Raw genomic sequence first — 57,158 nt, 5'->3', positions numbered from 1 at the left:
TCTACAGCTACGCCCCGCCGCGCATGGGGGCGCGGCTCGGCGACGGCGAGGAGTTGAAGAAGTGCGCCTGACCCGCCGGCTCGCGGCCGCCCTCATCGCCGCTCCCTTGGCCCTGCCGCTGCTCGTCCCGGTCCCGTCATGGGCCGCGGACGATCCGGCCGTTCAGACCGTGCGCGACCTCTACGCGGCCTTCTCGGCCGCGCTGAAGGACGGGCCCGGCCCCCTGCCCGCCCGGGTCGAGGCCGTGGGTCCCGCGCTCGACAGGGCGTTCGACTTCCCCGCCATGACCCGCATCGCGGTGGGCTCGAAATGGTCGAGCTTCACGCCGGAGCAGCAGGCTGCGGTGATCGACGCCTTCAAGCGGAGCCTGACCGTCACCTACGCCAACCGGCTGGCCCGCGCCGCCGGCGGCAAGTTCGACGTGACCCCGAAGGTCGAGGAGCGGGGCGCCCAGCGCGTCGTGCCGACCCGCGTCACCGCCGCGGACGGCGACGATTCGGCCGTGGACTTCGTCGTCAATGCCGACAACCGTATTCAGGACGTCCTGCTCAACGGCGACGTCAGCGAGATCGCCGCGCAGCGGAACGCCCTGTCGGCACCGCTGAAGTCGGGCGGGGCCGACGGCGTCGTGAAGTTCCTCCGGGCGCGGACCGACGGCATGCTCGCGGCCAAGCCGACGCCCTGAGCGGCGTCGGCGCCTGCGCCGACCTGAACCCGGCCGTTCGCGGCCATCGCCGCCTCGGCGGCCGGACGACCGCACGGATCCGACCGGATGGATGTCTCCTCCCTGGCGCTGCTCGGCCTCTCGTGGCTCTCGCTGCTCTGCCTGATCCTGGCGGCGGCGGGCTGCGTCTACGGGCTGGCCGCCGCCTTCTGCGCCGGCCGCTACGCGCGCCGCCGCCCGCCGGTGCTCCCCGCCGGCGCGACGCGGCCCTCCGTGACCGTGCTGAAGCCGCTCTGCGGCCTCGAGCCCAACCTCTACGCGAATCTCGAGACCGTGCTGCGCCAGGATTACGGCGGGCCGGTCCAGGTCCTGTTCGGCGTCCAGAGGCCCAGCGATCCCGCGATCGGCGTGGTCGAGCGCCTGCAGCAGGCCTATCCCGAGGCCCGCATCGACCTCGTGATCGACGGCCGCCAGCACGGATCGAACCGCAAGGTCTCCAACCTGATCAACATGGCCGAGGCCATCGCCCACGACGTGGTGGTGCTGGCCGACAGCGACATGGTGGTGGGGCCCGACTACCTGGAGCGCCTCGTCGCGGAGCTGTCGCAGGACGGCGTCACCGGCGTCACCTGCTTGTACCACGGCGTCCCGGCCTTCCGCGGCCTCTACGACCAGCTCTCGACGCTCGCGATCGACACCCACTTCCTGCCCAACGTCGTGATGGGCCTGAGCCTCGGGCTGGCCAAGCCCTGCTTCGGCTCCACCGTGGCCTTCACCCGAGCGAGCCTGGAGGCGGTCGGCGGCTTCCGCACCTTCCGCAACGATCTCGCCGACGATTACGCCATCGGCGCCGCCCTGCGCGGCCTCGGCGGTCGCGTGGTTATCCCGAGCTTCACGATCGGCCATACCAGTGTCGACACCGATCTCTCCGGCCTGTGGCGCCACGAGCTGCGCTGGAACCGGACGATCCGCACCGTCGACCCGGCGGGCTACGCCGGCTCGATCGTCACCCACGCCTTCCCGCTGGCCCTGCTGGGCGCGCTCCTGCCCGGTGCCGGGACCGGCGCGCTCTGGGTCGCCGCGGCGGCGCTGGCGAGCCGCGTCCTGCTCTGCCGGCAGCTGGAGCGGGCCTTCGGCCTCGCCCCGCACCCCTACGGACTGTTGCCGATCCGCGACATCCTCTCCTTCCTGAACTTCTCCTGGGCCTTCGTGTCGGGGGCGGTGACATGGAAAGGTCACGATTATCACGTGGTTGCGGATGGCACCCTGATCCCGGACGCTGAACTCGGCCGCGATGCCGGCGCGCCGCTCCGCTGAACCCGGCTTCCTCGTCCTCCGCCCCTCCCCCGGCATTGCCCTGAGGCCTTGAACCCCATGCGCACGCTCTTCCTCCAGGCCCCCACCTTCGACGGTTTCGACGGCGGTGCCGGCTCCCGTTACCAGGCCAAACGCGAGATCAAGTCGTTCTGGTACCCGACCTGGCTGGCCCAGCCGGCCGCCCTGGTGCCGAACTCGAAGCTGATCGACGCGCCGCCGCACAACATCAAGCTCGCCGAGATCGTGGCCCAGGCCAACGACTTCGACCTCGTCGTGCTCCACACCTCGGTGCCGTCCTTCAAGTCCGACGTGAAGACGATCGAGGCGCTCAAGGCCGCCAACCCGAAGCTCATCGCCGGCCTGATCGGCGCCAAGGTCGCGGTCGACGCCGCCGGCGCGATGGCCCAGGCCCCGGTGGTCGATTTCTGCGCCCGCAACGAGTTCGACTTCACCGTCAAGGAGGTCGCCGAGGGCGTCCCGATGTCGGAGATCAAGGGGCTGTCCTATCGCGACGCCAACGGTGTCGTGGTCCACAACGAGGACCGCGAGATCATGACCGACATGGACCAGCTGCCCTTCGTCACCAGCGTCTACAAGCGCGACCTGGAGATGGAGAAGTACTTCATCGGTTACCTGAAGCACCCCTACATCTCGTTCTACTCCGGCCGGGGCTGCAAGAGCCGCTGCACCTTCTGCCTCTGGCCGCAGACGGTCGGCGGCCACACCTACCGCACCCGCTCGGTCGCGCACGTGATCGAGGAGATCAAGTACTGCCTGAAGGAGTTCCCGCAGACCAAGGAGTTCTTCTTCGACGACGACACCTTCACCGACAACCTGCCGCGCGCGGAGGAGATCGCCCGCGAGCTCGGCAAGCTCGGCGTCACGTGGTCGTGCAACGCCAAGGCGAACGTGCCGCGCGAGACCCTGAAGGTGCTCAAGGAGAACGGCCTGCGCCTGCTGCTGGTCGGATACGAGTCCGGCAACCAGCAGATCCTGCACAACATCAAGAAGGGCATGCGGGTCGAGGTCGCCGAGAAGTTCACCAAGGATTGCCACGACCTGGGCATCGCCATCCACGGCACCTTCATCCTCGGCCTGCCGGGCGAGACGAAGGAGACGATCCAGGAGACGATCGCCTTCGCCAAGCGGATCAACCCGCACACGATCCAGGTCTCGCTGGCGGCGCCCTACCCGGGCACCTTCCTGTACAAGCAGGCGGTGGAGAACGGCTGGCTCGACATCGAGAACGCCGAGCTCGTCGACGAGAACGGCGTGCAGGTCGCGCCGCTGCACTACCCGCACCTCTCGCACACCGAGATCTWCACCTCGGTTGAGGAGTTCTACAAGAAGTTCTACTTCCGGGCGCCGAAGATCGCCTCGATCGTCAGCGAGATGGTGCGCTCGCCCGACATGATGAAGCGCCGACTGCGCGAGGGCGTCGAGTTCTACCGCTTCCTCAAGGAGCGTCAGGGCACCGCCAAGGCGGCCTAAAGTCAGGGGTCCGGGGCCTGCGGCCCCGGCGGGGAGCGGGGCGGAGCCCCGCACCTCTTCCAGGGCTCCGCCCTGGACCCGAGAGAGGGCGAGCCCTCTCGACACCCGTTACGAGGTTACCGTGAAGCGTCTGGTCGTCACCGCGGACGATTTCGGGCTGAGCCCCGAGGTCAACGAGGCCGTCGAGCAGGCGCATCGCGACGGGATCCTCACGGCGGCGAGCCTGATGGTCTCGGCGCCGGCCGCCGCCGACGCCGTGGCGCGGGCCCGCCGGATGCCGTCCCTGCGGGTCGGGCTGCACCTCGTCCTCGTGGAGGCGTGGCCCACCCTTCCCGCCGCGGACCTGCCCGACCTGACGGACGCGGCCGGCCTGATGCGGTCCGACATGGCCCGCCTCGGCCTCGACTTCGCCCGCCGGCCCGCGGCCCGGCGCCAGCTCGCCGCCGAGATCCGCGCGCAGTTCGAGGCCTACCGGGCGACCGGCCTGCCGCTGGACCACGTCAACGCCCACAAACACTTCCACGTCCACCCGCTGATCGCCGGCGCGGTGCTGCGCGTCGGCCGCGACTTCGGGATGCGCGCCCTGCGGGTGCCGCGGGAGCCGCGGGAGCTCCTGCGCCGCGCCGCGCCCGTCCGCGGCCGGCCCTCGACATCGCCCCCTGGGCGGCGCTCCTCGCCGTGCGCGCCCGGCAGGCCGGGCTGCTGATCCCCGACCGCACCCTCGGCCTCGCGTGGTCCGGCGCCATGACGCCCGCCCGTGTCGCGGCCCTGCTGACCGCACTCCCGGACGGGCTGACCGAGCTCTACACCCACCCGGCCACAGCCGGCGGCTTCCCCGGCGAGGCGCCGGGCTACCGCTACGCCGCCGAGCGGGACGCGCTGATCGCCCCCGCTTCCCGTTTGGCCGCCGACGCGTCGGGCGCCGTCCGAGGTGGGTTCTCCGACTTCCTCGGTTGACCCGGGTCGTTATCTGACTTTAGTCAGATAACATGGGTCCCGCCGAGATCGCCCGCGTCCGTCGCTTCGCCCGCGCCGTCACCGCCGAGGTCGGCGCGCTCGACTCCTCGTTCCTCGGCCGCGGCCGTCCCCTGGGGGCGGCGCGCGTCCTGAACGCGATCGGTGCCGGACGCACGGAGGTCGGCGAGATCCGCACCTATCTCGGCCTCGATTCCGGCCTGATGAGCCGCCTCCTGCGGGGCCTGGAGGAGGAGGGCTTGGTCGCGACGGCGCCGCATCCCGCGGATGCCCGCCGCCGGGTCGCGTCCCTGACCGAGTCCGGGCGGCGCGAGTTCGCGGCCTACGAGGCGCTGTCGGATGCCCGCGCCGTTGCCCTGCTGGAGCGCGCGCCGCGGGTGGACGCGCTGCTGCACGCCATGGACCGGGTCGCACTGGCCCTCGGCCACGACGCCGTCGCGATCACGGAGGCTGATCCGACCGGCGCGGCGTCCCGCGCCTGCCTCGCCGCCTACTACGCCGAGCTGGCCGCCCGATTCGCGGGCGGTTTCGACGTCGCTTTGTCCTGCGACCCGGGGGCGAGCGCCATGATGCGACCGCGCGGCGTGTTCCTGCTCGCCGTCGCTGACGGGTTGCCGGTCGGATGCGTCGGGCTCAAGGGGAGCGGCGGCGCCGTGGCGGAGATCAAGCGGCTCTGGATCGATCCCGCGGCCCGCGGGCTGGGCTTCGCCAAGCGGCTCATGCAGGAGGCCGAGGCCGCCGCCCGCGACCTCGGGATCCGGACGCTGCGGCTCGACACCAACAGCGCCCTCCCCGAGGCCCTGGCGCTCTACCGGCGATCGGGCTGGGTGGAGATCGACCGGTTCAACGACGACCCCTACCCGGACCACTTCTTCGAGAAGGCCCTCTGAAGATTCCCGAGGCGCCGACCGCTCCTCGGTCGGCCCTGCTCGGTCGGCCGGCTCGCCCTACTTGGCCGGCACCGGATCCTGGTGCGGGGCGGTCTTGCGCAGGGCCGCGCCGGCCGCCTTCTCGGCTTCCGGACGGTCATCGTCGGGCTGCGCCGGCGGCTCACCGAGGGTCGCCGGCACGACGAAGAACGCCGCCACCAGGGTGAAGAACAGCGACAGCGCCAGCAGCTTGCCCATGCTCGCGGTGCCCGGATGGCTCGACAGGACCAGCGACCCGAAGGCGCTGCCCGTGGTCAGCGCCGAGAAGAAGATCGCCCGGGTCAGGCTGGAGGCGAGCATGTCGGTCACGCCCGCCCGCCACGCGATGACGTAGTAGATGTGGAACGCGACGCCGACCGCGAGCATGAGCGGCAACGCGATGATGTTGGCGAAGTTGAGCGGCATGCCGACGATCCGCATCGCCATCAGCGTCCAGAGCGTCGCGATCACCAGCGGGCCCAGCGTCATCGCCACGTCCCACGGCTTGCGCAGGGCGACCGACAGGATGACGAAGATCAGCACGAAGGCCGTCACCGCCGCCTGAACGAAGGCGCCCAGGATCGTGTAGCTCGACTGCGTCGTGGCCACGGGCGCGCCCGTGGCGTGCGGGGCGACCTTGAGGACCTCGTCGGAGAAGCGGCGGAGCACCGTGTCGTCGTTCGAGTCGCCCTTCGGGTGAACCTCGATGCGCGCCCGGCCGTCCGCCGCCACCCAGTCGGCCTTGAGCTGCGGCGGCAGGTTCTCCAGCGTGATCTTCTCAGGGTGCAGCAGGTCGCGCAGGCGCGCGAGCAGCGGCACCAGATCCTTGGTCAGCGCCACCGAGGCCGCCTCGCGCAGCTGAACCGGACCGGCGGCGAGCTTGTCGAGGGTGCCGGCGAGCTGCTTGGCCTCCTGGGCGCCCTTCGCGTCCCCCTTGGCGTCGGCGGACAGGCCGTTGAGCGCCGTCGCGGCATCCTTGAGCGCCTTGACGTTCTCGGCGTCGGTCGGCGGCGGCGGCCGGCGACCGGGATTGAGCACAGGGTCGAGGAGCTGGGCCGTATCGGCGATCTGGGCCAGCTTCTTGTCCTGATCCCGCGGCACGAAGGTGTCGATACTGTTGACCGAGGCGGTGACCGGCAGGGCCAGGAGCGTCTTCGACAGCGCCGGGACTGCCTCGGCGCTGGGCGCCAGCACGTCGATGAAGTTCGGGCTGGTCTCGGGATTCTTGATCAGGTCCAGGTAGGTCGCGATGGACTGCGTCTTGGCGCTGCGCAGGTGCATCGGGTTCGAGTCGAACGGCAGATGCCAGAGCAGCGGCGCGCCGGCCAGGGTCACGAGGCCGACGCCGATCAGGATCGGCTTGCGGTGCCGGATGATCCACGGGTCGACGCCGACGAGCCAGTCGGTCTGGACCGCCGCCTTCTCGCCCACCGGCTTGAACACCGCGATCAGCGCCGGCAGCAGGATCAGCGAGAACAGGAAGGCCACGATCATGCCGACGCCGGCGATCAGGCCCAGTTCCGACACGCCCCGGAAGGCCGTGGGCAGGAAGGCGAAGAAGCCCGCCACCAGCGACACCGCGGCGAGCGTCAGCGACCAGCCCACGCCCCGCGCCGCGGCGCGGATCGCGCTCTGCAGCGTCGGCTGCTCGTAGCGGTCGGCCCGGTAGCGCACCGAGAACTGGATGCCGAAATCGATGCCGAGCCCGACGAACAGGGCCGCGAAGGCCACCGAGATCGGGTTCAGCTCCTTGACCATGATGAGGCCCAGCGCGGCCGTGACCACGAGGCCCGCGAAGGTGGTGATGAGGACGGCGCCGACGAGCTTGCCCGAGCGCAGGGCCAGCCACAGGAACAGCACGATCGCGCCGACGATGATGCTGTTGTTGAGGCCGGCATCCTCCGACAGCGTCGCGAACTCCTCGTCCGCCACCGCCACCGTGCCGGTCAGGCGCATCCGCAGGCCGTTCTGCGCGTCGATTCCGAGATCCTTGGCGACGTTGCGGATCAGCTTGGTCGCCTGGTAGCCGGGCTCCAGGGCGTTGAAGTCGAGGACCGGCTGGATCACCACGAACTTCATCTTGTCGGTGACGCTGGTCTCCCCCCCCGACAGGAGTTCCTGCCACGACATCCGCGCCGGCTGGCCCGTCAGCACCTTCTGCAGGGTGGCGTCGATCTGCCCGATGGGCTTCTCGAGATCCTCGATCTTGGCGTCGCCGGACTTCACGCCGCGCGCGCCCAGCGTCAGCACCCGCATCACGCCGCGCAGCGACGGGTCGGCGGCGAGCGGGCCGAGCAGCCCCTGCTGCTGGGTCAGCGCCTCCAGGGTCTTATCGAGGTCCGCCTGCGACATCAGCAGCAGACCGTTCTTGTTGAAGAACGGGCCGCCGTCGGGCCGGTAGACCGTCTCGATCAGGTTCTTGTGCGCCGTGAGCGCCTTGGCGAGGTTGGCGGCCGCCTCCTCGGTCTCCTCGGGCGTCTCGCCGTTGATGACCGCCACGATCGTGTTGCTGCGCTGCGGGAACGCCTTCTCGAAATTGATCTCGTCCTGCCGCCACGGCTCTTTCGGGTCGATCAGCCGCTCGACGTCGGTGTTGATTCGGAACAGGTGCGCCGCGACTCCGAGGCTCGCGACCGTGAGGAACGCCGTGAAGGCGATCACGATCCACCGATACCGCACCGAGAACGCGACGAGACTTTCGATCACGAGCACCCTGCCTGTTCGCATCGGACGCGCCCCGTGCGCGGCCGGCTCCTGCCATTTGTCCGGTCCGAACCGGGACCACCGACACGGGCGGGCTCAGGGCTCCGCCGATCGATTGCTCCGCGATTCGGTCGGGTGCGCATCGGGTTCGAGGAACGCCGCACCGCCCGATCCTGACGCGCCGGCCGCGTGCGGCGCCCGACTGACTCCGCGCGACGCGGTCCGCGGTCGGGTCGCCCACCGCGGGCCAGGACTTGCATCGCGGCCACGAGGCTCAGTAAAGAGGGCGATGCCAGATTGCAACGCGGCCGCCACGGCGCGCATCCCGCGCCCGTCCGTGTGCGCTAGCGCACGGCGATTCTGGCGCTGCCACCCGAATCCTGGGATTCCGGTCGTATTGCCGACGCAATGCACGTGCTGTCCTCAACGATCGGACGCTTCCGCCGACGGACTTTGCACGCACGGTCCATGTGGCGCCGTTGCGTCAGGAACGGAATAAGATGTCATCGCCCCGCCCAAACGGGGTCGTTTCAGATTAGTTCCAAGCTAGATCGCTGGAATTCGAGATTTTTTCGCGTTAGGTACCCCGATGCCCCGGGGTCGACGAAGTAAGGAGCCGCAATCTTGGGTATCCCCCTCCGGTACGTCGCGAAGATCGGCGGCTACATCCTGAAGCAGCACCTCACGGGCCGCAAGCGCTACCCGCTTGTGATGATGATGGAGCCGCTGTTCCGCTGTAACCTGGCCTGCGCCGGCTGCGGCAAGATCGACTACCCGGACGAGATCCTGAACAAGCGCCTGCCGGTCGCCGACGCGCTCGAATCGGTGCGCGAGTGCGGCGCCCCGGTGGTGGTGATCGCCGGCGGCGAGCCGCTCCTGCACAAGGACCTGCCGCAGATCGTCGAGGGCATCATCGCCCAGAAGAAGTTCGCGATCGTCTGCACGAACGCGCTGCTCCTCGAGAAGAAGATCAAGGAGTACAAGCCGAGCCCGTACTTCACGTGGTCGATCCATCTGGACGGCGACAAGGAGATGCACGACCAGTCGGTCTGCCAGCGCGGCGTCTACGACAAGGCCGTGGCGGCGATCGCGAAGGCCAAAGAGATGGGCTTTCGCGTCACCATCAACTGCACGTTCTTCAACAATTCCCAGCCGGAGAAGATCGCCGACTTCTTCGACAGCGTGACCCGGATGGGCATCGACGGCATCACCGTCTCCCCCGGCTACGCCTACGAGCGCGCGCCGGACCAGAAGCACTTCCTGAACCGCAAGGCGACGAAGGACCTGTTCCGCGGCGTGTTCCGGCACGGCAAGGAGAAGGGCCGCGAGAAGTGGACCTTCCAGCAGTCGGGCCTGTTCCTCGACTTCCTGGCCGGTAACCAGACCTACCACTGCACCCCGTGGGGCAACCCGACCCGCACCGTGTTCGGCTGGCAGAAGCCCTGCTACCTGCTCGGCGAGGGCTACGCGGCGACCTTTAAGGAGCTGATGGAGACCACCGACTGGGACGCCTACGGCACCGGCAACTACGAGAAGTGCGCCGACTGCATGGTCCACTCGGGCTACGAGGCCTCCTCGGTGGTCGATTCGGTCCGCAAGCCGTGGAAGCCGCTGGTGCACGCGATTCGCGGCATCAAGACCGACGGCAAGATGGCCCCCGAGGTCAGCCTGGAGAACCAGCGCCCGGCCGAGTTCGTGTTCTCGCGCAACGTCGCGCAGAAGCTGTCCGAGATCAAAGCGGCCGGCGTCGACACGAAGCAGGAAGCCCGCAAGCGCACCGCCGCCTGACCGGCGCGCACGGTTGACGACACGAGACCCGCGGCCGCGAGGCCGCGGGTCTCTTCGTGTCCGGATCCCTCGGCGCGTCAGCCGAGCAGCGGCACGTGCGGGGCGCAGTGCCGCGGCAGGGTCCCGTCGAGCCGCGGATCGGGTGCGACCTCGACGTGGACCGCGAAGGGGACGAAGCCCGAGCGCCGGTAGAAGGCGAGCGCGCCGGGATGGTCCAGGGTGCAGGTATGCACCCAGAATCGCGCGATCGGGCGCGCCCAGGCCCGGCCGATCGCCGCGTTCATCAGCGTGCGGCCGATCCCGGTTCCGACCGCGTCCCCGGTCAGTCCGAGGAAGACCAGCTCGCAGGTGCCGGGCTGGCGGAAATCCAGTTCCAGCATGCCGACGTTCCGCCCGTCCTGGCGGAGCGCGAAGATCTCGACATCCCGGTCGAACAGGATCGCCGCCAGCGCGTCCTCGGCCAGGGTGAGCCGCGAGAACCAGAGCCACTCGGCGCCGACCTCCCGGTACAGGCTCCGGTATGTCTCCGGATCGGCGCGCTCCAGCGGCGCGAGGGCCAGCCCGGGCGGGAACGGCCGTCCGGGACGCGAGGGCGGCGGGCGGAGCATCTCCAGGCTGGTGACGATGGTGGCGATGTGGCCCGGCGGCACCGCCGCGAAGCCCGGGGTGAGGGTCGGGATCCCCGTATCCGGCAGCATGACTCTCCTCCGCGGTCGCGTCGGCGCGGCCCGGTCACGCGGCGAGCGGGCGGCGCCGCGCGACCAGCCACGGTAGCACGCAGGCCGCCGACACCGCGATCGAGGCGGCGTAGGCCGCGACCGGGTCGATTCGTCCGAGCAGCAGGTGCACGCAGACATAGAAGGCCAGCACGCCGAACGCGCCCTGGGCGCTGCCGCGCACCACGTCCAGCGCGGCGCCGACCCCGTCCTGCGCCCGGGCGAAGACGATGAGCGGCCAGGAGATGATCGGGATCGGCGCCAGGACGCCGCTCAGCCCGGAGCCGAGATGCGGCGCCAGCCCCGAGACCAGCAGGACCAGGGCGGTGGCGGCCGCGAGCCGGGCCGGCATGTCCCATCGCGGCGGGCGCGCCCGGCGGACCGGCGCCGCGGTCCCCGCGGCAGGCCGGCACAGAATGACCGCCAGCGCCATCGCCGGCAGGTCGATCGCCGTGGCGAGCCATAGGCCGGGCTGGATCACGCCGTGCAGCAGCGCGCCGGCGAGGACGAAGGCCGCCAGGGCGAGGACCACGGAGGCGAGGATCCCCGTCCGCGGCGCGGAGACGGCGTAGGCGAGATAGCTGACGGTGACCGCGCCGAGCCCCTCCACCGAGCCGATCGCCGCGTCGGCGGCGAAGCGCTCGCCCTGCTCGGCGGCGAGGTAGATCGAGATTGGCGCCGAGGTCAGCGGCAGGCCCGAGAGCAGGCCGCCGACGAGGCTGCCCCACCGGCGCGCGGCCGCCGACACGGCCCACATCAGCGTCGGCGTGACGACGATCTTGGCGGCGATCAGGCTCATGGCGACCGGCGGGGCCCGGGGTCTCAGGCCGCCTGGGGCGGCCCGTCATCCTCCGGGTCGGCGGGCGAGTTGAGGATGTCCTCCAGCTCGTCGACCAGCCGGTCGACCTGGTCCTCGGTGGCGAGCACCTTCAGCACCTCCCCGGTCTCCGTCTCCACGGCCAGCTCGATATGCGGCCCGACCCGGGCGGTCAGGATCCGGGCCAGGATCTTGATTGCACTCATGCGACTGCCTCCTCCGCGGCGATGAGGCCGACCGCCACCGCCGGTCCACAGGTCGAGATCCCGTCGCGCGCGCCGCCGATCCGGTCCGCCAGCAGCGCCACCAGAGGCGTCGACGGCCGGCCGAGCCGCTCGGCGAGGCGGGCGCCCACGAAGGCGCCGGCGCCGCACAGGACGAGGGGCGCGTCCGCGCCGATGTCGGGCCGGCTGAGGATCTCCGCCGCCGCGTCGTGCAGCAGGCGCAGCTGCGCCTCGGCGAAATGGGCGGCGAGCGCCGCCCAGGCCGTCTCGGGCGCCTCGACCCGGTCCCGCCCGACGATCCGGGCGAGCCGGGTCGCGCTCTCGTCGACCGTCTTGCCCTTGCGGTCGCCGCTCGGCTGCTGGTCGGCGCCCTCGGGGAGCAGGCCGAGGATGCGGTAGACGTCCGCCATGTGGGCGAAGGTCTCGGTCATCAGCCGGGTCCGGCGGCCCGCGAAGGGGGCGTGGTCGGACAGGGCGATCACCGGCGTGCGCACCGCGCCGGTGTAGACGAGCTCGCCGGTCTCGAGCCGCTCGGCGTCGCTGTAGCCGGTCGCGGCCGGCCGCCCGCCGACGACGGGAATCAGGTCGGCGGTGGTCGAGCCGATATCGACCAAGAGCGCGTCCGGGACGTGCCGGCCGGCCACCGCCGCGGTGGCGTGCCAGTTGGCCGAGGCCACGTCCGCCGACAGGGAGGCGGCCGCCTCCGGGGCGACGAAGCCGGAGCGGCCGGCGTAGATCCGCACGGTGCCGGCGAGGTGCGACCCGGCCCATCCGGCGAGCGCCGCGACGCCGTCGCGCCGGTCGGCGAAGCAGTCGGTCAGCTCGCCCGTCATGGTCACGGCGTGCAGGGCCGCGCCGCGGGCCCAGTCGGGGGCGGCCTCCAGCGCCCGGTCGAGGGCCGGCAGGCCCTGCCAGAGCGGGCACGGCACCTGGGCGGCGGCCGCGACCCGGCCGTCCTCGACCAGGGCGACCTTGACGTGGACCCCGCCGAGGTCCCACCCGATCGTCGTTGGGTTTGATGAGCGCATGGGACCGCGATGAGCGCCTCGATGGACCACAGGATCGGGCGCCCCGGCTTCGCGGTGATCCCGGTGCTCGATCTCCGGGACGGCCGCGTGGTGCGGGCGCGCCGGGGCGAGCGCTCCTCCTATGCCCCGATCGAGACGCCCTTGGCAAAGGGCTCGGCGCCGGACGCTGTGGCCCGCGGGCTGGTCGACGCGTGGCCCGCCGCGATCCTCTACGTCGCCGATCTCGACGCGATCATCGACCGCGCCGCGCCCGACCTCCGCGCCCTGGAGGCGATCGCCCGCGCCTGCCCGGGAATCGCCCTGTGGGTCGATGCCGGCTTCGCCGAGCCGGCCGGCGTCGCGGCGTTCCTGGACACCGGACTCGGGCGGCCGGTGATCGGCAGCGAGAGCCAGGCGGATGCCGACCTCGTGACGCGGCTCGGCGACCGGGCGGTGTTCTCCCTCGACACGCGCGGCGCGGAGCGCCTCGGCCCGGCGGCCCTCCACGAGGATCCCGCGCTCTGGCCCCCGGAGGTGATCGCCATGACGCTGGCGCAGGTCGGCGCCGGGTCCGGCCCGGACCTCGCGGCCCTGGGAGCCCTGCGCGCGCGGGCGCCGGATCGCCGCCTCTACGCGGCGGGCGGCGTGCGCGGCCCGGNATCGCCGCCTCTACGCGGCGGGCGGCGTGCGCGGCCCGGACGACCTGCGGGCGCTGCGGGCGGCCGGGATCGCCGGGGCGCTGGTCGCCTCGGCCCTCCACGACGGCACGCTGTCCCGAGCCGTCGCGGCGGATCTGGCCTGACGCTTCCGGCAGGCAACACGGGCTGCTAAGAGGCTGCAGCAGAGATATCGACGCTCCCTTCGTCCTTGCGAGCGGAGCGAAGCAACCCAGCGGCGCCACGCTCGCCGATGTCGAGCTATCCTGGGTTGCTTCGCTCCGCTCGCGAGGACGGGACGCACAGGAAGCGCAACCGCGAGAGCCGTCAGACAATGGAAAAGTTCACCACCCTGGAGGGCGTCGCGGCGCCCCTGCGGACGATCAACGTCGATACCGACCGGATCATCCCGGCGAAGTACCTGAAGACGATCCGGCGCACCGGCCTCGGCAAGAGCCTGTTCGCCGAGATGCGCTACCGCGAGGACGGCTCCGAGAACCCGGACTTCATCCTCAACCAGCCCGCCTACCGGAACAGCAAGATCCTGGTCTGCGGGGACAATTTCGGCTGCGGCTCGTCCCGGGAGCACGCGCCCTGGGCGCTGGCCGATTTCGGCATCCGCTGCGTGATCTCCACGAGCTTCGCCGACATCTTCTTCAACAACTGCGCGAAGAACGGCATCCTGGCGATCGTCGTGTCGCCCGAGGATCTGGAGAAGCTGTTCGAGGACGCCGAGCGCGGCGCGAACGCCACCCTGACGGTCGACCTGGCGGCGCAGACGATCCGGGGGCCGGACGGCGGCACCCTGCATTTCGACGTCGACGAGGGCCGCAAGCACAACCTGCTGAACGGCCTGGACGAGATCGGGCTGACGCTGGAGCGCGTCTCCTCCATCGACGCCTACGAGCAGAAGCTCGCCCAGCGCGAATGGGCCTGAGCGACCGGACCCGCGTCCCGACGGCGGTCGCGTCGCGCTGACGCGATCGCCGGTCCGAGTCCAGGGTCTGCCTCACCCGAGCCGCATGGACAGCTCCACGTCCTCGGCGAACGGCACCGACAGGTAGCCGCGGCTCGGCGCGCGCACCCGCTGCAGGTAGTCCGGGCTGTGGTCCGCGTTGTCGGCGACCACCAGGGCCCCCGGTCCGAGGCGGCCCTCCACGAGGCTCAGAACCTCCGGATAGAGCCCCTTCGCCCCGTCGAGGAGCAGCAGGTCGACCGAGTCGGGCAGGTCGAGGCCGAGGGTTTGGAGTGCGTCGCCCTCGCGGAACTCGACGAGGTCCGCCAGCCCGGCCTCCATCAGGTTCGCCCGCGCCCGCACCACCTTGGACGGCTCGAACTCGCAGGTGATCAGCCGGCCGCCGCCGTTGTCGCGCAGGGCCGCAGCGAGGTGCAGGGTCGAGAGACCGAAGGACGTGCCGAACTCGACGATCATCCGCGCCCGGCGGGTCCGCGCGAGCATGTAGAGCAGCCGGCCGGTCTCCCGCGAGACCGCGAGGGGCATGTCCTTGAGCCGGCTGTAGAAGTCCCGGTAGCCGGTGCGGCTCCCCATCAGGCGCGCCCGCTCGTCCGCCGAGAGATCGCCGATGGCGTTCAAGGGTGAGGAGGCCTCCGCCTGCGCGAAGAGACTGTCCAACAGCGAGGCGATACGCGGTTCGGCGAGCGTGGATGCTGAGCGTGACATGGCGCGTTGCTTTCCGTCTTGCGTGTTCAACTGAACACGACGCAGAGTACCGGCGCCCCCTGCCCGCGCCTATTCGCGTTCCGAGCACCGCCCCATGCCCGACCGGCCAAGTCTCGGAATCTCCAAGCGAAAGCAGCCCCGGCAGGCGCGCTCCAGCGACCTCGTCGCGGCCGTTCTGGAGGCCGCCGCTCAGGTTCTGGCGGAGGTCGGCGCGGCGCGCTTCACGACGGCGCGGGTCGCCGAACGTGCCGGCGTCAGCATCGGCTCGCTCTACCAGTACTTCCCCAACAAGGCGGCGATCCTGTTCCAGCTCCAGAGCGACGAGTGGCGGGACACGTCCGCGCTCCTCGCCGGCATCCTGACGGATCCCGACATGGCGCCTGGCGCGCGTCTGCGCGCCGCCGTCCACGCCTTCGTGCGCTCGGAATGCGCGGAGGCCGCGATGCGCCGGGCCCTCGACGCGGCCGCCCCGGCCTATCGCGACGCGCCCGAGGCCGCGGAGCCGCAGCTCGCCGGCTCACAGGCCTTCCGCGACTTCCTGCACGCGGCACTTCCGGCGGTTCCCGAGGCGGATCTTCAGGTCGCGGGCGAGATTATCGCGATGACGCTGTGCACGGTCGGCGAGCGCATCTCGGAGGCGATCCGGGACGAGGCCGCCATGGAGGCCTTCGCGGGCGCCCTGGCCGACATGCTCTGCGCCTATCTGGACCGCCTGGGAGGCGAAGGGCGGGCCGTCGGGCCGTCCCGATGACGGGCCCCCGGCCCCGCCGGAGCTTCCGGGGCGCGGCCCCGGGTTGGCCGGCTCAGCCGGACTCGCCGGTGAACGCCTCGAAGGCGCGGGCGGTGTAGACCAGGGCGGCACCGGCGTTCAGCGCCACCGCGACGCCCAGCGCCTCCACGACCTCCTCCTTGCTCGCGCCGGCCTTGCGGGCGGCGTCGGAATGCACGGCGATGCAGCCGTCGCACCGGGTCGTCACCGCCACCGCGAGGGCGATCAGCTCGCGGGTCTTCGCGTCCAGCTTGCGCTCGGTCGGGGCCGCCGCGGCGAGCTGGTCATGGGCCTTGAGGAGGTCCGGGCTCACCGCACCGATTCGCCCGAGCGTGCTGACGAGCTCGGCGCCGTACTGATTCCAGTCCTTCATCATGCGTCCCGTCTCCCTGCTCAGTGGGCCGGCCACTGACGGGCCGGCTCCAAGTCAACCTACCGGTTGGTAGGCAAGCGGGTCAAGGTCTGCTCGGGTTCCTCACCATTCGTTAACCCACATGTCGCCTGAATCCGCGCCCAGACTCCGCTCCGCATCGTGAGGATCGTCAGCATGCCGAAGCACCCGACGGGACCGAGGACGGCGCGCGCGCTCGGGCTGCTCGCCGGCATCGCGGTCCTGCCCCTGGCGAGCCTGCCGGCGCGGGCCGATTTCGACAGCTGCCTCGCCGGCATCCAGTCACAGGCGGCGGCCGCGGGCGTCTCGGCGCAGACCTTCCGCGCGGCCACGAGCGGCATCAACTACGACGACAAGGTGATCGAGCTGTCCCAGGCCCAGCCCGAGTTCAAGACGCCGATCTGGGACTACATGGCGGCGCTCGTCGACGACGAGCGGGTCGAGGACGGGCGCGCGGCCATGCGCCAGAACGCGGCGGCGCTTGCTCAGGCCGAGTCGCGCTACGGGGTCGACCGCTACACAATCGCGGCGGTCTGGGGCGTCGAGTCGAATTTCGGCAAGAACCTCGGCAAGATGCCGCTGGTGCAGTCGCTGGCGACGCTGGCCTGCTCGAGCAACCGCCGTCGGGACTTCTTCCGCGGCGAGCTGATCGCCACCCTGCGGATCATCGAGCGCGGCGACATCGCGCCGGAGCGGCTGACCGGCTCCTGGGCGGGCGCCTTCGGCCAGACCCAGTTCATGCCGACGACCTATCACCGCCTCGCCGTGGACGGTGACGGCGACGGCCGGCGCGACGTGGTCGACTCGGTGGCCGACGCGGTCGCATCCACCGCCAACTTCCTGCACGTCGCCAAGTGGCAGCACGGCCAGGTCTGGGGCTACGAGGTGAAGCTGCCCCGCGGCTTCAACGTCGGGGCCGCCGGGCGCAAGAACAAGAAGCCGATCGCCCACTGGGCGTCGCTCGGTGTCACCCGTGTGGACGGGCGCTCGCTCTCCGGCGAGGGCCTGGCGGGGATCATCGCGCCCGCCGGCATCGACGGCCCGGCCTTCCTGGTGACCAAGAACTTCGACGCGATCTACTCGTACAACGCCGCCGAATCCTACGGCCTCGCCATCGCGGTCCTGTCGGACCGGCTGCGCGGCAAGGCCGGCGTCCAGGCCGCGTGGCCGACCGACGACCCGCCCCTGTCGCGGGCCGAGCGCCGCGACCTCCAGACCCGGCTGGCCGCCCGCGGCTACGATGTCGGCGAGCCGGACGGCAAGGTCGGCCAGAAGACGCGCGACGCCATCAAGGACGTGGAGCGCCGGCTCGGCATGACGCCCACCGGCCGTCCCGGCGGCAAGGTGCTGGAGGCCCTGCGCGGCGGATGAGCCGGCGGCTGATCACGTCGGGCTCCCCGTTCGAGCGGGATTACGGCTACTCCCGGGCGGTGGTCTACGGTGACGCCGTCTACCTGTCCGGGACGACCGGCTACGACTACGCTACCATGACGATGCCCGAGGGCGCCGCCGCGCAGGCCGAGGCCTGCTGGCGCACGATCCGCTCGGTTCTCGCCGAGGCCGGGACAGGCCTCGCCGGCATCGTGCGCGCCACCTACTACGTCACCGACCGGGACGATGCCGAGGCCGTGCTGGCGGTCTGCGGGCGGGTGCTCGCGGAGGTCCGGCCAGCCGCCACGATCGTGGTCGTGGCGAGCCTTCTGCGCCCCGAGATGCGCGTCGAGATCGAGGTGACCGCGCGGATCGGCTAGACGCCTGACCCCGATCCCGGCCGACCCGGCCGCGCGGTTGTGCCGGGCCGCGGCGCCACGCCGATCCGCCGCCGATATCATCCCCGATCGCGCCCGACCGGCGCCCGCAATGGGCCGACTTCGCCCAGCTGTCGCGGACGGCCGGGACGTTTCGTCCGCGCGCCGCGGGCAAGATCTCAGGTTCTCCATCGCCGTTCCGCGGCCCGTTCCTCCGCCCGATGCAGACCGCGTCGTGGCCGACGACCTCTTCGTCCGCTCTGCACCGCTGATCCTATCCTCTTTCAGATCTCGCCCCGGATCCCCGGGCTTGCGTTGACATGTACGCGCAGATTTATCAGGTCTCACCGCAGCATCGCCGATGCTGGCGCTCCTGCGGTATGTGTTATGATCAGAATATTTTTCAGTAAAAGCCTTTCACGTCGAATGATGGCGCAGATTGAACTCATAACAATGCTTATCGCGGTCATCGGCGCTGCCGGGTTGCGAATGTATTATCAGGAAATGCTGTCGGAGAGGCTGCAGTCCCTGCGCACGGTCACGGAGCTGTTCACCACCTATGCGCAAAGCCTCGAGACCCGGGTCAGGAGCGGCGCTCTGTCCCGGGAGGCGGCCCTGGCGGCACTGGTCGAGACCGCCATGTCCATGCGCTTCGACACGGGCACCAACTACGTCGCCATCTACGCGATGGACGGCACGGCGCTGGCGGTTCCCGACCGCCGACTCGTCGGCAGCAATCAGCTGGAGACTCGGGTCAACGGCGTTCGCGTGGCCGGGACCCTGATCGATCTGCTGAAGAAGTCCGACACGGCTACGATGAGCTATCTCTACCCCCGGCCCGGGCATGAAGGCCTGTCTCCGAAGACGACGCTCGCCGTCAGGTTCGCGCCCTGGGACATCTTGATCGCGGCGGGGACCTACACCGACGACATCAAGGCCGCCTTCCGGGCGCTCGCCCTCGCGGCGGTCGGCCTTCTGCTCGGGCTCGGCGCCCTGGGAGTGATCGGCTCGCTCCTGATCGGGCGCGGCATCACGCGGCCGCTCGACCGGCTCGGCCGCCGGATGCAGGTGCTGGCTCAGGGCGACGGCGCGGAGCCGATACCCGGGCTCGAGCGGACGGACGAGATCGGCGAGATGGCCCGGACCGTCGAAGTCTTCCGACAGGCCCTGGTCGCCAAGGCCGCCATGGACCGGGCGGCCGCGCAGGAAGCGGAGGCCAAGGCCCGGCACGCGCAGAGCCTCGACGCGCTCACCCGGGCGTTCGAGGCCCAGGCCGGTGCGCTGATGACGGGCGTCTCCGCGGCCGCGACCGAGATGCAGGCGACCGCCGAGGCGATGGCGCGGACGGCCTCGCGCACGAGTGCCCGGGCGACGCGCGTCGCCGGGGCCGCGCAGGAGACCGCCGGGAGCGTGCAGAGCGTCGCCGCGGCCACCGAGGAGATGGCGATCACCATCCAGGAGATCTCCGGACGGATGGCGCAATCGTCGGCCAAGACCGCGCGGGCGGCGACCGAGGCGCAGCGCACGGACGCCCTCGTGGGCGATCTCGCCGACGGGGCCGAGCAGATCGGGGTCGTCGCCGGCATGATCGCGGGCATCGCCCGACAGACCAACCTCCTGGCCCTCAACGCCACGATCGAGGCGGCCCGGGCCGGCGAGGCCGGCCGGGGCTTCGCCGTCGTGGCGGGCGAGGTCAAGGCGCTGGCCGAGCAGACCGCGGCCGCGACCGAGGAGATCGCCGCGCGGATCGGCGCGGTCCAGGCCTCGACCCGGCAGGCCGTCGAGGCGATCCACGGGATCGGTCGCACCATGGGTGAGGTCAGTACGCTTGCCGCGACCGTGGCGGCCGCGATCGAGCAGCAGGGCGCGACCACCGAGGAGATCGTGCGCAGCGTCGCGCGCGCGGCGGCCGGCACGGAGGCCGTCACCGGCAACATCGCCGACGTCTCGCAGGGTGCCGAGGCGACGGGCGACGCGGCTGAGCGGGTTCTCGGCGCCGCGATCGACCTGTCGCGCAGGTCCGAGCAGCTCTCCGCCGAGATCCACCGCTTCCTCGACGGGATCCGGGCTGCCTGAGGTGGCGTGCCGGCGGCCTGGACGAGACTGTCGGCCAAGAAAAAACCGGCCCGGCTGAGCCGGACCGGTCTGAAAGCAGGCGACCGCTCCGGCCTGCGGAGCGGATCGGACAGCTTACTCGGCGGCGGCGGGCGCCTGGGCCGGGGTGTCCTTGGCCTTGTAGCGGTCGGTGCGCTCGACGATGCGGGCCGACTTACCGCGCCGGTCGCGCAGGTAGTACAGCTTGGCGCGGCGCACCTTGCCGCGACGCGCGACCTTGATCGAGTCGATCATCGGGGAATGCACCGGGAAGACGCGCTCCACGCCCTCCCCGTACGAGATCTTGCGGACCGTGAAGCTCTCGTTGAGGCCGCCGCCCGAGCGGGCGATGCAGACGCCCTCGTAGGCCTGGACGCGAGTGCGCTCGCCTTCCTTCACGCGGACGTTGACGATGAGCGTATCGCCCGGCTCGAAGTCCGGGATGGTCTTTGCGAGGCGCGCGACTTCCTCGCGCTCCAGCTGCTCGATGATGTTCATGGCATAGCTCCGGCCGTCGCGCCGTTCCGCCCCTCATGGGCGATCGGCGCCAGGATTTCGGCGATCCTGTTGTGAGTTGGGCGGGTCTCTACAGGATCGTCACCGGCTTGTCGATTGGGTTGCGACGCGATCGATCCGTAGCGCCGCCGGCGCGGCATGTCGTGTGCTCGATCGCCGATCAGGGCCCGCTTCGCGCCGTCTGGCCGGGACAGGGCCTGGCTCGGACGTCGCCCCGTGCCAAGTCCGGACACGCGGCGGGCGGTGACCCGCACAGGACGCGCCCGGGCTCCCGTGTCAGCGGCGCTCTTCGGTTGCGGATCCGGTTTCGGGCAGCACGCAGGTAGCGAGGAAGGCGGCGAGATCGTCCGTGATGTGGTCGATATGCGGCTCGCGCACCGCCTCCTGCTCGAAGGCCTCGCGATAGGGATCGGTGACCTTCGGCACCACCAGCACGGTGGCCATGCCGAGGTCGTGCGGCACCGCGAGGTTGCGGGCGATGTCCTCGAACAGGGCGGCGCGGGTCGGCTCGACGGCGTGCTTCTCCAGGAACCGCTCGTAGGTCGTGCGTTCCGGCTTCGGGACGAAGTCGGCGGCGGCGATGTCGAACACGTCCTCGAAGTGGTCGAGGATGCCGAGCTTGGCGGCGACGTTCTCGGCGTGGCGGCGCGACCCGTTGGTCAGGATCAGCTTGCGCCCGGGCAGCCGCTCGATCGCGTCGCCGAGGCTCTTGTCGAGCTTGATCGACGAGTGGTCGATGTCGTGGGCGAAATCGAGGAAGTCGTGGGGATCGATCCGCGATTCCACCATCAGCGCCGAGAGCGTCGTGCCGTAGCGGTGATAGAAATACTTCTGCAGGGCGCGCGCCGAGATCCCGTCGAGCCCGTAGAGCTGCATCACGTAGAGGGTTATGCGCTCGTCGACCTTCGGCCAGACCGCGGCGTCGCTCGGGTAGAGCGTGTTGTCGAGATCGAACACCCAGGTGTCGACATCGGCGAAGCCGCGCGCCGCGGCTGTGGTGAACTGGGCCTTGTCGGGGTGGTGCACCGGAACCCCTCAGGTTGCTGTTGCCCCGGAATCTGGACCGGAACGGTCAAGCTCGCAAGTTGACACTTGTCCGGAGCTTGCGGGGCGGCCCCCTCCGGGGCGGGTGGGGTACGACAATGCGCTGCGCGTGGAGAGGTTGCGCCCGCGCAGCGCGCCGGGTTTCGGCGCGGTGCGCGGGCGGTCCGGATCTCAGCCCCGACGGATCAGGGTGCCGGCGCCGTAATCGGTGAACAGCTCGAGGAGCACGGCGTGGTTGACCTTGCCGTCGAGGATGACCACCGCCTCGACGCCGCGCTCGATCGCGTACATGCAGGTCTCGATCTTTGGGATCATCCCGCCCGTGATGGTGCCGTCGGCGATCAGGCGCCGGCAATCCTCCACGGTGAGTTCGGGGATCAGCTTCTTGTCCTTGTCGAGCACGCCCGGCACGTCGGTGAGCAGCAGCAGGCGCTTGGCCCGGAGCGCCCCGGCGATCGCCCCCGCGAAGGTGTCGGCGTTGACGTTGTAGGTCTGGCCGTCCGCCCCGTAGGCGACCGGTGCCAGAACGGGGATCAGCTCGGCCTTGAGCACCGCGTCGAGGACGCCGCGCTCGACGTGGTCCGGCTCGCCGACGAGGCCCAGATCGACGGTCTGCTCCACGTTGCTCTCGGGATCGACGACGGTCTTCATCGCCCGCTTGGCCCGGACCATGTTGCCGTCCTTGCCGCACAGGCCGACAGCCCGGCCGCCCTCGGCGGAGATCCAGCCGACGATCTGCTTGTTGATCAGGCCGGCCAGGACCATCTCGACCACCTCGACGGTGGCCTCGTCGGTGACGCGCAGGCCGCCGCGGAACTCGGACTGGATGCCGAGCCGATCGAGCATCTTGCCGATCTGCGGTCCGCCGCCGTGCACGACGATCGGCTTCAGCCCGGACTGCTCCAGCAGGACGACGTCCTCGGCGAAATCCTCGGCCGCGGCCCGGTCGCCCATGGCGTGGCCGCCGTACTTGATGACGACGATCTCCTGGTCGTAGCGCTGCATGTGGGGCAGCGCCTGGGCCAGGACCTCGGCACGCACATGCACGTTGGGCAATTCGGTCATCGCGGTCCTTCACCGATCCTTGGGTCGGGTCCTCGGGGGCGGATCCGGGCCTCCCCGTCGGGCGGGGGCGCTTCTACAGGAAGCCGCCCGCCCTGCGAAGCCGCCCCGCGCGCGATCTCGGACGGGCGGCGCGCGGCCCGGCGGTCGATGCGGGGCGCCCCCGGGTCCGCTGTCAAACTACAGTCATCCTTCGTGGGTGTTGCATTCCCGTGACAGACTGGAGCAGATCCAGGCTGGCCCGGGTTGCATCCGCGTGCGGCCGGGATCATGTTGCATCGCAGCAAGCCGCAGGGCGAGCTGCCGGGAGGGCCCGATGCGGATTGCGATGATTGGGGCCGGATATGTCGGCCTGGTCTCCGGAGCCTGCCTGGCCGATTTCGGCCACACGGTCGTTTGCATCGACCGGGAGCCCGACAAGATCGCCAGCCTGAACGCCGGCCGCATGCCGATCTACGAGCCGGGCCTCGACGTCCTCGTCACCGAGAACGTCCGCCAGGGCCGGCTCGCGTTCAGCACGTCGATGCGGGAGGCCGTGGCCGAGGCGGACGCCGTGTTCATCGCGGTGGGCACCCCCTCCCGCCGCGGCGACGGCTTCGCCGACCTGAGCTTCGTGTTCGACGCCGCCCGGGAGATCGCCGGGGCGCTGTCCGGCTTCACCGTGGTGGTCACCAAGTCGACCGTGCCGGTGGGCACCGGCGATGAGGTCGAGCGCATCATCCGCGAGACCAATCCCGAGGCGCAGTTCGCGGTCGCGTCGAACCCCGAATTCCTGCGCGAGGGCGCCGCCATCGCCGACTTCAAGCGCCCCGACCGCATCGTCGTCGGCGCCGAGGAGGCCCGGGCCGAGGCGGTGATGCGCGAAGTCTACCGGCCGCTCTACCTGAACCAGGCGCCGATCATGGTGACGAGCCGCCGGACGGCCGAGTTGACCAAGTACGCGGCGAACGCGTTCCTGGCGGCCAAGATCACGTTCATCAACGAGGTCGCGGACCTGTGCGAGGCGGTGGGCGCGGACGTGCAGGCGGTGGCGCGGGGCATCGGCCTGGACAACCGGATCGGGTCGAAGTTCCTGCATGCCGGGCCGGGCTACGGCGGCTCGTGCTTCCCCAAGGACACGCTGGCGCTGGTCAAGACCGCCCAGGATGCCGGCACGCCGCTGCGGCTGGTCGAGACGGTGGTGGCGGTCAACGACCAGCGGAAGCGCGCCATGGCGCGCAAGGTGATCAGACAACCGGATCGGGTCGAAGTTCCTGCATGCCGGGCCGGGCTACGGCGGCTCGTGCTTCCCCAAGGACACGCTGGCGCTGGTCAAGACCGCCCAGGATGCCGGCACGCCGCTGCGGCTGGTCGAGACGGTGGTGGCGGTCAACGACCAGCGGAAGCGCGCCATGGCGCGCAAGGTGATCAGGGCCTGCGGCGGCTCGGTGCGGGGCAGGACGGTGGCGCTGCTCGGGCTGACCTTCAAGCCGAACACCGACGACATGCGCGACGCGCCCTCGCTGGCGATCGTGGCCGGCCTGCAGGACGCCGGCGCCGTGGTCCGCGCCTACGATCCGGAGGGCATGGAGCAGGCGCGAGCGCTGATGCCGGATGTGGATTACGCCGAGAATGCCTATGCCTGCGCCGAGGGTGCCGACGCCGTGGTGATCGTCACCGAATGGAACGCCTTCCGGGCGCTCGACCTCGACCGGCTGCGTCAGACCATGTCGTCCGGTGACGCAGCCCCGGTGCTGATTGACCTGCGCAACATCTACGACCCCGTGAGCGCCGCGCGCCACGGTTTCACCTATTGCGGGGTCGGACGAACCAAGGAGAGCGTCGCCCGGATCGGGTCTTGATCATCGCCGTGCCGGCCGACGGTCCCGGATTCCTGTGCGGGACCGGCGCCGGATCGCGAAGATTTCTTCCGGAATCGGCCCGGGTGCCGCTAGACGGGCCGCGGCCGCGGAGGCGCAACTGTGGCTTTCTCGTGATCGAGCCCGCGTCTCGACAGCCGGTCCTGCGATTCAAACTTGGCGTTTTGGCCGCAGGAATTGGATAAGCTTCTGATGAATACATGTCACAGCCTCTGGCAATTTTGCCACGCAGGGATGACCTCGCGTTGGGGCTGGTTGGACACCGCAATGGTGCCACAGTAAGGGGTGAGAGGGTACTCACTCGTCGAGAGCCGAGCCGACTTCCGATAACGAGCGTGTGCGAACCGAACGTGACACAACGTACAGACATTGCGATCGTCGGACGCGCATGCCGACTGCCCGGAGCCCCCAGCGTCGATGGGCTGTGGTCCCTCCTCTCCGAAGGGCGCTGCGCCGTCAGCAAGGTGCCGGCCGACCGGTTCTCCCTGGAGCGGTTCGCCCACCCGCGCGCCCATGAGCGCGGCAAGAGCTACACCTGGGCGGCGGGTGTCATCGACGACGTCTGGTCGTTCGACCCGTCGGTCTTCGGCATCTCCCCGCGCGAGGCCGAGCAGATGGATCCGCAGCAGCGGATGCTGCTGGAGCTGACCTGGGAAGCCCTCGAGGATGCGGGGCTGCGCCCGTCGAGCGTGGCCGGCAGCAATATCGGCGTGTTCGTCGGTGCCTCGTCCCTCGACTACGGAAACCTGCGCATCCTCGACGCGCCGTCGGGCGACGCCTACGCGGCCACCGGCAACACGCTCTCGATCATCTCGAACCGCATCTCCTACATCTTCGACCTGAAGGGCCCCAGCTTCACGGTCGACACGGCCTGTTCGTCCTCGCTGGTCGCCTTCGACAACGCCGTGCAGGCGATCCGGTCGGGCCGCGTCGACACCGCCGTCGTCGCCGGCGTGAACGTGCTGGCGAGCCCGTTCAACTTCATCTGTTTCTCGACCGCGCAGATGCTCTCGCGCACCGGCCTGTGCCAGGCGTTCTCCAAGAACGCCGACGGCTACGTGCGCTCGGAGGGCGGCGTGGTGTTCGTGCTGCAATCGGCCGAGGCCGCGCGGCGCAACGGCGCCACCGTGCGCGCCGTGGTCGCCGCCTCCGGCATCAACTCCGACGGCCGGACCACCGGCATCTCCCTCCCCTCGGGCTACGCCCAGGGCGCCCTGCTGGAGAAGGTCTACCGCGAGGCCGAGATCCGGCTCGACGACCTCGCCTTCATGGAGGCGCACGGCACCGGCACGCCGGTGGGCGACCCGATCGAGGCCTCGGCCATCGGCTCGAAGCTCGGCCGTGGCCGTCAGGCGCCGCTGCCGATCGGCTCGATCAAGACCAATATCGGCCACACCGAGCCGGTCTCCGGACTCGCCGGCCTGATGAAGGCGACGCTGGCGCTGGAGCACGACCTCGTGCCGCCGTCGCTGCACGCGGCCGAGCTCAACCCCGAGATTCCCTTCGGCGAGCTCAACCTGGAAGTCGTGCGCGCGCCGCTGAAGATCGGCCGCGGTGCCCGCGAGCGCTTCGCCGGCGTCAACTCCTTCGGCTTCGGCGGCACCAACGCCCACGTCGTCATCACCGACGCCCCCGCCTGGGCGAAGCCCGCCGCCGCGACCGCGGAGCCCCGGGCCCAGGTGCTGCTGCTCTCGGCCCAGAGCCGGGCCGCGCTGAACGAGCTCGCCCTCGACTACGCCGAGCGCCTCGAGGCCGCCCCCGAGCAGGTCGCGACCGTGGCGGCCGCGGTGGCGCATCGCCGCGAGCGCATGCCCGCCCGCCTCGCGGTGGCACTGGACGGCAAGGCCGACGTCGCCGCCGCGCTCCGCGCCGTCGGCGAGGGTGAGGACACGCAGGACGCCTTCACGGGCACCGCGGTCGACCGCGTCGCCGAGGTGGCCTTCATCTATTCGGGCAATGGCAGCCAGTGGGCCGGGATGGGCCGCGAGGCCTACGAGGAGAACGCGGTCTTCCGCGCGACCTTCGACCGGATCGACACCCTGTTCCAGGCCTATTCGGACTGGTCGCTGAAGGAGGCGCTCTACGCCGACGATCTGGACGGGCGCCTCGCGCTGACCAGCGTCTCGCAGCCGCTGATCTTCGCCATCGAGAGCGCCTCCACGGCCGCCCTCAAGGCCAAGGGCCTGATCCCGTCCTACGTCCTCGGCCACAGCGTGGGTGAGATCGCGGCCGCCGAGGCCGCCGGGATCCTGACTCTGGAGGACGCGGTCCGGGTCATCTACTACCGCAGCCATCACCAGGAAACCACGCACGGTCAGGGCACCATGGCGGTGCTGCTGATGCCGGCCGAGGAGGTCGAGACCTTCCTCAAGGATTACCCGACCCTCGACATCGCCGCCTACAACAGCCCCAAGGCCGTCACGGTCGCCGGGCCGGTGGCCGATATCGACGCCGCCATCAAGGCCCTGTCGCGCAAGCGCCGACGCGGCCGCAAGCTCGACCTCGCCTACGCCTTCCACGGAAGGCTGATGGACCCGACCGAGAAGCCGCTCCTGCGCGACCTCGCGGGCCTGAAGTCGCGCACCGGCACCACCGCGATGGTCTCCACCGTCAGCGGCTCGGTGCTCGACGGCTCCCATTTCGGCGCCGGCTACTGGTGGCGCAACATCCGTGAGCCGGTGCGCTTCTGCGAGGCCGTGCAGGACGCCACGCGCCGCGGCGCCCGCGTCTTCGTCGAGGTCGGCCCGCGCGCGACCCTCATGTCCCACGTCGGCGACGCGGTCGAGCCGCTGGGCATCGAGACCGCCACGGTCGGCGTGATGCACCGCAAGGCGTCGGGTGGCGACCCGATCGCCAAGGCGGTCAGCGCTGCCCTCGTCCAGGGCGCGCAGGTCGACGAGGCCGTGCTGTTCGGCGACGCGCCGAAGGGCGACGTGCGCCTGCCCTCCTACCCGTGGCAGCGCCGCCCGTTCCGCCTCGCCGACACCACCGAGGGCGTCGGCGCGATGAGCCCCCGCCCCTATCACCCGCTGATCGGGTCGCGCACGACCTTCGACGGGCTGGAATGGAACGGCTTCGTCGATCCGGTGACCGTGCCCGAGCTCGAGGATCACAAGGTCGACGGCCAAGTGATCATGCCGGGCGCCGGCTTCGTCGAGATGGCGCTGGCCTGTGTCCGCGAGGCGCTGCGCGACGACGAGGTCGTCCTGGCCGATTTCGAGATCGTGGCGCCGATGGTGTTCGCCGAGGACGCGCTGCGCGAGGTCGCGGTGCGCCTGTCGGGCTCCGGCAACGGCATCCAGGTGCTGAGCCGGCCGCGCCTGACGCAGACCCCCTGGCAGCTCCACGCCCAGGCCAAGATCGTCGAGGGCACCTTCTCGGCCCCGAAGGCGCCGGATCTCGACGGCTTCAGCTTCGAGACCGCCGGCGACCACGTGCTCTCCGGCGACGCGCTCTACGCCAAGGCCCTCGCCTCCGGGCTCGGCTTCGGCCCGAGCTTCCAGCAGGTGGCGTTGAGCGCCCGGCTCGACGACGCGACCATCGTGTCCGACTTGCTGCCGGCCGAGCCCGACACCCGCTACGGCCTCGTGCCGAACCGCCTGGACGCCTGCTTCCACGGGCTGATCCTGCTCTTCGCCGACCTGCTCGGCGAGAACGGCGGCAAGGCCTACATTCCGGTGCGCTTCGGCGAGGTTCGGCTGCTGCGCCCCGGCGCGGTGATCGCCCGCTCGATCATCCGCACCCGCCGCTGCAACGAGCGCTCGATCCTGGCGGACTTCACGCTCCTTGATCCCGAGGGCGCGGTCATTGCCACGATCCGCGAGGGCCGGTTCCAGGCCCTGCGCGCCAAGAGCGGCGGCGACCTCTCGGCCTTCGCGATCTCGCAGGTGCCGGAACTCGCCACGGAGCCGACCGCGATCCCGATGGAGCGCCGCCCGAGCGTGGCCGCGCGGCTGCGCCCGCTGGCCGCCGAGGCGAAGGGGCCGGCCGACGCCGCCCTGTCGCCGGGCCACCTCCTGCTGGAGGGCTGGGCGACCTCGCTCGCCTACCGGCTCGCCTCCGGGCTGGCGCAGGGCGAGACCGTGTCGGTCACCGACAGCCGCGTGCCCGAGGCCCTGCGCCCCTGGCTGCTCAACGCCCTCTACGCCCTGGAGAGCAGCGGCCTCGCCGAGCGCGCGGGCCAGAACTGGACGCTCGGTGACGGCTCCGCGCTCCCGGCGCCCGACGAGATCATGCGCTGGATCGCCGGCGACCATCCGGATCTCTCGGCCGAGCTGGTGCTGATCGCCGATGTCGGCGCCCTGGTCGACCGGCTGCTCGCCGGCACGCTGACCGATGCGCCGGCCCTGCCGCAGGGGGCGATCGACGCCTTCGTGCTGCGCTCGGCCACCGCGCGCCACGGCGCCGACGTGGTCGCCGGTCTGATCGAGCGGAGCCGCGCCCAGCTCCCGAAGGAGCGGGCGCTGCGGGTCCTGCAGGTCGGCTTCGGCCCGCTCTCGGCCCAGACCACGACGTTCGCGGCCGCCGCCGAGGCTCGGCTCACCGTGTTCGAGACCGACCGCCGCCTCGCCGAGCGCGCCCGCCTGTCGCTCGGCCGCGCCGCCGCCGTGGTCGAGACCGCCGAGGAGCTCGCTCCCGGCAGCTTCGACCTGATCCTGGCGTCCGGCAGCCTGCACCGCGGCGACCGTGCCCTGCCGGGCCAGCTCGCCGGGGCGCTCGCCACCGGCGGACTGCTGGTTGCCGTTGAGCCGGGGGCGTCGCTGTTCCGCGACCTCGTCTTCGGCCTGACGACCGGCTGGTTCGAGGAGGCCGCGGGCGGCATGCCCGTGGGCCGGCTCGAGGATATCGAGGGCTGGCAGCGCATCCTGAGCGCCCATGGCCTGGTCAAGGTCGAGGTCGAGCGGGCGGCCTCCGCCAACGGCGACGACCTGCTGCTGACCGCCGAGGCGCCGGTGCGCCCGGGTCCTGCCCCGGCGCAGAGCTTCGCCTTCATCATCGGTTCGGACGACGAGTTCGCGGCCGAGACCGCCTCGTCCCTGGCGACCCTGCTGGTCGCGGGCGGCGTGCACGTCTCGATCATCCTCGACTCCGAGACCTCGCTGATGGAGCTGGAGAAGGAGACCCCCGACACGGTGGTGTTCCTGGCCGGCGCCTTCACCCGCGGCGGCGAGGCGGCCGAGCGGCTGCGCGACCGCTGCCTCAGCCTGAAGCGCTGCACCGAGCATCTCGGAGCCCGCCAGACCCGCCTCTGGGTCGTGGCGCCCGGCGCCACCCGCGACCGCGGCGGCCAGACCACCAACATCGAGGCCGGCGTGTGGGCCTTCTCCCGCACGCTCGCCAACGAGGCCCCGAACCTCGACGTCCGGCGCATCGACCTCTCCCCCGAGATGTCGTCGAAGCGCGCCTCCGAGCGCCTGCGCGACCTCATCCTCTCCGGCACCCCGGAGACCGAGATCGTGCTGGACGACGAGCGGACCCAGGTCGTGCGCTTCCACGCCGGCCGGCCGCAGCACCGGGATCCGGCCGACGCCGTCCCGGCCGAGGCCGCGCGGCTCGAGCGCAGCAACACCGGCGGCCTCAGCGAGATGGTCTGGGGCCCGGCCGAGCGCCGCACCCCCGGCAAGGGCGAGATGGAGATCGCGGTCGAGGCCACCGGCCTCAACTTCCGCGACGTTCTCTGGGCGCTCTCGATGCTCCCCGAGGAGATCCTGGAGGACGGCTTCGCCGGTCCCCGCCTCGGCCTTGAGTGTGCCGGCCGCGTCACGGCCGTCGGCCCGGGCGTGAAGGGCTTCAAGGTCGGAGACCCGGTCGTCGCCTTCGCCCAGTCGGGCTTCGCGACCCACATCGTGGTGCCGGATCTCGTCGTCGCGCCGATGCCGCAGGGCCTCGACCCGATGGCGGCCGCCACCGTGCCGGTGGCCTTCCTCACCGCCTATTACGGCCTCGTCTCCTGCGCCCGGATGCGGCGCGGCGAGTGGGTGCTGGTCCATGGCGGCGCGGGCGGCGTCGGCCTGGCCGCCCTGCAGATCGCGAAGCTCAAGGGTGCGCGCGTCATCGCCACCGCCGGCTCCCGCGAGAAGCGGGCCCTCGTGAAGGCGCTGGGTGCCGAGCACGTGCTCGACTCCCGCTCGCTGGCCTTCGTGGACGAGGTCCGGGCGATCACCGGCGACGGCGTCGATATCGTGCTGAACAGCCTGTTCGGCGAGGCGATGGAGCGCTCGCTCAACGCGCTCCGGCCGTTCGGCCGCTTCGTCGAGCTGGGCAAGCGCGACTACGTTGCCAACACCCATATCGGCCTGCGCCCGTTCCGGCGGAACCTCAGCTACTTCGGCGTCGACCTCGATCAGGTGATCCAGCACCAGGGCGACGACGGCGCGCGGATGTTCCGCGAGGTGATGGCCCTGTTCAACGACGGCGGCCTGAAGCCCCTGCCGTACCAGCCCTTCACCGCGGCCGAGACCTCGGACGCGTTCCGGCTGATGCAGCAGTCGGGTCACATCGGGAAGATCGTGATCAGCCCGCCCAAGGCCGGCACGATCATGAAGGACACGAGCCGTCCGTTCACGGTCTCGGCCGAGGGCGTCCACCTGTTGACCGGCGGCCTCGGCGGCTTCGGCCTGGAGGCGGCGCGCTGGCTGATCGACCGGGGTGCCAAGCACCTCGTGCTCGCCGGCCGCAAGGGCGCGGCCACCGACGAGGCCAAGGCGATCGTGGCGGAGCTCACCGCGCGGGGCGTGACCGTCGAGGCCAAGGCCGTCGACATCACGAGCCGCGCCTCGGTGGACCGGCTGCTCGCCGAGATCGAGCAGAAGGGCAAGAAGCTCGCGGGCGTGCTCCACGCCGCGGCGGTGCTGCAGGACGGCCTGATCTCCAACATCGACGCCGCGGCGCTCGACGCGGTGATCGGCCCGAAGGTGATCGGCGCCCAGCACCTGGACGCCGCGACCCGCGACCGGAGCCTGGACTACTTCGTCCTGTTCTCCTCGGCGACGACCTTCATCGGCAATCCGGGCCAGGGCTCCTACGTGGCCGCCAACGGCTTCATGGAAGGCCTGGCGCGGCAGCGCCGCCGCCGCGGCCTGCCCGCGCTGGCGGTGGCCTGGGGCGCCATCGGCGATGTCGGCATGCTCGCGCGCAACAAGGCGGTCATGGAAGGCCTCGCCGGCCGCGTCGGCGTCACGCCGATGGAGGCCCGCCGCTGCCTCGACCTGATGGCCGAGGCGCTGGGCAGCCAGGGCGCGTCCCCGGACGAAGCCGTCATCGCGATCGCGGCGATGCACTGGGGCAAGGCGCGCGAGCGTCTCGCCACCATGCGCTCGCCGAGCTACGCCGAACTCGGCTCCGACCAGCAGGCCGAGGCTGGCGGCGTCCAGGCGATCAACATCGCCGCGCTCCTCAAGGGCGGCGACCTCGACGCGGTCCGCAAGACCGTGTCGGACGCGATCGTCGAGGACATCGCCCGCATCCTGCGCCTGCCGAAGGACGACATCAGCCGCGTGCGCCAGCTCTCGGAGATCGGCCTCGACTCGCTGATGGGCGTCGAACTCGGCGCCAGCCTGCAGGAGCGCTTCGCCCTCGACGCGCCGCCCGCCGGACTTTCGTCGGGCATGACCGTCAATGAGTTGTCGGAGTCCTTAATTCAGGCGGTTTCCGCGCCCATGGACGAGACGGCCGGCGTCGCGATGAGCCTCGTCTCGAAGCATGTCGGCGGTGAGGTCGATGCGCAGATCCTCGCGCCTCTCAAGGAACTCATCGAGCAGACGTCCAGCGAGATCAAAGAGACCAACTCATGACCGACACGGCACGGCCGGACGGTGGGCGCGCGGCGCTCGCCGGCTTCGTGACCAACCGGCTCGGGCGCGCGACGCCGCGCCCGGCCCCCGTCAAGACGGCCTCTCCCGCCGGCAAGTCGGCGGCGCAGAACTTCGAGAACCTGCCGGGCTACCGCGAGCTGAAGCTCCAGCGTCAGGCGGCCGATCTGATCGGCCTGGGCAACCCGTTCTTCCGCGTCCACGACGCCAAGGCCGGGGCCACGACGCGGATCGACCAGAAGAGCTTCACCAACTTCTCGTCCTACGATTACCTCGGGCTGAACGGCCACCCGCGGGTGAGCAACGCCGCCCGCGAGGCGATCGAGGCCTACGGCACCTCCGCGTCGGCGAGCCGCGTGGTGGCGGGCGAGCGGCCCGGGCATATCAGCCTCGAGCAGGCGCTGGCCAAGCACTACCAGTCCGAGGGCTGTATCGTGATGGTGAGTGGCCACGCCACCAACGTCACGACGATCGGCGCCCTGCTGGAAGCCGGCGACGTGATCTTCCACGACGCGCTGTCCCACAACAGCATCGTCACCGGCGCGCAGCTGTCGGGCGCCCAGCGCCGCTCCTTCGCGCATAACGACCTCGACGCGCTGGAGACCCTGCTCCAGACCACCCGCCACGAGCACCGCCGCGCGCTGATCGTGGTCGAGGGCCTGTACAGCATGGACGGCGACGCGCCGGATCTCGCCGGACTGGTCGCGCTCAAGAAGCGCTACGACGCGTGGCTGATGGTCGACGAGGCCCACGGGCTCGGCGTCACCGGCCGCACCGGTGCCGGCCTGTTCGAGCATTGCGGTGTCGACCCGCGCGAGGTCGACATCTGGATGGGGACGCTGTCGAAGACGCTCTCGACCTGCGGCGGCTATATCTGCGGCCCGATCGCGCTGATCGAGTACCTGAAGCACACGGCCGGCGGCTTCGTGTACAGCGTCGGCATGTCGCCGCCGCTGGCCGCCGCCGCCGAGGCGGCGCTGGCCGTGATGCACGCCGAGCCGGAGCGGGTCGAGCGCCTGCGCCAGAACGGCACCCTGTTCCTGGCCACCGCCAAGAAGCTCGGCCTTGACACCGGCTTCAGCCTCGGCCTCGCGGTCGTGCCGATCATCGTCGGCGATTCGCTCAAGGCCGTGACCCTGTCGGACCGGCTGTTCCGCCGGGGCATCAACGTGCAGCCGATCATCCACCCGGCGGTGCCGGAGCGGGCCTCGCGCCTGCGCTTCTTCCTCACCTCCGAGCACACGCCCGACCAGATCCGCGACACCGTGAACGCGGTGGCCGAGGAGCTGGCGGCCATCGACAAGGGCGGCTCGCTGATCGAGCAGCTGCTGGCCAAGCGGGTCTGAGCCCGGCCGAGGCCGGGCGCCCCGGTACCCCGAGAGCGTTACGAAGCCGAAGGGGGCGCGGATCACATCCGCGCCCCCTTCGGCATTCAGGCGGCAGGCCTTCGCGGCGTCTGTCGGACGCGCGCGTCACCAGGATCGACGCGACCGGAACCGGAACGGCGCGATCTTCGCACCCGCCTCGCGGTGGGGCGGGCGCCGCCGTCGCGAAGCGTAGGGCGCCTACTTCGTGTAGAAGTAGGCGGTCGACAGCGACGAAACCGGACCCGTAACGCCGCTGAAGGCGGTGAGCACCTTCTGGACCTCGGTGAAGGGCGCGTTCGATACGTAGATCAGGTCGCGGTTGCGCATGCGGAACGCCTGGGACACGAACAGGCTGTTCGGGTCGCGCATGTCGATCCGGTAGACCACCGGCACCAGGGGCGTGCCCAGGAGCTTCGAGCCCGGGGCGAGCCGCCGCACCACGCTGGCCGGCTCGAAGCGGAAGATGAACGTGCCGGCCGGGTCGGCGGCGAAGTCCGACAGGCCGCGCGCCTTGGCCAGCGCCTGCGCCAGCGTGATGCCGTCGGCCTGGAACGGCAGCTCGGTGCTGTTGCCGAGCGCGCCCACCGCGATGAAGGTCTGCGGGTCGCGCACCAGCGTGAGCACGTCGTTGGGCCGCAGGTAGATGTTCTCCTTAGGGTTCGACACCACCGTGGTCAGCGGCACGGTCGCGGTCACCGGCCCGCGTGAGAGCCGCACGAAGGTCTCGTTGACCGGGGCGCGGTTGCCGCCGGCGGCGGCGATGACGTCGAGGATGCGGTCGCCGTGACCCGAGAGCGGCAGGCGGGCGCCGGCCGCGCCCTCGCCGGTGACGGTCACGGCCTGGGAGATCGGGCGGGTGACCGAGACCAGCACCTGGGGCTGGATGGCCTTGCCGGCGAGTTCGTTCTCGATGAGCGCCTGGACGTCCTGGGTGCGGCGGCCGGCGACCTTGATGCGGCCGGCATAGGGCACCGAGATGGCGCCGTCGCGCCCGACCGGCTGCTCGGGGATGAGGGCGGACTTGGAGCCGGCGGAGAAGCGGTCGGCGACGAGTGGCCCGGAGAACAGGCCGCCGGATCCGGCCTCCCAGACGGAGACCGAGACCATGTCGCCGATGCCGATGACCGGCTCGGAGGAGGGACGGTGATCGCCGAAGGAGGCGAGCAGGCTGTCGAGCGGCCGGCCGCGCAGGGCCTCGACCACGGAGGGGGTGACGTCGATGATCTCGTAGCGGGCAAGAATCCCGCCGTCGGCCGTGGCGACCTCAGCCCCGGCCTGGATCGCGCTCGCCGTCGGACCTGCCGCGGGCAGGTACGTGCAACCGCCGGCAGATCCAGCCGCCAGGGCGGCCATCAGGGCGGTGCACGCCGTCTTACGCAGCATCAAAAGACTTCTCCTCGCCGAGCCCGCGCCATCGCTGGCCCGGGCCGGGACACCCAGTTTGACCGCCAAACGCTGCGATCGCTTTAACGGCCGCGGCGGACCGGCGGCCGCCCCGCGGACGGTCGCGCTATCCGGGGCCAATGCGTCACCAGCGTGGCACCGCCACGCTTATGGCACGCAAGCTTAACCTTATCATGTCCCGGCGGCGATGTCCGCCGGGCCGGTCGCGAGCGTCCCGCGCAGCGCCCGACCGAGCTCGTCGGCGGCGATGTCGGCGCGGCGCGGGGACTCCTGCGGGCGGCCGAAGCGGAACAGGGCGTACTCGGTGGTCCGCCCGCCGAAGCCCGGCTTGCAGCTTGGAAGCGACGGTGCGTGGTCGCCGAACACGCACAGCGTGATGGTCTGGCCGCGCTCGCGGGCGACGGCGTCCAGGCCCGCGACGAGATCCTCGACCATCCGCCCGGTATGGGCGACGTGGTGGAGATACTGCGCCTGCGGGTCGTCGATGCCCGGCAGCCGCCCGGGCTTCCAGGGGCCGTGGTTCTCCATGGTCACGCAGAACAGGAACAGCGGCGCGCGCCGGGCCCGGACCTCCGCCAGGAGGCGCGCTCCGAGGGCGACGTCCCCGACATAGGGGCCGACGCGCGGCGCCTCCGCGAAGGCCTCCCCCATCACGAGATCGGCGAAGCCGAAGGCCTCCATCACCCGCGCACGGCGGAAGAAGTCGCGGTGGAACGGGTGCAGGAACAGGGTCCCGTAGCCCCGTCCCCCGGCGAGGCGGGCGAGGCTCGTCGGCTCGTCGCCGCTGCGGGACGTGTAGGGGTCGTAGCGGCCGAAGCCGAGGCTTTCGGACGGTCGGCCGGTGAGCACCGCGTGCTCGCTGCGCATCGTGTAGGCCCCGTGCGCCGGGACCCGCAGGCGTCCGTACTGCGCGGCCCGGGCGCGGAAAAGGTCCATCGCCGGCAGCTTCGCGCCGCCGAGCCGCTCCGGATCGACGAAGGATTCGAGCTGGATCACCACGACGACGTCGTCGCCCGGCCCGTCCGGGAGCGCCGGCGCCGCGGGCACCGGCACGCCGCCCGCCATCGCGCGGGCGGTGTAGCCCAGCAGGCTCGCCGGCAGGCCGACCCGGGTCACGTCGGCCTCCAGGTCGGGCTCGGGGAACCAGCGGGCGATCAGCCGGGCGAGCGGCGGGCGCGGGACGGCCTTGACCAGCAGCCACAGCGCGAGCGGGAGGCCGAGCATCGCCAGCACCCGCGGCAGGGTCGCTGCGGGCAGCACGCTCGGCTCGATCCAGTACCACAGGGCGGTGACCGCCAGGGTGAGCAGGACCGGCACGGCGATGCGCGGGTCCCACAGGGGCGGGATGTAGTAGAGCTGCGGGTGCCGCGGCACCTGGGGCAGCAGGGCGAAATCGCTGAACAGGAGCGGCTCGCCGATCACCGAGCGCTTGGCGCGGCTGACGACGATCAGGATCGCCACGGTGATCACGCAGGTCAGCCCGGCGAGCCAGGGCCGCCAGGAGAACTCGAACCAGAACAGCAGGATCAGCAGGTAGCCGAGCAGCCGGAGGCCGAGATCCCGGGGCGCGAGGCTCGCCCGGGTGATCGAGTCGCCCGCGAACACCTCCAGGGCGAGGCACGCGGCGAGCGCGAGACCGGTGGCGATGAGGAACGTCGTCAAGATACGGGCACTCGGCGTGGGGCGGGCCTGCTCGCCGCCGGGATCCGATCCGGCGGGAAACAGCGCGCGGGAGCAAGGGCTTGCGAGCCGTTCCTGATGCGGAATGATCGGAAACGGTCTCCGGGGGGCAGCTGCGGGCGGACTCTAGCAGCGCGCGCTATCACTTTGGTGTCACATCAGGGTCTCGTGGAACCGGATTCGTCCCGCGGAGCGTGGCCTAGCGCGGTCCGCCGCCGGCCTCGCGGCCGACGCCGCGCCGGCTGCGCAGGGCCCGCACCACGGGATTGAGGAGGCCGTAGCGGGCGCGCATCACGAGGTGAGCGGTCCGGCCGAGGGAGAGGGCGTTGCGCGGCGCCGCCGCCCGGGCCGCGCTGAGGCGGTCGAGGAGCTGCTCCGGGGTGCACGGCTTCATCACCACCGGGTCGAGATAGCGCGCGTAGAGGATCATGGCGCCGGCCACCAGCTCGTCGAGGCTCAGCCGGCGGCCCCGGTCGGCGCCCGGCGCGAGATCCTCCGACAGGCCCCAGCCCGAGTAGAACGGCCGACCGTGGGTCGCCACGGTGAGGCCGCGGATCAGGGCCTCGAACCCGGCGAGCGACGTCATGGTCTCCACGTGGTGCACCCGGTCGAGGAGATCGACGATGCTGATGCCGCCCACGATCCGGTCGGCCAGGGTCAGGGCCTCCGCTTCCGGGATGATGCCGGGCCGGAACCCGGCCTCCACGTCCGGATGCGGCTTGTAGAGCAGGAACGCGTCCGGGTTGCGCCGCCGCGCCGCCTCCAGCAGCGCCCGGTTCGAGCGGACCAGCGGCGAGCCGTGGCGCACCGAGGCGTCGTCCTCCACCTGACCGGGCACGAGCACGATCCGCCGGCCCGCCGGCCAGTCGAGCGCGGCGGCGTCGAGGCCGACATTGTACTTGCTGAGCCGGCGCGCCACGACCTCCTCGCGCAGGCGTCGCGCCCGGGCGACGAGGTCCGGGGTGAAGTCGGCCTCGGCGAGCAGCCGCTGCAGGCGGCTCTCGCGCCGCGGGTCGTAGTAGATGCCGAGGTCGTCCACCACGATGGAGGCACCCGGCTGCAGGCTGGCGCCGAGCCCCACCGAGCGCAGGAATCCGTCCTCCACGCGGGCGAGCGGCAATCCTGCCCGCGCGCAGGCCTCCTCGAGTTGGCCTGGGGCCCGCGTCGCCCAGGCGAGGAGGCGGCCGTCGTGGCGCTGCCCAGCCGCAATCGCGGCCTCGGTGGTCATGGTGTGGATCGGCCGGCCGGCGGGCCCCGCGCCGAGGACGTCGAGGGCGGGCCGCTTCCAGCGCGACATGCCGACATAGATGACCCGCCGGTCGTTCTCGGCGAAGCGGGCGGCGAGCCACGCCACCCGCTCGGCGCAGGCCGCGCGGTCGATCGGCGCCCGGCTCCAGGGGTCGAAGTAGTGGACGCCGCCCTCCCCGCCGAGGGGGGCGCCGTCGAGGGTGAGCCGCAGGGACGCGAAGCCGGCCTCCGGCGCGTCGTAGGGGCTCAGGACCGGCCCGGGCGCGACCACGAGCCGGCGCCGCCCCGCCAGCGCGAGCAGGCGCCCGGCGAGGCTGCAGCGCGAGCAGGCGCCCGGCGAGGCTGCCCGCGCCCCAGGCCGCGCCGATGGCGCCCGGGCGCACCGGGCCGAAGGCGAGGCCCGTCGCGCCCTCGATCTCCGCCCGCAGGCGGCGGATCGTGCGGCCGGTCGCGTAGAGCGACGGGGTCGGGTCAGCGGGCATGGTCGGTGCGTCCGGCTCCGGTCGGGCGAGGGGCGGACCCTGCCTGTAGCGCATTTTCGCCGGCGTGGGATGGTGGTGCAACGCGGGGACAACCTGAGCGCGCGTCGCCGTCGCCACGTCCTGGAAAGGATTTGGACATATCGTCGCCGCGATTGCCCGCCTAATCCGGAGGCTGAGCCGCAGGCGCGGGACCGTTGCAGACGGGCCACGCCAGCGCGGAAACGCCATGCCACGGCATGGCTTCGGATTGCGGGCCCGCCGGGCGCCGTGCCACCTCAAGAGTCTCTCGCCGGTTGGGTTCAACCGGCCAAGGGTCAAGGACAGAAGCGCCGCGGAATGCAACAGCCCGCCCCCGACGCCCTCCGCGACCGCCCCGCGACCTTCCTCTTCCTGCAGGGCATCGCGACGCCGTTCTTCTCCGACCTCGGAAAGGCGTTGCGCGCGCGGGGACACAACGTCCGGCGCATCAATCTCTGCCCCGGCGACTGGCTGTTCTGGAGCGGCGAGGCCGACAATTACCGCGGTCGCCGCGAGGCCTGGGGCGAGTATCTCGAGGCCTATCTCGACCGCGAGAGCGTGACCGATATCGTGCTGTTCGGCGACTGCCGGCCGTTCCACAAGGCAGCCCGCATGATCGCCGAGTATCGGGGCCTGCGGGTGCACGTGTTCGAGGAGGGCTATATCCGCCCGAACTGGATCACCTGCGAGCTGGGCGGCGTGAACGGCTTCTCGTCCCTCCCGCGGACGGCCGCCGAGATCCGGTCCCTGGCGCGGCGCCTGCCGCAGCCCGGCCGGGCGATGCCCTCGACCGGCGACATGGCGCGCCGGAGCGTCTGGGACGTCGGCTACAACCTCGCCAACGTCCTGTTCCCGTACCTCTTCCCGCATTTCCGCAGCCACCGGCCCACCCATATCGCGGCCGAGTATGCCGGGTGGATCAAGAAATTCGCCCGCCGCGCCCATACCCGCCGCGAGGCGGCGCGCTGCGACGAGATCTACCGCGCGGTCGGCTGCGACTACTTCCTGCTGCCGCTGCAGCTCGACAGCGACTACCAGATCCGGGTCCACTCGCCGTTCCTCGGCGTCGAAGGCTTCATGGACCGGGTGATCAAGTCCTTCGCGGACGGATCCTCGGCGCCGACCCGGCTGCTGGTGAAGCTGCACCCGCTCGACAGCGGCCTGATCAACTGGCGCAAATTCGCCCGCGCCTCGGCCCGGCGCCACGGCGTCAGCGACCGGCTCGACTTCATCGACGGCGGCGACCTCCCGGCCCTGATCAAGGGTGCCCGCGGCGTGGTCATCGTCAACTCGACGGTGGGGATGCTGTCGCTGGAGATGGGCTGCCCGACCCACGCGGTCGGCACCGCGATCTACAACATGGCCGGCCTGACCCATCAGGGCGACCTCGACAGCTTCTGGAAGAGCCCGACGCCGCCGGAGATGGACCTGATGGCGGATTTCCGCCGCGTGGTCCTGCACCGGACCCAGGTCAACGGCGGCTTCTTCTCGAAGGAGGCGATCGACCGCGCCGTGGCCGGCTCGGTGCCGCGCATGGAGTCCGCCCTGCCCGATTCGATGCTGGCGGCGGCGCGGGCGGTCACCGAGGCGGCCGAGCGCGACGGCGAGCTCGCGCCGGTCTACTGACCGGCGTCGGCGGGGGCCCGGGTCGGCATCGGTCGGCGTCCTTTGAAGCGGCTTTCAGCGCCGGTGAGCCTTTCCCGGCCTTGATCTTTCCCCGCGCAGCGGCGTAACCCGCCCCATGCCCCGCATTCTGATCACCGGCGCGTCGAGCGGCATCGGCGCCGCGCTGGCGCGCCACTACGCGCAAACCGGCGTGAGCCTCATCCTCGTCGGCCGCAACGTCGAACGGCTGGAGGCGGTCGCCCGCGACTGCCGCGCCAAGGGTGCCACCGCCGAGACGGCCCGCCTCGACACCCGCGATCGGGCCGCCGCGGCGGCGCTCGTGCACCGCTCGGACGCGGAGTCGCCCCTCGACCTCGTCATCGCCAACGCGGCCGTGAACGGCGGCAACCAGGAGGGGCAGGTCGAGGCCGAGGACGTCGCCTTCGAGACTGCCGACATCAACTACACCGGCTCGCTCAACGTGGTGCTGCCGACCCTGACGCTGATGCTCCAGCGCGGGCGCGGCCAGATCGTGCTGCTGTCGTCGCTCGCGGCCTACGCGCCGCTCCAGGACGCGCCGGCCTATAGCGGCGCCAAGGCGGCCCTCGTCGCGCACGGCCTCGCCCTGCGCCAGAAGGTCGCGCCCCGGGGCGTGAAGGTCAACGTCGTCACCCCGGGCTACGTGAAGACGCCGATGGGCGGCGAACTCAAGGGCTGGCGGCCGCTGGAGATCAGCGCCGAGGAGGCGGCCGTGCGGATCGCCAAGGGCATCGCGGCCAACCGCGACGTCATTGCCTTCCCCTTCATCCTCACGGCGCTCGCCCGCACCGTGCTGCTCCTGCCCGAGAACGTCCGCAAGGCCGGCCTCTACGCCTTCCGGTTCCAGCGCCGGAAGCGGCGCTGATGGCGCGGCCCCGGATCGCGCTGTTCGTTCTGGAGGCGCTGCCGAACGCCCGCGTGGTGCGCCGGCTCGTCGCCGATCTCCGAGCCGACATCGCGCTGGTGGGGCTCTCGAACGCCGAGCGGCCGTCGAGCGGCGGCCTGACGGGGCAGATCCGGCGGCACCTCGCGCGCTCGGGCACCGGGATCCTGCCGTATCTGGCCGTCAATTTCGGCCTGCCGGACCTGCTGAGGCCCCTGGCACCCCTGACCCAGGCTGCGTCCGGAAGCGGCGACGCGCCGGAGGCGACGCCGCTCAGGACCCTGTGCCGCCGCCTCGGCATCCCGACCCTGACGGTCGACGACGTCAACGGTCCCGACGTCGCGCAGGCGCTGCGGGACGCGGCGCCGGACCTGATCCTCACCTACCATTTCGATCAGATCCTGAAGCCCGAGACCATCGGGCTGGCGCGGCTCGGCGGCATCAATGGGCATCCCGGCCTGCTGCCGCGCCACCGGGGTCCGGTGCCGACGATCCACGCCCTGGCCGACGGGCCCGGGCAGTTCGGCATGACCCTGCACCGGCTGGCCGCCGCGATCGACACCGGCGCGATCCTCGCCCAGGAGGCGGTGGCGCTGCCCGAGGGGACCACCGCGACCCGGGCCTCGGTGGCGCTCCACGCCCACGGGCGGGGGATGCTCGACCGGCTGCTCGACGACGTCGCCCGGACCGGTACCCTGCCGGAGGGGCGGACCGCGCCGGTTCTGCCCTACTGCCCGTTCCCGGACCGCGCGATGCTGGCGGCGCTGCGCCGCCGCGGCCTGCGGCTCACCGACGGGCAGGACCTGCGGGACGCGCTGAGCCTGTCCGCGCGGGCGTCTTAACCCCCGGTTAAGGCTGTTCGGCAAGGACTCGGTCAGATCCTCGCCGTCGACAGGGCCCGCGCATGCCGGATACCAGCGCCCTCCACTCGGCCTCCGACGCCCTGGCCGCCGGCCGGCAGGTGCAGAGCGGGCGGATCCGCGCGATCTCCGAGAACCTCGCCAACGCCGATTCGGTGCCGACCAACCCGGGCGGTCCACCCTACGCCCGCAAGATAGCGGTGTTCGCGCCCGTGGTCGCCGACAGCTCCGGCGACCCGGTCGGCCGGATCGTCCGCGACACGACGGGCTTCCGCACCCGCTACGACCCGACCAGCCCCGGTGCGGACCTGAGGGGCTATGTCCGCCTCCCGAACGTGAACATCGCGGTCGAATCGGCCGACCTGCAGCGGGTGATCCGGAACTACGAGCTGAGCCTCAGCGCCTCGGCCTCGATCAGCACGCTCGCGCAGGCCACGATCAACCTGATCAGCTGAACCGGCCGTGCCGCCGGCCGTAGCCGGCGTAGATCGCGAGACCGATCGCCAGCCAGACCGCGAGGCGGATCCAGGTGTCGGCCGGCAGCGAGGCCATCAGCGTCGCGCAGGACAGGATCCCGAGCCCCGCCGTGAGTGTCACCGCCGGCACGCGGAACGGGCGCGCCCGGTCCGGATCGGTCCGGCGCAGGATCAGCACCGTCGCGCAGACGAGGCAGAAGGCCAGGAGCGTGCCGATGCTGACGATCTCGCCCAGGACGTCGATGGGCACGAGCCCCGCCACGGCCGCCGTGAACAGGCCGATTACCAGCTGGCTCGCCACGGGCGCGCGCGTCACCGGGTGGACGCGGCAGAAGATCCGCGGGAGGAGGCCGTCCCGGGCGATGGCGAAGAAGATCCGGCTCTGCCCGTAGAGCGCGGTCAGCGCCGAGGTGGTCAGTCCGATCAGGGCGCCGACCTTGATGATCGTGGAGAAGCCCGAGAGGCCGATCACGTCGACCGCCTTGGCCACCGGGTCGGCGACGTCGAGATCGCGGTAGGGCACGAGGCCGGTGAGGACGGCCGCCATGGCCACGTACAGGATCGTGGTGATCAGCAGCGATCCGATCAGGCCCACCGGCGCGTCGCGCTGCGGCGCCCGGCACTCCCCCGCGGCCGTCGCCACCGTCTCGAAGCCCACGAAGGCGAAGAACACCACCGCTGCGCCGCGGAACACGCCGCTCCAGCCATAGGCGCCGAAGGTGCCGGCATTCTCCGGCACGAAGGGGTGCCAGAGTTCCGGCTGGAGATGGGCCGCGCCGACGCCCACGAAGGCCAGGATGATCGCGACCTTGCAGGCGACCAGCAGGCCGTTGACCAGGGAGGCCTCCTTGGTGGCGCGCATCAGCAGGGCGCTGAGCAGCAGCACGATGCCGACCGCCGGGAGGTTGACGAGGCCGCCGTCGCCGGGCGCCCGGGCCAGGGCCGGCGGCAGATGCAGGCCGAACTCCGCCGCGAGGGATTGCGCGTAGCCCGACCAGCCCACTGCCACGGTCGCCGCCGCCACGGCGAATTCGAGGACGAGGTCCCAGCCGATGATCCAGGCGGGGAACCGCCCGAGGCTCGCGCGGGTGTAGGTGTAGGTCGATCCCGCCTCCGGGATCATGGCTGCCAGCTCGGCGTAGCATAGGCCGACGAGGCCGCAGGCGATGCCGCCGATCACGAAGGAGAGGCTGAGCGCCGGGCCCGCATACTGCGCCGCCGCCGTGCCGGTGAGCACGAAGATGCCGGCGCCGATCGTGGCGCCGAGGCCGATGGCGACGAGGCCCGGCGCGGTGAGGCTCCGGGCGAGCCCGCGCTCCGCGCCCGCGTCCGTCCGTTCATCAATGGTCACCGCGGACTCTGCCATCGCGTCCGTTCTCCCTCGCCCGGACGATTACCCGGCATATTCCATGCCCGGACGGCGCCCGAAGCGGAATCCGCTCGACCGGCCTCCGGCCGCACGCTGAGCGAAGCAGTCCCGGGTTGCACCACGCTTGTCGGACCGCGCGCTGTTCCCGGCGTCGCTGTCCAGCACGCCGCGCGCCGGGCCGGGTCGCAGACGGGACCGCCTATTGCCGCGCTGCATCGGCGACCTTGTCCTGAGCTCCCGGATCGCCCGCGACGGACGGATGCCCGGCGGCGGTCGCGCCCCCGATCATCCGGGTATCCGTCCGGAACGCCCGGGCGACGAGGCCGCAGAAGCGGATGAAGGCGCTGCCCTGCGGGGTGATGACGTAGCCGTCTTCCGCCCGCGCGACGTTGCCGGACGCTTGCTGCTCGGCCAGGCGCCGCTCCATCTGCCGGAACTCGCCGAGATAGATCCGCTCGAACACCGTCCGCGCCCGCTCCGGCGTGAAGCGCTCCTCGGGACGGGCGGCCATCTGGCCGAGCAGGAACACGCTGATCGACCGGTCGACCGTCACCGGCAGGATCACGAAGGCGCTCAGGTTCAGGGACAGCGACAGGACGCAGGCGCCGAGGGCGTCCCGCCGGCGCAGCCCCCAGGCCCGGCCGAGCCCGGCCAGGGTCGCGGTGACGGCGAGGGTCAGCAGGAAGGCGACCGCGAGCAGGATCAGGCCGCGGTAGAACAGGATGGTCACGCCGGCCCAGAGATCCGTCTGGAACAGCAGCACGAAGCAGCCGAAGCCGAGGGCGATCGCTGCGGCCTGCAGCAGCGCCTGTGCGCCGAGCCAGCGCAGGGCCTGCCCGGTGCGCGGGCGGGCGGGTGTCGTCGAGCCGGCTTCAGTCATGGAGTTTCTCCACGGAGATCCTCGACCCGCAGGATCCGGACGAGCGGATCGGCATAGACAGCGCGGCTGCGCCAGACCCAGGAATCCGGGCTGCTCCAGGGGGGATCCTGCGCGGTGACGACCAGGGCGCCGATCCCGGCCGACTCGGCGCGCCGCCGCACCTCGGCGCCGTCCAGGCGGTCGCGGAAGAGCGGCGCGACGGCGGCGAGTCGCGACGTCACGGCCTCGGGCGGGGCGCCGAACAGCCGGGCCTCCGCGTCGGCAACGCCCGTCGGCTGGAGGCCGTAGAGCCCGAAATCGAACACCCGGCGCGGCAGGGGCGATTGCTGCAGCACCAGGTCCCTGGGCAGGTGCGTGCCGGCCCACGCGTAGGCCGCGCGCAGCGCCCGGTCGATATCGGGACGGCCGGCGAGGCGTGCGAAGGCGGGCCGGTCGGAGGCGGAATAGGCGCGCATCCCGACGAAGCCGTAGAGGGTCGTCGCGTAACCGAGGATCAGCAGGGCCGCGAGGAGGCGGGGGAACCGGAGCCGCCGCGCCTCGGCCAGGCGGGTCAGGGCCACGACGGTCCAGACGAGGGTCGCGACCTGCGCGAGCAGAACGACGCGCGCGCCGAGATCGTTGTTGAGGATCGCCGAGCGCAGGACGCCGCCGAGGATCAGGCCGGCCGCCGCGCAGAGGGTGAGCAGCCGCCCCGCCTCCCGGCCATGGGCCTCGCGGCGGGGCACGAGGCGCCAGAACAGCAGCGCACCGGCGGCGAAGATGCCCAGGGCCGTGTAGTAATTCAGCGGCAGGAGGAGCAGCCTGAGCGCGCTCAGGGCCGGTTCGTCCACGAGGCCGTCGAGCGGCCCGAACCGCCGGATCGAGAGCCGGATCGGCGAGCCGCTGTCGGTCCGGTTGGCCAGGACGCTCAGCAGGTAGGGGGCGGCCAGCGCGGCGCTGAGCAGGCCGGAAACCGCCAGCCGGGCCGCGGCGCGCCAGCGGCGCTCCAGGCCGAGCAGCGCCAGCCAGATTCCCGCCGCGCCCGCCGTGCCGAGGCAGACCCAGACCGACAGGCTCGCGCAGGCCGCGAAGGCCAGACCCGCGACGCCGATCGCCGCGACCTCCGCGCGCCGGTCCGGCCGCGCCCTGTCGGCGGCCTCGGCCAAGGCCAGGAGACCGAGCCATCCGGCCAGGGCGCCGGCGACGTGGTGCGGCACCCAGACCAGGGAGGCGGGCCAGTTGAGGACCTGCTCGTTCAGCCATTCCGGGATCGGCAGCCAGGTCCCGGAGGTCGCCCGGTCGGCGAGGACCAGCAGGATGTCGAGGCTTCCGGCCGGCAGCAGCAGGAGCACCGCGCGGCGCACGAGCCGGGGCACGGCGTCCGCGACGAGGCCGGTCGCGGCGAGGAGCCGGTCCAGCAGGCCGAGGAGCGCGAGGCCAGTCCAGAAGGCCAGGCCCGCGAAGGCGGTCCGGCCATCGATCAGCCGCCCGCCCGCCCAGTCGACCAGGGCGGTGAGCGTGTAGAAGCCGTAATAGTAACCCGCCCGCTCGGGCCGGGCGAAGAACGGGTCGACGGGCGGGAGCCCGTGCTCGACGATCGCGCGGGTCAGCGCCGCGTGCTTGACGAGGTCGATGACCGTGACGGGCCGGTAGAGGGCCGTGCCGGTGTCGATATCGATGAGCGCGTAGGCCACGACGCCGAGCCACAGGATTGCGAGGGCCAGGACGGCGCGGTCGAGGGAGTCTCGCAGGCTCCGCAGGGCCGGCCGCAGCGCCGCGAGCCCCAGGGCGCCGGTGCCGAGCGCCGCGACCGGGACGCCGGCCGCCTGGATCAGCAGCCCGCCGAGGGCGGGCAGGAGCCCGATCCCGAGCAGCGCCGCGCACAGGACGCGGTCGCCGGGTGCGAGCGCGCGGAAGCCGAGGATGCCGGTCAGGCCGCCCAGGGCGTAGCCCGGCAGGAGAACGAGGGGAATGCCGATCAGTGCCGCGACCACGACGCCGCACGCATCCGAGAAGGTGCCGTTCATCGCCGGGCCGCGTTTCGTAAGCGGATCCGGGTAGCACGGGGGCGTTAACCGTTCTTTGGAGCGAGGACGGGCCGCCGCGACGCCGCACCGCCGCAACCCATCCCGTCCGGGACTGGCATAACCGGCAGTTTCGTGTATGGATCGCGCGGCCTCGACCCGGATTTCCGGGCGGGGCTTGAGCCGCTTGGCGCTGTGACCGTGCTGGACGACATCCCGGCACCGGCCGAACGCCGAGCCCGCGCGCGCCCGTTTGGGGCGCCGCATCCGACCAGCACAACCCGAAAGGCACGCGATGTCGATCACGGCAGAGCGCAAGACCGCGCTCATCAAGGAACACCGCAAGGACGCCAAGGACACCGGGTCCCCCGAGGTCCAGGTCGCGATCCTGACCGAGCGGATCACCAACCTCACCGGCCACTTCAAGACCCACGCCAAGGACAACCATTCCCGGCGCGGCCTCCTGAAGCTGGTCTCGCAGCGCCGCTCGCTGCTCGACTACGTCAAGCGCAAGGACGAGGCCCGCTACCGCGCCCTCATCGAGCGTCTCGGCATCCGCCGCTAAGGCGTCTATCGCGCGGTTCCGGGCCCGGCCCGGGGCCGCGTTTCACCATCGCGGGCTGCCGGAATGGGTCCGGCCGTCCGTCAAGCGGGCCGCTTCGAGGCGCCAGCGTCGGGGCAGGATCGCGAGACACTCACGCCGCGGAGTGTCTCGCCGTCTTGCCCCCGGGCGGCGCCGGGCTTGGGCCCGCCGCAGGCAAGGAAGAGACGAAAGAATGTTCGACGTTCAACGCGAAGAGCTGATGTGGGGCGACCGCAAGCTCGTCCTGGAGACCGGCAAGGTTGCCCGCCAGGCCGACGGCGCCGTGATCGCCACCTACGGCGAGACCTCGGTGCTCGCGACCGTGGTCGCCGCCAAGGAGCCGAAGCCCGGCATCGACTTCATGCCGCTCACCGTGAACTACCAGGAGCGCGCCTACGCTGCCGGCCGCATCCCGGGCGGCTACTTCAAGCGCGAGGGCCGTCCCTCCGAGAAGGAGACCCTGGTCTCCCGTCTGATCGACCGCCCGATCCGCCCGCTCTTCATCGAGGGCTGGCGCAACGACACCCAGGTCGTCGTCACCGTCCTGACCCACGACCTCGAGAACGATCCCGACATCGTCGCGATGGTCGCGGCCTCCGCGGCCCTGACCCTGTCGGGCGTGCCGTTCATGGGCCCGATCGGCGGCGCCCGCGTCGGCTACATCAACGGCGGCTACCGGCTGAACCCGCTGGTCACCGAGACCAAGGAAGAGTCCAGCCTCGACCTCGTCGTCGCCGGCACGCAGGACGCGGTGCTGATGGTCGAGTCGGAGGCCAAGGAGCTCTCCGAGGACGTGATGCTCGGCGCCGTGATGTTCGGCCACAAGCACTTCCAGCCGGTGATCGAGGCGATCATCCGCCTGGCCGAGAAGGCTGCCAAGGAGCCGCGCGACTTCAAGGCCCCCGAGAACGCCGACGTCGAGAAGGCCGTCCTGGAGGTCTGCGAGGCCGAGCTGCGAGCCGCCTACACCAAGACCGTCAAGCAGGAGCGCTACGCCGCCGTCGACGCCGTGAAGGCGAAGGTGATGGCCGCCCTCTGCCCCGAGGGCGCCGAGAAGTACCCGGCCGAGAAGGTGAAGGCCGCCTTCAAGGAGGCCCAGTCGAAGGTGGTCCGCTGGAACATCCTCGACAGTGGCGCCCGCATCGACGGCCGCGACGTGAAGACGGTCCGCTCGATCCTCTCCGAGGTCGGCGTTCTGCCCCGCGCCCACGGCTCGGCCCTGTTCACCCGCGGCGAGACCCAGGCGCTCGTCGTGGCGACGCTGGGCACCGGCGAGGACGAGCAGTTCATCGACGCGCTGGAAGGCACCTACAAGGAGCGCTTCCTGCTCCACTACAACTTCCCTCCCTATTCGGTCGGTGAGACCGGTCGGATGGGCTCGCCGGGCCGCCGCGAGATCGGCCACGGCAAGCTCGCCTGGCGGGCGATCCGCCCGGTCCTGCCGCCGGCCCACGAGTTCCCCTACACGATCCGCGTCGTGTCGGAGATCACGGAGTCCAACGGCTCGTCCTCGATGGCCTCGGTCTGCGGCGGCTCGCTGTCGCTGATGGATGCCGGCGTGCCGCTGCGCCGTCCGGTGGCCGGCATCGCCATGGGCCTCATTCTCGAGGGTGAGCGCTTCGCGGTCCTGTCGGACATCCTGGGCGACGAGGATCACCTCGGCGACATGGACTTCAAGGTGGCCGGCACGGACGAGGGCGTGACCTCGCTCCAGATGGACATCAAGATCGCCGGCATCACCGAGGAGATCATGCGGGTCGCCCTCGACCAGGCGAAGGACGGGCGCGCCCACATCCTCGCCGAGATGGCCAAGGCCCTGACCGCGGCCCGTCCGGAGCTCGGCGAGTATGCGCCGCGCATCGAGACGATGCAGATCCCGACCGACAAGATCCGCGACGTGATCGGCACCGGCGGCAAGGTGATCCGCGAGATCGTCGAGAAGACCGGCGCCAAGATCAACATCGAGGATACTGGGGTCGTGAAGATCGCCTCCTCGGACGGGAAGGCCATCAAGGCCGCCTACAACTGGATCCGCTCGATCGTGGCGGAGCCGGAGGTCGGCGTGATCTACGACGGCACGATCGTGAAGTGCATGGAGTTCGGCGCCTTCGTGAACTTCTTCGGCGCCAAGGACGGCCTCGTCCACATCTCGGAACTCGCCGCGAACCGCGTCGCCAAGGTGACGGACGTCGTCAAGGAAGGCGACAAGGTCAAGGTGAAGTTCCTCGGCCAGGACGATCGCGGCAAGATCCGCCTGTCCATGAAGGTCGTCGACCAGCAGACCGGCGAGGACATCACCGAGAAGGTGAAGGCCCAGCGCGACGCCGAGCGGGCCGAGCGCGGCGACGAGCCGCGCGAGCCCCGCGAGGGTGGCCGCCATCGCGGCGAGCGCCGCCGCGAGGCCGGCGAGTAAGCACGCGGGACGCCCGCGCCGGCCACGGCCGTCGCGGGATGTCTCGAACGGGCGCGGTCCTCCGGGGCCGCGCCTTTTTTGTTGCCCGGCCGGGAGAGGGCTCCTCCGACCGTCGGCCGGGAACGGGGCGCCGGATGCCGCGTTCCCCCGCGACTTCCCAACCGGAGACCCCCATGGCCAACGACATGATGCACGACATCTTCAGCGGGCAGCCGAACCTGTCGACGACGGAGCGCGCCGTCTCGGTGGCCCTGGGCCTCGGCATCGCCGCGGCCGCCGCGCAGCCCCGTCCCAACAAGCTCCTGAGCCTGCTGGCGCTCGTGGTCGGCGTGGGCCTCGCTGTGCGCGGTGCCACGGGTCACTGCGCCGTGAAGGCCGCGTCCGAGCATCTCTGAGCCCCTGCCCCTTGAGGGCTTCGGCGCTTCCGCCCTTGCGAGCGAAGCGAAGCAGTCCAGTCCGCGCAACGTTCGACATCGTCGGGCTGTCCTGGGTCACTTCGCTGCGCTCGTGATGACGGAGGGCGCCGTGGCGGGATCCCGAACCGCAATGCGTCAGCCAGACAACAAAAGGGGCGCCCCGCGGGGCGCCCCTCGACTTATCCGGCTGCCGGATGGTCAGTAGGTGGTGGTGCGGCGACCGGCGATCAGGCCGTAGATGAACAGCACGACCACGGCGCCCACGATGGCGCCGATGAAGCCCGCGCCCTGGTTGGGGCCGTACCAGCCGATGGCCTGGCCCAGGAAGGTCGCCACGAAGGCGCCGACGATGCCGAGGATCGTGGTCAGGATGAAGCCGGCGGGCTCGTTCGGGCCCGGCATGAGGAACTTGGCGATGACGCCGGCGAGAAACCCGATGATGATGGTCCAGAGGATACCCATAACAAACCCCAAGGCGTGACTGTCGATGGCGGCAGAACGCTTCGAGACCCGCGACGGTTGCCCGCACCCCGCCCCGCGATGACGATTTTCCTCGGGTTCCCGCGGTGCGTGCGCGCGCGGCTCTTTACGGCTAGGCCGGTGGGGCGGCAGATACGCCGCTTCTCGAGGATGTGGAGACGGGTATGGACATTCAGCGGATCGAGCCGGGCAAGCGGATGTCGCAGGCCGTCACCTTCGGCGACATGGTCTACCTCGCCGGGCAGGTCGCCTCCGACACGGTCGGCACCGGGGTCACGATCCAGACCCAGCAGATCCTGTCGGAGATCGACCGCCTCCTCGCCGCGGCCGGCAGCGACAAGGCGCGGATCCTCTCGGCCACCGTCTACCTCGCCGACATCGCGACCTTCGCGGAGATGAACGCTGCCTGGGACGCCTGGGTCTCCCCGGAGAACCCGCCGGCCCGCGCCACCGTCGAGGCCAAGCTCGCGGCGCCCGAGTATCTGGTCGAGATCGTGGTCGTGGCCGCGAGGAGCCGGTGATCGGCGCGCGCCGCACCGTTCTGACGGCCGCCGCGGCCGTTATCGCGGGAGGGCTCATGGCGGCCCTCCCCCTCGTGCGGCCGGCCCCGGCCGCCGAGGAGCGGGTCGTCAACATCTACAACTGGTCGGACTATATCGACCCGAAGGTGCTCGAGGCCTTCACCCGCGAGACCGGGATCAAGGTCGTCTACGACACCTACGACAACAACGAGATTCTGGAGACCAAGCTTCTGGCCGGCCGGTCAGGCTACGACATCGTCGTGCCGTCAGGGCCCTACCTGCAGCGGCTGATCCGGGCCGGCGCGTTCCTGCCCCTCGACAAGTCCAAGCTGAAGAACCTCGGCAACCTCTGGCCCGAGGTGACCAGCCGGCTGGCGGCCTACGATCCCGGCAACACCTACGCCGTCGACTACATGTGGGGCACGACCGGCATCGGCTACAACGTTGCCGCCATACGCGAGCGCCTGGGCGCCGGCGCGGCGGTGAATTCCTGGAGCGTCGTCCTCAATCCCGCCTCGGCGAACAAGCTGAAGGAGTGCGGGATCATGATGCTTGACAGCCCCGAGGACCTGATCCCCAGCATGCTGCCGGCTTTCGGTGCCAAGGCCGATTCCAAGCGCTGGGACGACATGACTCTGGTGACCGACGCGCTCTACAAGGTGCGCGGCGCCGTGCGGAAGTTCCACTCGTCGGAATATATCCAGGCGCTGGCCAACGGCGACATCTGCCTGGCCGTCGGCTATTCCGGCGACATCATGCAGGCCAAGCGCCGGGCCGAGGAGGCCAAGAACGGGATCGACATCGCCTACGTCGTGCCGAAGGAAGGCGCGCTGATGTGGTTCGATACCTTCGCGATCCCGAAAGATGCCGCCCACCCGGCCGAGGCGATGGCCTTCATCGACTACATGATGCGACCTGAGGTGGCGGCGGCCAACACCAACTTCGTCTCCTACGCGAGCGGCAACCTCGCGGCGAAGAAGTTCGTGAAGCCCGAGATCCTGAGCAATCCCGGCATCTACCCTGACGAGGCGACGATGCAGCGCCTCTCCATCAACACTGCCTGGGACGACCGCACCCAGCGCTACGTCACCCGCCTCTGGACCCGGGTCCGTACCGGCCGCTGACGCAGACCCCCGCCGGGGCCAGTCAGCGCCCGCATCCGCGGGGATGCCGTGGCGGACGAGTCGCGCGCGGCGTCGTTGAGCCGGCGATCGGGGCTGGTGAGGAATTTCGGTCGCCGCGGAGGGAGAGATCCAGGCCGGGCGCTAGCGAAGGCGGCGAGAGCGGACGCCCGGAAGGCGCCGCCGTGATCCCCGGTCAGGGTCTGTATGACCGATCGCTCCTCCGTACCGACGGATCCGGCGCTGCGTGACGCGATCCTTGGGACCGGGACAGACAGCTGCGCGGCGAAGGGCACCCCGCAAGTGTCGCCGGACGGGCGAGCCGCAGGCGCAGGACACGCCAAGGACGTCCGCCGGTAGGGGCGAAGACATCGCCGCGGAGCCGGTCGAAACCGTCCGCGGCGATGCTCTCGAAGAGCCCGGGACCGACGCGCTAGTGCTTCAGATCGTCCGGAACCTTGCCGCCGTTCTCGGCGAGCTTCTGCATGACCTGCTTGTGCAGCCAGATGTTCATGCTGGCGGAATCGTCCTTGTCGCCGGTGTAGTGGAGCTCATCGGCAAGCTGCTTGCGCGAGGCGAGGCCGGAATCGAGGCCCAGAAGCTTCATCAGGTCGACGATCGAGTGGCGCCAGTCGAGCTTTTGCGGGGTCTTCTCGGCGAGGCTGGTGAGCACCGCCTCGACATCCACGGGCTCGCTGCCGCCGGCCGTGCCGGGGGCCGACGGAGTGGAGGGGGTGCTCGTGCCGGCCGGGCCGCCGGAGCCGGCGTTGGGCGCGGGTGCGGCGTCCGCGGTTCCCCCGCCGAACGGGTGGAGGATCTTGCTGACGATGCTGCCGAGGAGGCTCATGGGTCCGCTCCGATAATCGAGGCCCGATCTCCGCGTCGGGCGGCCATTCAACTGGCTGTGAGCCTTGGCGTTCCGCGATTCGACGGGGTCGTGGCGGCCGGCGCGGCGCGATTCCGGGCGATCAGGACGGCGTCCAGAGAGCGACGATGAGCGCGGTCCACTCCTCGGCGAGCGTGCCGTTCGGGACCGTGCGGCCGGCGCGCCCGTACCAGTAGCGTGCATTGCCGTCGTCCCCCTCGATCCGGTGGAGATGAGCGTGCACCCAGGCCGCGTCGGCTCCGCCGGCATCCTGGACGAGGCGGTGCGCCCGCTCCCAGGCGACGGAGGCCGGCCCGGAGGCGTCGCGGGCGAGCCACCAGAGCGCGGCGAGCGGTGCGGCCCAGCCGTTCGGCGGCTCGGACGCGGCGAGTGTCGCCGCGAAGGCGGCGGGCAGGCTCTCGGTCACGGCTTTCACCCTCCCGGACGTCTCAGCGGCCGGCGGCGCGCTCCGGCTGCCAGCGACCGCGGCGCTGGCGGGCGGACCACGCGTAGCGGGCATCGCCGTCGAGGCGGTCGAGATGGTCGGAGAGGCGGTTGCGCTCGAGCCAGGACAGGGCCGCCTCCAGTTCCGGGAGGGTCATGGTCGCGCGGCCCTTGCCGAGCACGCGCTTGAGCACGGCGTTGTAGCGGTGGGCGAGATTGCCGCCGCGGGGCACGCGCAGGGAGGTCTCGTCCTCCACCGCCTGCGCCGCCACCGCGGCGGCGAGCCGCTGGCGCAGGGTTCGCTCGGTGATCGAGGGCGGTTCGGGCGCGGGCGCCGCGGAGACCGGTTCGGGAAGACGCGGTCGCAGCAGGGCGTAGCGCATCCCGATCGCATTGCTCTCCAGCGGGGTGATGCCGGCCGGCTCGTCGTCGCGCCAGCGGGTCCGCTCCGGCACGACGGCGCTCGCCGGCCGCTCGCGGGGCGGCCGCACGCTGCTGCCCTGCTCGGTCTCGAGTTCCAGGCGGAACCGGGCGAAGAGCGGGTCGTCGGGGTGGAAGATCAGTGCCTGCTGCCCGTCGTAAGACCCGGCATGGGGATCGACCCGGGTGGCCCGGGCGAGCATCTGCTCGAGCCAGGGCCGGGAGCGGATATGCGTCAGGGCCGCGACCACCGCGACTTCCGGGGCGTCGAGTCCCTCATACGCCATCGCCACCGTCACCAGCACGGCCGGCTCGGGCGTGAGCCGGAACGCGGCCAGGGCCGCGTGGGCGTCGCCCTGGCCGGAGGTCGCGAGGCGGACGTCGCGCGCGCCCTGCCCGGCCGGCATCCAGTCGCGCAGGGTCGCGAGGTAGGCCCGCGCGCTCGCCTGATCGGGCGCGACCACGAGGAGCTTGCCGAGCCCCCGGGCCGGCTCGCCGGGCGGGAGATCCCGCTCGGCCCGGCGCCGGGCGCGCAGGCGCTTCGTGGCGAAGAACGCCTCGCTCAGCAGGTCGCGGGCGAAGCCGGTCCTCAGCGCGGTAAACAGGGCCGGCCGGGTGGTGATCCGGACCGAGCCCGCACCCAGCCGGTGCGGCCCGACCCGCGGGCTGTCGCCGGCGATCCGACCGCCCTCCAGCCAGCTCGCCTCGCCGTCGATGGCGCCGAACGTCACCGGCAGAACCGCCCGCTCGGCGAGCGCCTGCGCCCGCGAGTACCCGATGACCGCGAGGCCCGGGGCGCCGAGGTCGAGCTCCGGCCCGCGGCCGAGCGCGGCGGGTTGATAGGGCAGCCCGAGGATCCGCCGCCCGTCCGCCCGCTCCAGCGTCCCCGACAGGTACAGGCGCACGGAAGCCGCCTCCATGACGGGCAGCATCGCGCGGGACCATGCCCCCGCCTCCGCGTCCTCCGCGGAGGTCTCGTCGGCGCCCGGGCGTCCGGGTACCGGCAGGTGGTGGACCTCGTCGACCACCAGCAGGGTGCGGTGCGCCCGCGCCTCCGCGAGATGGAGCGCCGGGGCGGCGGCGACCGCCTGATAGGTGGTGACGTAGCCGGCCAGACCCCGCGCCGGGTCGCGCTCGTTGTCGGCTGCCCGCACGCTGAGGGCGTGCCCGAAGGCCGCGCGCCAGAGCGGATCGGCGAAAGCCTCCTCGGCCTGCAACCGCAGGGAATCCCGCGGCACCACCCAGACCACGCGCTCGACGAGGCCCGCCTCGATCAGCCGGTGCGCGGCGATGACCGGCAGAAGCGACTTGCCGCCGCCCGGCGTGACCGCGGCCAGGATCTTCCGGACATGCGCCGCCTCCCCGCTCGCCATGGCCGCGACCAGGGCCATCAGCGTGCGCTGGTGCGACCGCAGGGACGGGGCGGGACGGGTCAAGGGCCGGCGAAGCAGGGCGACATCGGCACACCGTGGCCGATCCGGATTCCTTTGTGAATCCCCGGAGTCGCGGAACGTTCGCGTTTTCATCCTAGGCGGCGCTGCCCGGATCGCGTGCCGGGCGCTCGGGTGCCCAGGGCAGGAACCGCCGCGAACGCGGCGCTCCGGGCCGAAACAGCCCCGCTCTCCACGATTGCCGCACCCGGCGAGCGGATCGGTGCACCATAAGCGTTGACACCCGGCCCACCCCTCACCATAAGGGCGCCGCGGGCGATGCCCGCCTTGGGGGAATGTCCCGAGCGGCAAAGGGGGCGGACTGTAAATCCGCTGCGTAAGCTTCGTAGGTTCGAGTCCTACTTCCCCCACCAAGTTCTTCCCGACCCTGTCAGCCTTGTTTCGCCAGCGCGGCCTCGATGCGCGCGGCCGCGGCGGCGGAGAAGCCCTTCCCTTCGAGCCCCTGTCCCGCGGCCGCCTGGCCGGTAAGCGAGCGGCGCTTGCCCCCCGGCAGATGCGCCTGCCGCAGCGCGTGGCTGTCCCGGTGGCTGGCATGGGTGATCGCGATGGCCAGCGCGTCGGCCGCGTCCGCGACGCGGAACTCCGCTTTCGGCAGCAGGAAGCGCACCATCGCCTGGATCTGCGTCTTCTCGGCGTGGCCGGAGCCCGCCACGGTCTTCTTGATCAGGTTGGGGGCGTACTCGAACACCGGCAGGCCGGCGAGAGCCGGCACGAGCAGCGCCATCGCCCGCGCGTGGCCCAGCTTGAGCGTCGCCTGGGCGTCCTTGTTGACGAAGGTCTCCTCCACCGCGACCTCGTCGGGCCGCACGGCCTCGACGATGCGGCTGATCCCCTCGAACAGCTCCCGCAGACGCAGGGCCAGCGGAAGCTCCCCGTCCGAGGTCACGACCCCGCAATCGCCGTAGGTGAGCTTCGTGCCCTGCGCGGTGATCAGGCCCCAGCCGGTGCGGCGGAGTCCGGGATCGATGCCGAGAATGCGGACGAGGCTGGTCATGGGGCTCCACGGCTCGGTGAACGGCCCGAGGCTGCCGTACGTATCGTGAACACTTGGTTTCACCAAGGTTCCGGACGCGGAGGTTGTCGCCTGTGGCCGTCCCGGCACGCTGCGCTGCCGGGTCGATCTCATCCCCGGCGGCCGAGGAGGATCAGCGCCGTTCCGGCGAGGCAGACCGCGCTGCCCGCGAGGTCCCAGCGGTCGGGCCGCTGGCCCTCCGCGAGCCACAGCCACAGGACCGAGGCCGCCACGTAGACGCCGCCGTAGGCCGCGAAGGTGCGCCCCGCCGCGGGGCTGTCCACGAGGGTCAGCAGGGCTGCGAAGGCCGCCAGCGAGGCGAGACCCGGGAGCACCCACCAGGCCGACCGTCCGAGCCGGAGCCACGCCCAGAACGCGAAGCAGCCGGCGATCTCGGCGAGGGCGGCGGCCGCGTAGGCGAGGAGGATCATCGGCTCAGCTTGGCACGGCGCGCCGCGCGGGACGAGCCCGGCCGTAGGGGCGGACGGCAAACGGCATTAAGCTCCCAGCAATGATGATCCGGTCGAGTGTGGCCATGAGCACGCATGCGAGCACGCACGAGATTCAGGGCGACCGGCTGCTGTTTCCGGGGGATGCCCGCCTTCGCGACGCCGTCCTGGCCTGGATCGAGGGGCTGGCGCGGGAGCGCCGGATGTCGCCCAACACCGTCGAGGCCTACGGGCGCGACCTCCGTCAGTTCCTCCACCACCTCGCGTCCCGCCAGGGGGTGCCGACGATCCCAATGCTGGTCGGGCTCAAGGTGCGGGACATCCGCGCCTTCATGGCCGCGCGCCGGGCCGACGAGGTCTCCGGGCGCTCGCTGATGCGCATGCTGGCGGGCCTGCGCTCCTTCGCGCGCTTCCTCGAGCGCGAGGGT

At 71.5% G+C, this 57,158-nt stretch carries 46 protein-coding genes, 1 tRNA gene and 3 pseudogenes (2 of these 50 only partly in view); 28 read left to right on the top strand and 22 right to left on the bottom strand.

Features of this window, described 5'->3' with window-relative positions; translation table 11 throughout:
* The 6 genes and pseudogenes from MOTC310_RS21300 to MOTC310_RS21275 all read left to right on the top strand — a co-directional run.
* A protein-coding gene (locus tag MOTC310_RS21300; RefSeq protein WP_331291047.1) for a flippase-like domain-containing protein crosses the window boundary here: on the top strand, positions 1–71 show its 3' end. It extends 1,042 nt beyond the left edge of the window; 71 of the gene's 1,113 nt are visible here — the last part of the coding sequence; the start codon falls outside the window, past its left edge; its stop codon occupies positions 69–71.
* Positions 62–685 carry an MlaC/ttg2D family ABC transporter substrate-binding protein gene (locus MOTC310_RS21295; protein WP_331303202.1) on the top strand — a complete coding sequence of 208 codons (624 nt, stop codon included), beginning with the start codon at positions 62–64 and terminating at the stop codon, positions 683–685. The genes MOTC310_RS21300 and MOTC310_RS21295 overlap by 10 nt, the downstream gene beginning before the upstream one ends.
* Before the next feature lie 87 nt (positions 686–772).
* The gene (gene hpnI, locus MOTC310_RS21290) at positions 773–1,981 is read left to right on the top strand and encodes a bacteriohopanetetrol glucosamine biosynthesis glycosyltransferase HpnI (protein WP_331291045.1); all 1,209 of its coding nucleotides are present in this window, start codon (positions 773–775) and stop codon (positions 1,979–1,981) included.
* Between the two features lie 57 nt (positions 1,982–2,038).
* Positions 2,039–3,472, top strand: a complete 1,434-nt coding sequence (hpnJ, locus tag MOTC310_RS21285; RefSeq protein ID WP_331303201.1) for a hopanoid biosynthesis associated radical SAM protein HpnJ — start codon at positions 2,039–2,041, stop codon at positions 3,470–3,472.
* Between the two features lie 121 nt (positions 3,473–3,593).
* A pseudogene (gene hpnK, locus MOTC310_RS21280) lies at positions 3,594–4,429 on the top strand (hopanoid biosynthesis-associated protein HpnK).
* 32 nt (positions 4,430–4,461) lie between these two features.
* Positions 4,462–5,337, top strand: coding sequence for a bifunctional helix-turn-helix transcriptional regulator/GNAT family N-acetyltransferase (locus tag MOTC310_RS21275; protein ID WP_331303200.1), 876 nt, complete (start codon positions 4,462–4,464; stop codon positions 5,335–5,337).
* Between the two features lie 57 nt (positions 5,338–5,394).
* Here the strand turns inward: MOTC310_RS21275 and MOTC310_RS21270 are convergent, their stop codons facing one another.
* Entirely contained in the window at positions 5,395–8,061 is a 2,667-nt protein-coding gene (locus MOTC310_RS21270) for an MMPL family transporter (RefSeq protein ID WP_331303382.1), read from the bottom strand.
* Positions 8,062–8,682: 621 nt separating this feature from the next.
* Here MOTC310_RS21270 and hpnH point away from each other — a divergent pair.
* Positions 8,683–9,846: an adenosyl-hopene transferase HpnH gene (hpnH, locus tag MOTC310_RS21265; RefSeq protein ID WP_331291042.1), complete on the top strand. Its 1,164-nt coding sequence runs from the start codon at positions 8,683–8,685 to the stop codon at positions 9,844–9,846.
* Positions 9,847–9,923: 77 nt separating this feature from the next.
* Here the strand turns inward: hpnH and MOTC310_RS21260 are convergent, their stop codons facing one another.
* Genes MOTC310_RS21260 through MOTC310_RS21245 form a run of 4 tightly spaced genes read right to left on the bottom strand, consistent with a single transcriptional unit; the run spans position 9,924 to position 12,631 of the window.
* The gene (locus MOTC310_RS21260; RefSeq protein WP_331303199.1) at positions 9,924–10,544 is read right to left on the bottom strand and encodes a GNAT family N-acetyltransferase; all 621 of its coding nucleotides are present in this window, start codon (positions 10,542–10,544) and stop codon (positions 9,924–9,926) included.
* 34 nt (positions 10,545–10,578) lie between these two features.
* The gene (locus tag MOTC310_RS21255; protein ID WP_331303198.1) at positions 10,579–11,361 is read right to left on the bottom strand and encodes a hypothetical protein; all 783 of its coding nucleotides are present in this window, start codon (positions 11,359–11,361) and stop codon (positions 10,579–10,581) included.
* Positions 11,362–11,384: 23 nt separating this feature from the next.
* Positions 11,385–11,585: a hypothetical protein gene (locus MOTC310_RS21250; RefSeq protein ID WP_012317969.1), complete on the bottom strand. Its 201-nt coding sequence runs from the start codon at positions 11,583–11,585 to the stop codon at positions 11,385–11,387.
* Positions 11,582–12,631, bottom strand: a complete 1,050-nt coding sequence (locus MOTC310_RS21245; protein ID WP_331303197.1) for a hydantoinase/oxoprolinase family protein — start codon at positions 12,629–12,631, stop codon at positions 11,582–11,584. Before MOTC310_RS21245 ends, MOTC310_RS21250 begins: the two co-directional genes overlap by 4 nt.
* Positions 12,632–12,640: 9 nt before the next feature.
* Here MOTC310_RS21245 and MOTC310_RS21240 point away from each other — a divergent pair, with 9 nt between their 5' ends.
* Together MOTC310_RS21240 and leuD are read left to right on the top strand one after the other, a co-directional pair.
* A complete protein-coding gene (locus MOTC310_RS21240) occupies positions 12,641–13,441 on the top strand; it encodes a HisA/HisF-related TIM barrel protein (RefSeq protein ID WP_473753941.1) in 801 nt (266 codons plus the stop codon).
* A gap of 159 nt (positions 13,442–13,600) precedes the next feature.
* On the top strand, positions 13,601–14,203 hold the full coding sequence (leuD, locus tag MOTC310_RS21235; protein ID WP_020095295.1) for a 3-isopropylmalate dehydratase small subunit: 603 nt from the start codon (positions 13,601–13,603) through the stop codon (positions 14,201–14,203).
* Positions 14,204–14,275: 72 nt separating this feature from the next.
* Here leuD and MOTC310_RS21230 read toward each other — a convergent pair whose 3' ends face one another.
* Positions 14,276–14,947, bottom strand: coding sequence for an O-methyltransferase (locus MOTC310_RS21230; protein WP_331303196.1), 672 nt, complete (start codon positions 14,945–14,947; stop codon positions 14,276–14,278).
* A 94-nt stretch (positions 14,948–15,041) separates the two neighbouring features.
* On the opposite strand from MOTC310_RS21230, the gene MOTC310_RS21225 reads away from it, so the two are divergent.
* Complete coding sequence (locus MOTC310_RS21225; RefSeq protein WP_331303195.1) at positions 15,042–15,698, top strand: TetR/AcrR family transcriptional regulator; 657 nt, start codon at positions 15,042–15,044, stop codon at positions 15,696–15,698.
* A 52-nt stretch (positions 15,699–15,750) separates the two neighbouring features.
* Here the strand turns inward: MOTC310_RS21225 and MOTC310_RS21220 are convergent, their stop codons facing one another.
* Positions 15,751–16,092, bottom strand: a complete 342-nt coding sequence (locus tag MOTC310_RS21220) for a carboxymuconolactone decarboxylase family protein (RefSeq protein WP_020095292.1) — start codon at positions 16,090–16,092, stop codon at positions 15,751–15,753.
* A gap of 171 nt (positions 16,093–16,263) precedes the next feature.
* Between MOTC310_RS21220 and MOTC310_RS21215 the strand changes: the two genes are divergently transcribed.
* The 3 genes from MOTC310_RS21215 (at position 16,264) to MOTC310_RS21205 (ending at position 19,931) form a co-directional block, all read left to right on the top strand.
* Positions 16,264–17,478 carry a lytic murein transglycosylase gene (locus tag MOTC310_RS21215; protein ID WP_331303194.1) on the top strand — a complete coding sequence of 405 codons (1,215 nt, stop codon included), beginning with the start codon at positions 16,264–16,266 and terminating at the stop codon, positions 17,476–17,478.
* Positions 17,475–17,858 (top strand): RidA family protein, encoded by a 384-nt coding sequence (locus MOTC310_RS21210; RefSeq protein WP_331291034.1) that lies wholly within the window; start codon positions 17,475–17,477, stop codon positions 17,856–17,858. The genes MOTC310_RS21215 and MOTC310_RS21210 overlap by 4 nt, the downstream gene beginning before the upstream one ends.
* A 486-nt stretch (positions 17,859–18,344) precedes the next feature.
* The gene (locus tag MOTC310_RS21205) at positions 18,345–19,931 is read left to right on the top strand and encodes a methyl-accepting chemotaxis protein (protein ID WP_331303193.1); all 1,587 of its coding nucleotides are present in this window, start codon (positions 18,345–18,347) and stop codon (positions 19,929–19,931) included.
* 114 nt (positions 19,932–20,045) lie between these two features.
* On the opposite strand, the gene rplS is transcribed toward MOTC310_RS21205, so the two are convergent.
* From rplS to argB, 3 genes are all read right to left on the bottom strand, one after another.
* Positions 20,046–20,447, bottom strand: coding sequence for a 50S ribosomal protein L19 (gene rplS, locus MOTC310_RS21200; protein WP_091683176.1), 402 nt, complete (start codon positions 20,445–20,447; stop codon positions 20,046–20,048).
* Positions 20,448–20,741: 294 nt separating this feature from the next.
* Positions 20,742–21,491, bottom strand: a complete 750-nt coding sequence (locus MOTC310_RS21195) for a pyrimidine 5'-nucleotidase (RefSeq protein ID WP_331303192.1) — start codon at positions 21,489–21,491, stop codon at positions 20,742–20,744.
* 189 nt (positions 21,492–21,680) lie between these two features.
* Positions 21,681–22,574, bottom strand: coding sequence for an acetylglutamate kinase (argB, locus tag MOTC310_RS21190; RefSeq protein ID WP_331303191.1), 894 nt, complete (start codon positions 22,572–22,574; stop codon positions 21,681–21,683).
* Between the two features lie 313 nt (positions 22,575–22,887).
* On the opposite strand from argB, the pseudogene MOTC310_RS21185 reads away from it, so the two are divergent.
* From MOTC310_RS21185 to MOTC310_RS21165, 4 genes and pseudogenes are all read left to right on the top strand, one after another.
* Positions 22,888–23,787 (top strand): annotated as a pseudogene (locus tag MOTC310_RS21185) (UDP-glucose dehydrogenase family protein); the annotation flags it as partial.
* A gap of 13 nt (positions 23,788–23,800) precedes the next feature.
* Positions 23,801–24,412, top strand: a pseudogene (locus tag MOTC310_RS21175) (UDP binding domain-containing protein); the annotation flags it as partial.
* Positions 24,413–24,780: 368 nt separating this feature from the next.
* On the top strand, positions 24,781–32,223 hold the full coding sequence (locus MOTC310_RS21170) for an SDR family NAD(P)-dependent oxidoreductase (protein ID WP_331303189.1): 7,443 nt from the start codon (positions 24,781–24,783) through the stop codon (positions 32,221–32,223).
* Complete coding sequence (locus MOTC310_RS21165) at positions 32,220–33,587, top strand: aminotransferase class I/II-fold pyridoxal phosphate-dependent enzyme (protein WP_331291029.1); 1,368 nt, start codon at positions 32,220–32,222, stop codon at positions 33,585–33,587. The genes MOTC310_RS21170 and MOTC310_RS21165 overlap by 4 nt, the downstream gene beginning before the upstream one ends.
* 219 nt (positions 33,588–33,806) lie before the next feature.
* On the opposite strand, the gene MOTC310_RS21160 is transcribed toward MOTC310_RS21165, so the two are convergent.
* From MOTC310_RS21160 to MOTC310_RS21150, 3 genes are all read right to left on the bottom strand, one after another.
* Positions 33,807–34,991 carry a polysaccharide biosynthesis/export family protein gene (locus tag MOTC310_RS21160; RefSeq protein ID WP_331303188.1) on the bottom strand — a complete coding sequence of 395 codons (1,185 nt, stop codon included), beginning with the start codon at positions 34,989–34,991 and terminating at the stop codon, positions 33,807–33,809.
* Between the two features lie 192 nt (positions 34,992–35,183).
* Positions 35,184–36,674: an LTA synthase family protein gene (locus tag MOTC310_RS21155; protein ID WP_331303187.1), complete on the bottom strand. Its 1,491-nt coding sequence runs from the start codon at positions 36,672–36,674 to the stop codon at positions 35,184–35,186.
* Positions 36,675–36,891: 217 nt separating this feature from the next.
* Entirely contained in the window at positions 36,892–38,211 is a 1,320-nt protein-coding gene (locus MOTC310_RS21150) for a capsular polysaccharide export protein, LipB/KpsS family (protein ID WP_419539941.1), read from the bottom strand.
* A gap of 547 nt (positions 38,212–38,758) precedes the next feature.
* Here MOTC310_RS21150 and MOTC310_RS21145 point away from each other — a divergent pair.
* The 4 genes from MOTC310_RS21145 (at position 38,759) to MOTC310_RS21130 (ending at position 42,282) form a co-directional block, all read left to right on the top strand.
* Positions 38,759–40,066, top strand: a complete 1,308-nt coding sequence (locus MOTC310_RS21145; RefSeq protein WP_331303186.1) for a capsule biosynthesis protein — start codon at positions 38,759–38,761, stop codon at positions 40,064–40,066.
* A 115-nt stretch (positions 40,067–40,181) separates the two neighbouring features.
* Positions 40,182–40,949, top strand: coding sequence for an SDR family NAD(P)-dependent oxidoreductase (locus MOTC310_RS21140; protein ID WP_331291005.1), 768 nt, complete (start codon positions 40,182–40,184; stop codon positions 40,947–40,949).
* The gene (locus MOTC310_RS21135) at positions 40,949–41,809 is read left to right on the top strand and encodes a formyltransferase family protein (protein WP_331303185.1); all 861 of its coding nucleotides are present in this window, start codon (positions 40,949–40,951) and stop codon (positions 41,807–41,809) included. Before MOTC310_RS21140 ends, MOTC310_RS21135 begins: the two co-directional genes overlap by 1 nt.
* Before the next feature lie 62 nt (positions 41,810–41,871).
* Entirely contained in the window at positions 41,872–42,282 is a 411-nt protein-coding gene (locus MOTC310_RS21130) for a flagellar basal body rod protein FlgC (protein WP_331303184.1), read from the top strand.
* Here MOTC310_RS21130 and MOTC310_RS21125 read toward each other — a convergent pair.
* From MOTC310_RS21125 to MOTC310_RS21115, 3 genes are all read right to left on the bottom strand, one after another.
* On the bottom strand, positions 42,275–43,669 hold the full coding sequence (locus tag MOTC310_RS21125; RefSeq protein ID WP_331303183.1) for an amino acid permease: 1,395 nt from the start codon (positions 43,667–43,669) through the stop codon (positions 42,275–42,277). The genes MOTC310_RS21130 and MOTC310_RS21125 overlap by 8 nt on opposite strands.
* Before the next feature lie 202 nt (positions 43,670–43,871).
* Entirely contained in the window at positions 43,872–44,552 is a 681-nt protein-coding gene (locus MOTC310_RS21120; RefSeq protein ID WP_331303182.1) for a hypothetical protein, read from the bottom strand.
* A complete protein-coding gene (locus MOTC310_RS21115; RefSeq protein WP_331303181.1) occupies positions 44,549–46,558 on the bottom strand; it encodes a hypothetical protein in 2,010 nt (669 codons plus the stop codon). The genes MOTC310_RS21120 and MOTC310_RS21115 overlap by 4 nt, the downstream gene beginning before the upstream one ends.
* Positions 46,559–46,850: 292 nt before the next feature.
* On the opposite strand from MOTC310_RS21115, the gene rpsO reads away from it, so the two are divergent.
* The 3 genes from rpsO (at position 46,851) to MOTC310_RS21100 (ending at position 49,946) form a co-directional block, all read left to right on the top strand.
* On the top strand, positions 46,851–47,120 hold the full coding sequence (rpsO, locus tag MOTC310_RS21110; protein ID WP_010685305.1) for a 30S ribosomal protein S15: 270 nt from the start codon (positions 46,851–46,853) through the stop codon (positions 47,118–47,120).
* Between the two features lie 211 nt (positions 47,121–47,331).
* A complete protein-coding gene (gene pnp, locus MOTC310_RS21105; protein WP_331303180.1) occupies positions 47,332–49,551 on the top strand; it encodes a polyribonucleotide nucleotidyltransferase in 2,220 nt (739 codons plus the stop codon).
* A gap of 173 nt (positions 49,552–49,724) precedes the next feature.
* Positions 49,725–49,946, top strand: a complete 222-nt coding sequence (locus MOTC310_RS21100; RefSeq protein WP_020093742.1) for a YgaP-like transmembrane domain — start codon at positions 49,725–49,727, stop codon at positions 49,944–49,946.
* A gap of 219 nt (positions 49,947–50,165) precedes the next feature.
* On the opposite strand, the gene MOTC310_RS21095 is transcribed toward MOTC310_RS21100, so the two are convergent.
* Positions 50,166–50,429, bottom strand: coding sequence for a GlsB/YeaQ/YmgE family stress response membrane protein (locus MOTC310_RS21095; protein WP_012317940.1), 264 nt, complete (start codon positions 50,427–50,429; stop codon positions 50,166–50,168).
* Between the two features lie 182 nt (positions 50,430–50,611).
* Here MOTC310_RS21095 and MOTC310_RS21090 point away from each other — a divergent pair, with 182 nt between their 5' ends.
* Positions 50,612–50,968 (top strand): RidA family protein, encoded by a 357-nt coding sequence (locus MOTC310_RS21090; protein ID WP_024830885.1) that lies wholly within the window; start codon positions 50,612–50,614, stop codon positions 50,966–50,968.
* A 56-nt stretch (positions 50,969–51,024) separates the two neighbouring features.
* Complete coding sequence (locus MOTC310_RS21085; protein ID WP_331303179.1) at positions 51,025–52,092, top strand: polyamine ABC transporter substrate-binding protein; 1,068 nt, start codon at positions 51,025–51,027, stop codon at positions 52,090–52,092.
* A 430-nt stretch (positions 52,093–52,522) separates the two neighbouring features.
* On the opposite strand, the gene MOTC310_RS21080 is transcribed toward MOTC310_RS21085, so the two are convergent.
* From MOTC310_RS21080 to MOTC310_RS21070, 3 genes are all read right to left on the bottom strand, one after another.
* Positions 52,523–52,936 (bottom strand): DUF3597 domain-containing protein, encoded by a 414-nt coding sequence (locus MOTC310_RS21080; RefSeq protein ID WP_331303178.1) that lies wholly within the window; start codon positions 52,934–52,936, stop codon positions 52,523–52,525.
* A gap of 121 nt (positions 52,937–53,057) precedes the next feature.
* Positions 53,058–53,381, bottom strand: a complete 324-nt coding sequence (locus MOTC310_RS21075; RefSeq protein WP_331303177.1) for a hypothetical protein — start codon at positions 53,379–53,381, stop codon at positions 53,058–53,060.
* Positions 53,382–53,403: 22 nt separating this feature from the next.
* The gene (locus tag MOTC310_RS21070) at positions 53,404–55,254 is read right to left on the bottom strand and encodes a DEAD/DEAH box helicase (protein WP_331303176.1); all 1,851 of its coding nucleotides are present in this window, start codon (positions 55,252–55,254) and stop codon (positions 53,404–53,406) included.
* A 284-nt stretch (positions 55,255–55,538) separates the two neighbouring features.
* Here MOTC310_RS21070 and MOTC310_RS21065 point away from each other — a divergent pair.
* Positions 55,539–55,622, top strand: a tRNA-Tyr gene (locus MOTC310_RS21065).
* Positions 55,623–55,639: 17 nt separating this feature from the next.
* Here the strand turns inward: MOTC310_RS21065 and ruvC are convergent.
* Both ruvC and MOTC310_RS21055 read right to left on the bottom strand, forming a co-directional pair.
* Positions 55,640–56,263, bottom strand: a complete 624-nt coding sequence (gene ruvC / locus MOTC310_RS21060) for a crossover junction endodeoxyribonuclease RuvC (protein WP_331303175.1) — start codon at positions 56,261–56,263, stop codon at positions 55,640–55,642.
* A gap of 128 nt (positions 56,264–56,391) precedes the next feature.
* Complete coding sequence (locus MOTC310_RS21055; RefSeq protein ID WP_331303174.1) at positions 56,392–56,712, bottom strand: YnfA family protein; 321 nt, start codon at positions 56,710–56,712, stop codon at positions 56,392–56,394.
* Positions 56,713–56,816: 104 nt separating this feature from the next.
* On the opposite strand from MOTC310_RS21055, the gene MOTC310_RS21050 reads away from it, so the two are divergent.
* On the top strand, positions 56,817–57,158 hold the start of the coding sequence (locus MOTC310_RS21050; protein WP_331303173.1) for a tyrosine recombinase XerC. The gene runs 639 nt beyond the window's last position; the window shows 342 of its 981 coding nt (coding positions 1–342); it begins with the start codon at positions 56,817–56,819; the stop codon falls past the right edge of the window.

Origin of the sequence: Methylobacterium oryzae (assembly GCF_036441375.1) — a bacterium.
GTDB lineage: Bacteria > Pseudomonadota > Alphaproteobacteria > Rhizobiales > Beijerinckiaceae > Methylobacterium > Methylobacterium oryzae_A.
This window is presented reverse-complemented; position numbering and strand designations above follow the sequence as displayed.

Bases quoted from the DNA above. Each gene is read 5' to 3' on its own strand.
- MOTC310_RS21220 (WP_020095292.1), bottom strand. From the start codon at position 16,092: ATGATGAAGGACTGGAATCAGTACGGCGCCGAGCTCGTCAGCACGCTC.
- argB (WP_331303191.1), bottom strand. From the start codon at position 22,574: ATGACCGAATTGCCCAACGTGCATGTGCGTGCCGAGGTCCTGGCCCAG.
- hpnI (WP_331291045.1), top strand. From the start codon at position 773: ATGGATGTCTCCTCCCTGGCGCTGCTCGGCCTCTCGTGGCTCTCGCTG.
- MOTC310_RS21260 (WP_331303199.1), bottom strand. From the start codon at position 10,544: ATGCTGCCGGATACGGGGATCCCGACCCTCACCCCGGGCTTCGCGGCG.
- leuD (WP_020095295.1), top strand. From the start codon at position 13,601: ATGGAAAAGTTCACCACCCTGGAGGGCGTCGCGGCGCCCCTGCGGACG.
- MOTC310_RS21230 (WP_331303196.1), bottom strand. From the start codon at position 14,947: ATGTCACGCTCAGCATCCACGCTCGCCGAACCGCGTATCGCCTCGCTG.
- MOTC310_RS21165 (WP_331291029.1), top strand. From the start codon at position 32,220: ATGACCGACACGGCACGGCCGGACGGTGGGCGCGCGGCGCTCGCCGGC.
- MOTC310_RS21245 (WP_331303197.1), bottom strand. From the start codon at position 12,631: ATGCGCTCATCAAACCCAACGACGATCGGGTGGGACCTCGGCGGGGTC.
- MOTC310_RS21100 (WP_020093742.1), top strand. From the start codon at position 49,725: ATGGCCAACGACATGATGCACGACATCTTCAGCGGGCAGCCGAACCTG.
- MOTC310_RS21250 (WP_012317969.1), bottom strand. From the start codon at position 11,585: ATGAGTGCAATCAAGATCCTGGCCCGGATCCTGACCGCCCGGGTCGGG.
- MOTC310_RS21160 (WP_331303188.1), bottom strand. From the start codon at position 34,991: ATGCTGCGTAAGACGGCGTGCACCGCCCTGATGGCCGCCCTGGCGGCT.
- MOTC310_RS21130 (WP_331303184.1), top strand. From the start codon at position 41,872: ATGCCGGATACCAGCGCCCTCCACTCGGCCTCCGACGCCCTGGCCGCC.
- MOTC310_RS21225 (WP_331303195.1), top strand. From the start codon at position 15,042: ATGCCCGACCGGCCAAGTCTCGGAATCTCCAAGCGAAAGCAGCCCCGG.
- MOTC310_RS21145 (WP_331303186.1), top strand. From the start codon at position 38,759: ATGCAACAGCCCGCCCCCGACGCCCTCCGCGACCGCCCCGCGACCTTC.
- MOTC310_RS21210 (WP_331291034.1), top strand. From the start codon at position 17,475: ATGAGCCGGCGGCTGATCACGTCGGGCTCCCCGTTCGAGCGGGATTAC.
- pnp (WP_331303180.1), top strand. From the start codon at position 47,332: ATGTTCGACGTTCAACGCGAAGAGCTGATGTGGGGCGACCGCAAGCTC.
- MOTC310_RS21125 (WP_331303183.1), bottom strand. From the start codon at position 43,669: ATGGCAGAGTCCGCGGTGACCATTGATGAACGGACGGACGCGGGCGCG.
- MOTC310_RS21140 (WP_331291005.1), top strand. From the start codon at position 40,182: ATGCCCCGCATTCTGATCACCGGCGCGTCGAGCGGCATCGGCGCCGCG.
- MOTC310_RS21055 (WP_331303174.1), bottom strand. From the start codon at position 56,712: ATGATCCTCCTCGCCTACGCGGCCGCCGCCCTCGCCGAGATCGCCGGC.
- MOTC310_RS21090 (WP_024830885.1), top strand. From the start codon at position 50,612: ATGGACATTCAGCGGATCGAGCCGGGCAAGCGGATGTCGCAGGCCGTC.
- MOTC310_RS21115 (WP_331303181.1), bottom strand. From the start codon at position 46,558: ATGAACGGCACCTTCTCGGATGCGTGCGGCGTCGTGGTCGCGGCACTG.
- ruvC (WP_331303175.1), bottom strand. From the start codon at position 56,263: ATGACCAGCCTCGTCCGCATTCTCGGCATCGATCCCGGACTCCGCCGC.
- rplS (WP_091683176.1), bottom strand. From the start codon at position 20,447: ATGAACATCATCGAGCAGCTGGAGCGCGAGGAAGTCGCGCGCCTCGCA.
- MOTC310_RS21275 (WP_331303200.1), top strand. From the start codon at position 4,462: ATGGGTCCCGCCGAGATCGCCCGCGTCCGTCGCTTCGCCCGCGCCGTC.
- rpsO (WP_010685305.1), top strand. From the start codon at position 46,851: ATGTCGATCACGGCAGAGCGCAAGACCGCGCTCATCAAGGAACACCGC.
- MOTC310_RS21215 (WP_331303194.1), top strand. From the start codon at position 16,264: ATGCCGAAGCACCCGACGGGACCGAGGACGGCGCGCGCGCTCGGGCTG.
- MOTC310_RS21135 (WP_331303185.1), top strand. From the start codon at position 40,949: ATGGCGCGGCCCCGGATCGCGCTGTTCGTTCTGGAGGCGCTGCCGAAC.
- MOTC310_RS21120 (WP_331303182.1), bottom strand. From the start codon at position 44,552: ATGACTGAAGCCGGCTCGACGACACCCGCCCGCCCGCGCACCGGGCAG.
- MOTC310_RS21085 (WP_331303179.1), top strand. From the start codon at position 51,025: ATGGCGGCCCTCCCCCTCGTGCGGCCGGCCCCGGCCGCCGAGGAGCGG.
- MOTC310_RS21255 (WP_331303198.1), bottom strand. From the start codon at position 11,361: ATGAGCCTGATCGCCGCCAAGATCGTCGTCACGCCGACGCTGATGTGG.
- MOTC310_RS21080 (WP_331303178.1), bottom strand. From the start codon at position 52,936: ATGAGCCTCCTCGGCAGCATCGTCAGCAAGATCCTCCACCCGTTCGGC.
- MOTC310_RS21205 (WP_331303193.1), top strand. From the start codon at position 18,345: ATGTATTATCAGGAAATGCTGTCGGAGAGGCTGCAGTCCCTGCGCACG.
- MOTC310_RS21095 (WP_012317940.1), bottom strand. From the start codon at position 50,429: ATGGGTATCCTCTGGACCATCATCATCGGGTTTCTCGCCGGCGTCATC.